The 57,318-nt window shown below is 39.1% G+C and carries 59 protein-coding genes and 8 pseudogenes (1 of these 67 running past the window's edge); 24 read left to right on the top strand and 43 right to left on the bottom strand.

The window, feature by feature from the left end; all coding sequences use genetic code 11:
* The first annotated feature begins 43 nt into the window (after positions 1 to 43).
* Together cotM and yneK are read left to right on the top strand one after the other, a co-directional pair.
* Complete coding sequence (gene cotM, locus ACFVP7_RS11190; protein WP_072174018.1) at positions 44 to 436, top strand: outer spore coat protein CotM; 393 nt, start codon at positions 44 to 46, stop codon at positions 434 to 436.
* 233 nt (positions 437 to 669) lie between these two features.
* On the top strand, positions 670 to 1,098 hold the full coding sequence (gene yneK, locus ACFVP7_RS11185) for a DynA interaction protein YneK (protein ID WP_038429039.1): 429 nt from the start codon (positions 670 to 672) through the stop codon (positions 1,096 to 1,098).
* Positions 1,099 to 1,128: 30 nt separating this feature from the next.
* Here the strand turns inward: yneK and ACFVP7_RS11180 are convergent, their stop codons facing one another.
* From ACFVP7_RS11180 to ccdA, 3 genes are all read right to left on the bottom strand, one after another.
* A complete protein-coding gene (locus ACFVP7_RS11180; RefSeq protein ID WP_010886519.1) occupies positions 1,129 to 1,620 on the bottom strand; it encodes a CcdC family protein in 492 nt (163 codons plus the stop codon).
* Between the two features lie 78 nt (positions 1,621 to 1,698).
* On the bottom strand, positions 1,699 to 2,061 hold the full coding sequence (locus tag ACFVP7_RS11175) for a response regulator (RefSeq protein ID WP_003245707.1): 363 nt from the start codon (positions 2,059 to 2,061) through the stop codon (positions 1,699 to 1,701).
* Positions 2,062 to 2,149: 88 nt separating this feature from the next.
* The gene (gene ccdA / locus ACFVP7_RS11170; protein WP_015383767.1) at positions 2,150 to 2,857 is read right to left on the bottom strand and encodes a cytochrome c-type biogenesis protein CcdA; all 708 of its coding nucleotides are present in this window, start codon (positions 2,855 to 2,857) and stop codon (positions 2,150 to 2,152) included.
* 219 nt (positions 2,858 to 3,076) lie between these two features.
* On the opposite strand from ccdA, the gene ynzD reads away from it, so the two are divergent.
* Positions 3,077 to 3,250 (top strand): aspartyl-phosphate phosphatase YnzD, encoded by a 174-nt coding sequence (gene ynzD / locus ACFVP7_RS11165; RefSeq protein WP_010886518.1) that lies wholly within the window; start codon positions 3,077 to 3,079, stop codon positions 3,248 to 3,250.
* A gap of 73 nt (positions 3,251 to 3,323) precedes the next feature.
* On the opposite strand, the gene ACFVP7_RS11160 is transcribed toward ynzD, so the two are convergent.
* From ACFVP7_RS11160 to yneA, 6 genes are all read right to left on the bottom strand, one after another.
* Complete coding sequence (locus tag ACFVP7_RS11160; RefSeq protein ID WP_003221221.1) at positions 3,324 to 3,542, bottom strand: YneF family protein; 219 nt, start codon at positions 3,540 to 3,542, stop codon at positions 3,324 to 3,326.
* A gap of 85 nt (positions 3,543 to 3,627) precedes the next feature.
* Positions 3,628 to 4,074, bottom strand: a complete 447-nt coding sequence (sirA, locus tag ACFVP7_RS11155; protein ID WP_003231591.1) for a sporulation inhibitor of replication protein SirA — start codon at positions 4,072 to 4,074, stop codon at positions 3,628 to 3,630.
* A 152-nt stretch (positions 4,075 to 4,226) separates the two neighbouring features.
* Positions 4,227 to 6,230 (bottom strand): transketolase, encoded by a 2,004-nt coding sequence (tkt, locus tag ACFVP7_RS11150; RefSeq protein ID WP_396583245.1) that lies wholly within the window; start codon positions 6,228 to 6,230, stop codon positions 4,227 to 4,229.
* Positions 6,231 to 6,398: 168 nt separating this feature from the next.
* Positions 6,399 to 6,632: a DUF896 domain-containing protein gene (locus ACFVP7_RS11145; protein ID WP_003231595.1), complete on the bottom strand. Its 234-nt coding sequence runs from the start codon at positions 6,630 to 6,632 to the stop codon at positions 6,399 to 6,401.
* Positions 6,633 to 6,695: 63 nt separating this feature from the next.
* A complete protein-coding gene (locus tag ACFVP7_RS11140) occupies positions 6,696 to 7,349 on the bottom strand; it encodes a recombinase family protein (RefSeq protein WP_015714011.1) in 654 nt (217 codons plus the stop codon).
* Positions 7,350 to 7,367: 18 nt separating this feature from the next.
* The gene (gene yneA / locus ACFVP7_RS11135) at positions 7,368 to 7,685 is read right to left on the bottom strand and encodes a cell division suppressor protein YneA (protein ID WP_121591885.1); all 318 of its coding nucleotides are present in this window, start codon (positions 7,683 to 7,685) and stop codon (positions 7,368 to 7,370) included.
* Between the two features lie 149 nt (positions 7,686 to 7,834).
* Between yneA and lexA the strand changes: the two genes are divergently transcribed.
* A complete protein-coding gene (lexA, locus tag ACFVP7_RS11130) occupies positions 7,835 to 8,452 on the top strand; it encodes a transcriptional repressor LexA (RefSeq protein WP_003238209.1) in 618 nt (205 codons plus the stop codon).
* 336 nt (positions 8,453 to 8,788) lie between these two features.
* Here the strand turns inward: lexA and ACFVP7_RS11125 are convergent.
* Both ACFVP7_RS11125 and fosM read right to left on the bottom strand, forming a co-directional pair.
* A pseudogene (locus tag ACFVP7_RS11125) lies at positions 8,789 to 9,078 on the bottom strand (hypothetical protein).
* Complete coding sequence (fosM, locus tag ACFVP7_RS11120; protein ID WP_396583244.1) at positions 8,987 to 9,421, bottom strand: FosM family fosfomycin resistance protein; 435 nt, start codon at positions 9,419 to 9,421, stop codon at positions 8,987 to 8,989. Before fosM ends, ACFVP7_RS11125 begins: the two are co-directional and overlap by 92 nt.
* A 208-nt stretch (positions 9,422 to 9,629) precedes the next feature.
* On the opposite strand from fosM, the gene ACFVP7_RS11115 reads away from it, so the two are divergent.
* Entirely contained in the window at positions 9,630 to 10,079 is a 450-nt protein-coding gene (locus ACFVP7_RS11115) for a YndM family protein (protein ID WP_015483284.1), read from the top strand.
* Between the two features lie 26 nt (positions 10,080 to 10,105).
* Here ACFVP7_RS11115 and pghL read toward each other — a convergent pair whose 3' ends face one another.
* From pghL to ACFVP7_RS11070, 9 genes are all read right to left on the bottom strand, one after another.
* Entirely contained in the window at positions 10,106 to 10,864 is a 759-nt protein-coding gene (gene pghL / locus ACFVP7_RS11110) for a gamma-polyglutamate hydrolase PghL (protein WP_338733973.1), read from the bottom strand.
* Positions 10,865 to 11,088: 224 nt separating this feature from the next.
* A complete protein-coding gene (locus ACFVP7_RS11105; RefSeq protein ID WP_026113726.1) occupies positions 11,089 to 11,403 on the bottom strand; it encodes a hypothetical protein in 315 nt (104 codons plus the stop codon).
* 90 nt (positions 11,404 to 11,493) lie between these two features.
* Positions 11,494 to 13,134 carry a YndJ family protein gene (locus tag ACFVP7_RS11100; protein ID WP_396583243.1) on the bottom strand — a complete coding sequence of 547 codons (1,641 nt, stop codon included), beginning with the start codon at positions 13,132 to 13,134 and terminating at the stop codon, positions 11,494 to 11,496.
* Positions 13,131 to 13,748, bottom strand: a complete 618-nt coding sequence (locus ACFVP7_RS11095; protein WP_396583242.1) for a DUF4166 domain-containing protein — start codon at positions 13,746 to 13,748, stop codon at positions 13,131 to 13,133. Before ACFVP7_RS11095 ends, ACFVP7_RS11100 begins: the two co-directional genes overlap by 4 nt.
* A 4-nt stretch (positions 13,749 to 13,752) precedes the next feature.
* Complete coding sequence (locus ACFVP7_RS11090) at positions 13,753 to 14,559, bottom strand: hypothetical protein (RefSeq protein WP_396583241.1); 807 nt, start codon at positions 14,557 to 14,559, stop codon at positions 13,753 to 13,755.
* A gap of 146 nt (positions 14,560 to 14,705) precedes the next feature.
* Positions 14,706 to 15,920 (bottom strand): Ger(x)C family spore germination protein, encoded by a 1,215-nt coding sequence (locus ACFVP7_RS11085; RefSeq protein ID WP_396583240.1) that lies wholly within the window; start codon positions 15,918 to 15,920, stop codon positions 14,706 to 14,708.
* Positions 15,910 to 17,001: a spore germination protein gene (locus tag ACFVP7_RS11080; protein ID WP_069703555.1), complete on the bottom strand. Its 1,092-nt coding sequence runs from the start codon at positions 16,999 to 17,001 to the stop codon at positions 15,910 to 15,912. Before ACFVP7_RS11080 ends, ACFVP7_RS11085 begins: the two co-directional genes overlap by 11 nt.
* A gap of 29 nt (positions 17,002 to 17,030) precedes the next feature.
* Positions 17,031 to 18,593, bottom strand: coding sequence for a spore germination protein (locus ACFVP7_RS11075; RefSeq protein ID WP_116316098.1), 1,563 nt, complete (start codon positions 18,591 to 18,593; stop codon positions 17,031 to 17,033).
* Positions 18,594 to 18,885: 292 nt separating this feature from the next.
* Entirely contained in the window at positions 18,886 to 19,074 is a 189-nt protein-coding gene (locus ACFVP7_RS11070) for a hypothetical protein (protein ID WP_268749319.1), read from the bottom strand.
* Between the two features lie 308 nt (positions 19,075 to 19,382).
* Between ACFVP7_RS11070 and ACFVP7_RS11065 the strand changes: the two genes are divergently transcribed.
* Positions 19,383 to 19,817: an SRPBCC domain-containing protein gene (locus ACFVP7_RS11065; protein WP_003231627.1), complete on the top strand. Its 435-nt coding sequence runs from the start codon at positions 19,383 to 19,385 to the stop codon at positions 19,815 to 19,817.
* Between the two features lie 64 nt (positions 19,818 to 19,881).
* On the opposite strand, the gene ACFVP7_RS11060 is transcribed toward ACFVP7_RS11065, so the two are convergent.
* On the bottom strand, positions 19,882 to 20,280 hold the full coding sequence (locus ACFVP7_RS11060; RefSeq protein WP_153529768.1) for a hypothetical protein: 399 nt from the start codon (positions 20,278 to 20,280) through the stop codon (positions 19,882 to 19,884).
* A gap of 16 nt (positions 20,281 to 20,296) precedes the next feature.
* Positions 20,297 to 20,456 (bottom strand): annotated as a pseudogene (locus tag ACFVP7_RS11055) (hypothetical protein).
* A 78-nt stretch (positions 20,457 to 20,534) separates the two neighbouring features.
* On the opposite strand from ACFVP7_RS11055, the gene tatAC reads away from it, so the two are divergent.
* From tatAC to ACFVP7_RS11030, 5 genes are all read left to right on the top strand, one after another.
* Positions 20,535 to 20,723: a twin-arginine translocase TatAC gene (gene tatAC / locus ACFVP7_RS11050; RefSeq protein WP_003231634.1), complete on the top strand. Its 189-nt coding sequence runs from the start codon at positions 20,535 to 20,537 to the stop codon at positions 20,721 to 20,723.
* A gap of 175 nt (positions 20,724 to 20,898) precedes the next feature.
* Positions 20,899 to 21,123 carry a hypothetical protein gene (locus ACFVP7_RS11045; RefSeq protein ID WP_003238229.1) on the top strand — a complete coding sequence of 75 codons (225 nt, stop codon included), beginning with the start codon at positions 20,899 to 20,901 and terminating at the stop codon, positions 21,121 to 21,123.
* Positions 21,124 to 21,369: 246 nt separating this feature from the next.
* Complete coding sequence (locus tag ACFVP7_RS11040; protein ID WP_338733956.1) at positions 21,370 to 21,726, top strand: YoqO family protein; 357 nt, start codon at positions 21,370 to 21,372, stop codon at positions 21,724 to 21,726.
* 158 nt (positions 21,727 to 21,884) lie between these two features.
* A complete protein-coding gene (locus ACFVP7_RS11035; RefSeq protein ID WP_338733954.1) occupies positions 21,885 to 22,607 on the top strand; it encodes a YrpD family protein in 723 nt (240 codons plus the stop codon).
* Positions 22,608 to 22,649: 42 nt separating this feature from the next.
* Positions 22,650 to 22,937 (top strand): hypothetical protein, encoded by a 288-nt coding sequence (locus ACFVP7_RS11030; protein WP_123374527.1) that lies wholly within the window; start codon positions 22,650 to 22,652, stop codon positions 22,935 to 22,937.
* A 122-nt stretch (positions 22,938 to 23,059) separates the two neighbouring features.
* On the opposite strand, the gene ACFVP7_RS11025 is transcribed toward ACFVP7_RS11030, so the two are convergent.
* On the bottom strand, positions 23,060 to 23,899 hold the full coding sequence (locus tag ACFVP7_RS11025; protein WP_338733950.1) for a thymidylate synthase: 840 nt from the start codon (positions 23,897 to 23,899) through the stop codon (positions 23,060 to 23,062).
* Between the two features lie 274 nt (positions 23,900 to 24,173).
* Positions 24,174 to 24,338, bottom strand: coding sequence for a hypothetical protein (locus tag ACFVP7_RS11020; protein WP_273797026.1), 165 nt, complete (start codon positions 24,336 to 24,338; stop codon positions 24,174 to 24,176).
* A gap of 371 nt (positions 24,339 to 24,709) precedes the next feature.
* Here ACFVP7_RS11020 and ACFVP7_RS11015 point away from each other — a divergent pair, with 371 nt between their 5' ends.
* Both ACFVP7_RS11015 and ACFVP7_RS11010 read left to right on the top strand, forming a co-directional pair.
* Entirely contained in the window at positions 24,710 to 25,033 is a 324-nt protein-coding gene (locus ACFVP7_RS11015) for a hypothetical protein (RefSeq protein ID WP_326353805.1), read from the top strand.
* Positions 25,034 to 25,251: 218 nt separating this feature from the next.
* Positions 25,252 to 25,851 (top strand): VanZ family protein, encoded by a 600-nt coding sequence (locus tag ACFVP7_RS11010; RefSeq protein WP_338733943.1) that lies wholly within the window; start codon positions 25,252 to 25,254, stop codon positions 25,849 to 25,851.
* A gap of 108 nt (positions 25,852 to 25,959) precedes the next feature.
* Here the strand turns inward: ACFVP7_RS11010 and dutA are convergent, their stop codons facing one another.
* Positions 25,960 to 26,394, bottom strand: coding sequence for a dUTP diphosphatase DutA (gene dutA, locus ACFVP7_RS11005; RefSeq protein ID WP_338733941.1), 435 nt, complete (start codon positions 26,392 to 26,394; stop codon positions 25,960 to 25,962).
* Between the two features lie 29 nt (positions 26,395 to 26,423).
* Positions 26,424 to 26,883 (bottom strand): annotated as a pseudogene (locus ACFVP7_RS11000) (DUF2691 family protein).
* A gap of 429 nt (positions 26,884 to 27,312) precedes the next feature.
* On the opposite strand from ACFVP7_RS11000, the gene ACFVP7_RS10995 reads away from it, so the two are divergent.
* Together ACFVP7_RS10995 and alr are read left to right on the top strand one after the other, a co-directional pair.
* The gene (locus ACFVP7_RS10995; RefSeq protein ID WP_338733939.1) at positions 27,313 to 27,741 is read left to right on the top strand and encodes an endonuclease; all 429 of its coding nucleotides are present in this window, start codon (positions 27,313 to 27,315) and stop codon (positions 27,739 to 27,741) included.
* Between the two features lie 417 nt (positions 27,742 to 28,158).
* On the top strand, positions 28,159 to 29,343 hold the full coding sequence (gene alr / locus ACFVP7_RS10990; protein ID WP_338733937.1) for an alanine racemase: 1,185 nt from the start codon (positions 28,159 to 28,161) through the stop codon (positions 29,341 to 29,343).
* A 101-nt stretch (positions 29,344 to 29,444) separates the two neighbouring features.
* Here alr and ACFVP7_RS10985 read toward each other — a convergent pair whose 3' ends face one another.
* The gene (locus ACFVP7_RS10985) at positions 29,445 to 30,860 is read right to left on the bottom strand and encodes a sugar porter family MFS transporter (protein WP_338733935.1); all 1,416 of its coding nucleotides are present in this window, start codon (positions 30,858 to 30,860) and stop codon (positions 29,445 to 29,447) included.
* 421 nt (positions 30,861 to 31,281) lie between these two features.
* Here ACFVP7_RS10985 and yncB point away from each other — a divergent pair, with 421 nt between their 5' ends.
* On the top strand, positions 31,282 to 31,917 hold the full coding sequence (yncB, locus tag ACFVP7_RS10980; protein WP_017697666.1) for an endonuclease YncB: 636 nt from the start codon (positions 31,282 to 31,284) through the stop codon (positions 31,915 to 31,917).
* 213 nt (positions 31,918 to 32,130) lie between these two features.
* Here yncB and ACFVP7_RS10975 read toward each other — a convergent pair.
* The 3 genes and pseudogenes from ACFVP7_RS10975 to xylA all read right to left on the bottom strand — a co-directional run.
* Positions 32,131 to 32,296, bottom strand: a pseudogene (locus tag ACFVP7_RS10975) (glycoside hydrolase family 11 protein); the annotation flags it as partial.
* Between the two features lie 104 nt (positions 32,297 to 32,400).
* Positions 32,401 to 33,900 (bottom strand): xylulokinase, encoded by a 1,500-nt coding sequence (gene xylB, locus ACFVP7_RS10970; protein ID WP_396583239.1) that lies wholly within the window; start codon positions 33,898 to 33,900, stop codon positions 32,401 to 32,403.
* Positions 33,901 to 34,050: 150 nt separating this feature from the next.
* Positions 34,051 to 35,388: a xylose isomerase gene (gene xylA / locus ACFVP7_RS10965; RefSeq protein ID WP_268554295.1), complete on the bottom strand. Its 1,338-nt coding sequence runs from the start codon at positions 35,386 to 35,388 to the stop codon at positions 34,051 to 34,053.
* 249 nt (positions 35,389 to 35,637) lie between these two features.
* Between xylA and ACFVP7_RS10960 the strand changes: the two genes are divergently transcribed.
* Complete coding sequence (locus tag ACFVP7_RS10960; protein WP_396583238.1) at positions 35,638 to 36,792, top strand: ROK family protein; 1,155 nt, start codon at positions 35,638 to 35,640, stop codon at positions 36,790 to 36,792.
* A gap of 136 nt (positions 36,793 to 36,928) precedes the next feature.
* Here the strand turns inward: ACFVP7_RS10960 and xynB are convergent, their stop codons facing one another.
* The 8 genes from xynB to ACFVP7_RS10920 form a co-directional block, all read right to left on the bottom strand.
* Positions 36,929 to 38,530 (bottom strand): xylan 1,4-beta-xylosidase, encoded by a 1,602-nt coding sequence (xynB, locus tag ACFVP7_RS10955; RefSeq protein ID WP_338733924.1) that lies wholly within the window; start codon positions 38,528 to 38,530, stop codon positions 36,929 to 36,931.
* A gap of 30 nt (positions 38,531 to 38,560) precedes the next feature.
* Complete coding sequence (locus ACFVP7_RS10950) at positions 38,561 to 39,952, bottom strand: MFS transporter (RefSeq protein WP_338733922.1); 1,392 nt, start codon at positions 39,950 to 39,952, stop codon at positions 38,561 to 38,563.
* 863 nt (positions 39,953 to 40,815) lie between these two features.
* Positions 40,816 to 41,286, bottom strand: coding sequence for a hypothetical protein (locus ACFVP7_RS10945; RefSeq protein WP_042975853.1), 471 nt, complete (start codon positions 41,284 to 41,286; stop codon positions 40,816 to 40,818).
* 139 nt (positions 41,287 to 41,425) lie between these two features.
* Complete coding sequence (locus tag ACFVP7_RS10940) at positions 41,426 to 41,590, bottom strand: hypothetical protein (RefSeq protein ID WP_042975851.1); 165 nt, start codon at positions 41,588 to 41,590, stop codon at positions 41,426 to 41,428.
* 112 nt (positions 41,591 to 41,702) lie between these two features.
* The gene (locus ACFVP7_RS10935) at positions 41,703 to 41,978 is read right to left on the bottom strand and encodes a hypothetical protein (RefSeq protein WP_338733917.1); all 276 of its coding nucleotides are present in this window, start codon (positions 41,976 to 41,978) and stop codon (positions 41,703 to 41,705) included.
* Positions 41,979 to 42,020: 42 nt separating this feature from the next.
* Positions 42,021 to 42,335: a hypothetical protein gene (locus ACFVP7_RS10930; RefSeq protein WP_128992892.1), complete on the bottom strand. Its 315-nt coding sequence runs from the start codon at positions 42,333 to 42,335 to the stop codon at positions 42,021 to 42,023.
* A 63-nt stretch (positions 42,336 to 42,398) separates the two neighbouring features.
* Positions 42,399 to 43,301, bottom strand: a complete 903-nt coding sequence (locus tag ACFVP7_RS10925) for a CPBP family intramembrane glutamic endopeptidase (protein ID WP_128992890.1) — start codon at positions 43,299 to 43,301, stop codon at positions 42,399 to 42,401.
* Positions 43,302 to 43,379: 78 nt separating this feature from the next.
* A complete protein-coding gene (locus ACFVP7_RS10920) occupies positions 43,380 to 43,916 on the bottom strand; it encodes a GNAT family N-acetyltransferase (RefSeq protein WP_128992888.1) in 537 nt (178 codons plus the stop codon).
* Between the two features lie 276 nt (positions 43,917 to 44,192).
* On the opposite strand from ACFVP7_RS10920, the gene ACFVP7_RS10915 reads away from it, so the two are divergent.
* On the top strand, positions 44,193 to 44,321 hold the full coding sequence (locus ACFVP7_RS10915; protein WP_338733913.1) for a hypothetical protein: 129 nt from the start codon (positions 44,193 to 44,195) through the stop codon (positions 44,319 to 44,321).
* 127 nt (positions 44,322 to 44,448) lie between these two features.
* On the opposite strand, the pseudogene ACFVP7_RS10910 reads toward ACFVP7_RS10915, so the two are convergent.
* Positions 44,449 to 44,565: pseudogene (locus ACFVP7_RS10910) on the bottom strand (YolD-like family protein); the annotation flags it as partial.
* A gap of 599 nt (positions 44,566 to 45,164) precedes the next feature.
* Between ACFVP7_RS10910 and ACFVP7_RS10905 the strand changes: the two are divergent.
* The 5 genes and pseudogenes from ACFVP7_RS10905 to ACFVP7_RS10885 form a co-directional block, all read left to right on the top strand.
* Entirely contained in the window at positions 45,165 to 46,565 is a 1,401-nt protein-coding gene (locus tag ACFVP7_RS10905) for a glycosyltransferase (protein WP_375060523.1), read from the top strand.
* Complete coding sequence (locus ACFVP7_RS10900) at positions 46,562 to 47,668, top strand: glycosyltransferase (RefSeq protein ID WP_029726889.1); 1,107 nt, start codon at positions 46,562 to 46,564, stop codon at positions 47,666 to 47,668. Before ACFVP7_RS10905 ends, ACFVP7_RS10900 begins: the two co-directional genes overlap by 4 nt.
* A complete protein-coding gene (locus ACFVP7_RS10895) occupies positions 47,655 to 48,362 on the top strand; it encodes a bifunctional 2-polyprenyl-6-hydroxyphenol methylase/3-demethylubiquinol 3-O-methyltransferase UbiG (protein ID WP_071578101.1) in 708 nt (235 codons plus the stop codon). Before ACFVP7_RS10900 ends, ACFVP7_RS10895 begins: the two co-directional genes overlap by 14 nt.
* Positions 48,359 to 49,030 carry a glycosyltransferase family protein gene (locus ACFVP7_RS10890; protein ID WP_128422244.1) on the top strand — a complete coding sequence of 224 codons (672 nt, stop codon included), beginning with the start codon at positions 48,359 to 48,361 and terminating at the stop codon, positions 49,028 to 49,030. Before ACFVP7_RS10895 ends, ACFVP7_RS10890 begins: the two co-directional genes overlap by 4 nt.
* A gap of 614 nt (positions 49,031 to 49,644) precedes the next feature.
* Positions 49,645 to 51,867: pseudogene (locus tag ACFVP7_RS10885) on the top strand (DUF4573 domain-containing protein); the annotation flags it as partial.
* A 1,883-nt stretch (positions 51,868 to 53,750) separates the two neighbouring features.
* Here the strand turns inward: ACFVP7_RS10885 and ACFVP7_RS10880 are convergent.
* From ACFVP7_RS10880 to ACFVP7_RS10865, 4 genes and pseudogenes are all read right to left on the bottom strand, one after another.
* A pseudogene (locus tag ACFVP7_RS10880) lies at positions 53,751 to 54,128 on the bottom strand (NTTRR-F1 domain); the annotation flags it as partial.
* Between the two features lie 716 nt (positions 54,129 to 54,844).
* Positions 54,845 to 55,159, bottom strand: a pseudogene (locus ACFVP7_RS10875) (T7SS effector LXG polymorphic toxin); the annotation flags it as partial.
* Between the two features lie 24 nt (positions 55,160 to 55,183).
* Entirely contained in the window at positions 55,184 to 55,675 is a 492-nt protein-coding gene (locus tag ACFVP7_RS10870; protein WP_014479885.1) for a hypothetical protein, read from the bottom strand.
* 215 nt (positions 55,676 to 55,890) lie between these two features.
* On the bottom strand, positions 55,891 to 56,184 hold the full coding sequence (locus ACFVP7_RS10865; RefSeq protein WP_338733902.1) for a hypothetical protein: 294 nt from the start codon (positions 56,182 to 56,184) through the stop codon (positions 55,891 to 55,893).
* 1,094 nt (positions 56,185 to 57,278) lie between these two features.
* On the opposite strand from ACFVP7_RS10865, the gene ACFVP7_RS10860 reads away from it, so the two are divergent.
* On the top strand, positions 57,279 to 57,318 hold the start of the coding sequence (locus ACFVP7_RS10860; protein ID WP_338733900.1) for a T7SS effector LXG polymorphic toxin. It continues 1,844 nt past the right edge of the window; the window shows 40 of its 1,884 coding nt (coding positions 1–40); the start codon lies at positions 57,279 to 57,281; its stop codon lies beyond the right edge, outside the window.

Here is a 57,318-nt window from a genome sequence, read left to right as displayed (position 1 = left end):
CACCCATTATAATCCACCGCATATGATGTAAAGCAAGGTTGATATGTGGAGGAATGCTTCCATGGACCATTCAAAACGCAACGATGCGAATGATTTCGATAGTATGGATGAATGGCTTCGGCAATTTTTTGAAGACCCCTTCGCCTGGTACGACGAAACATTGCCTATTGATTTATATGAAACAAGTCAGCAGTATATTATAGAAGCGGATCTGACTTTTTTACAGCCTACACAAGTAACAGTTACCCTTTCTGGATGCGAGTTCATCTTAACTGTCAAATCGTCAGGACAGACTTTTGAAAAACAAATGATGCTTCCTTTTTATTTTAATGACAAAACCATTCAAGCCGAATGCGAAAATCAAATACTCACAGTCGCCGTCAATAAAGAAACAGAAGATGGCTCTTCTTTTTCTCTTCAATTTCCTCTCAGCTAAACATAAAAAGTCACTTTCATCCCCTATTATGAAAGTGACTTTTTTTCCGTCCATTTATCGTCAAATACCCTCTAGTGACTCTCCCATGGCCAAATAGCAGATTCACTATACAATAGAATATGATCTACTATCTCTTTTGACTAGACGTCTATCACTTTTTTCTATTCTTTTTTTACTGTGTTCTTCTAATCTCTCTTCGTATACAATATGGTTAGAATAAGGGGGAATGATTGATGCTGGAAGGATGGTTTTTATGGTTTATTCTGTTTTGGGTGATCATAATGGTAGTCTTATTATCAATCGGCGGTTTTTTCATGTTTCGAAAGTTTTTAAAGCGTTTACCAAAAGAGGACGGCAGATCAGAGCTTGATTGGCAGGATTACTATATTGAAAACAGCAGACATTTATGGAACGATGAAAACAAACAGTTTCTAGATGAATTGACTGCGCCGGTGCCAGAACTGTTCAGAGATGCAGCAAAAGCTAAAATCGCAGGCAAAATCGGTGAGCTTGCATTAAAAGAAAAGGTAGCAAAGATTGATCAGCAACTTATGATCAAAGGCTATATTCTCGCAACTCCTAAAAGAGACCATACCTTCTTAAAAAGGCATCTGCGGGACAAAAAAATCGATTTGGAACCTTATCAGACCCTTCTCAAATAAAAAACCTTTCCTGACAAGAGGAAAGGTTTTTTAATTCATTTGAATATTAGATGACTGCAGCTCGTTATGAAGTTTTCGATATGATAAATACATGGCGATTCTCCAAGGCACAATCATACCGAAAGCCAGAATCCAAAACATTCCGCTCAGTGCACCATAATCAATTGATGTGCTCAAGATCGATTTCATCACGATTCTGATCACCAAAAGACCGACTAATATAAAAACAAATGCTTTAGAGCGTTTCATGTAAATTTCATTATTTTTAATTTCGAACTTAGAAGTTTTGATTAGAAAAATAGAGAAAATCACACCTAAAGTGAATGCTTCCAAAAACTCTGCACCAGTTACCCAAAATACCGGAAATAAAAACATTAACGCTCCCGTACTCATAAAAATCGGCGGAAGAATGATTTTTTTTGGTGAAACAGGCTTGTCAGAGGACTTTATTCTGACCACCATCACAGCTACAGCCATTAACACAGCAATAATCGATGAAACTATAATCATCATACTTATCATTCCTTTGTTTCTCGGAGTGTTGATACTATATACTATACTCCAAAACAATAAAAAAAACCATTTTGAAAAGAAATGACTTTAATGTCCCATAACGCGGCTTACAGCTTCCAGCACTTTCGTTTCCTCAAACGGCTTAACAATAAAATCCTTTGCCCCCAGCTCAATTGCTTCCGTTACAATTCTTTGCTGGCGCATGGCGGTGCACATGATGACCTTCGCTTTAGGATCAAAGGTTAAGATATCACGAAGCGCTTTTATCCCGTTTTTCACCGGCATTGTAATATCCATTGTCACAAGGTCCGGGCGCAGTTTTTTATACAGGTCCGCTGCTTGTTCACCGTCCGCCGCTTCGCCTGCGATTATGTAATTTGCCTCTTCCAAGATCTCTCTGATTTTCACTCTCATGAACTTGGCGTCGTCTACAACTAAAACTCTTGTCATATTCCCCTCCAACAATCGATTTCCACAGATAATAGTCTTATTGTACCAAAAACAAAAGGATTAGTAGTAGTACGAAAGTAATTTACCGTCAAAAACCAGTAAAGCCTCCAAAAAGATCTGACAGCAAAATAATGATCAGGCTCATCCAATTAAAGAATAACAGCACACCAATCACAATCATCAAAACGCCGCCAGCTTTCATAATGAAAAGCTGGTTCTTCCTTATCCACTTCAGCTTTGTGATAAAAAAAGACAATAAAAGAAACGGTACCGCAAAACCGAGTACATATAACATCATGTATGGCACCGCTGAGCCCGGATTGGTGCCTGCAAGTGTGATAACAGCACCTAATATCGGACCGGTACATGGTGTCCATCCAGCTGCAAATGCCATTCCGATTAAGACCGACCCTAAAAACCCGCTTGGTTTATGCTTAAAATGGATTCTCCGCTCTTTCATCATAGCCTCAGGCCGGAACACACCGAGTGTAATGAAACCGAACAAAATAATAAGCAACGCGCCAATTTGCCGAATCGCATCGTGATAATCCCTAAACAGGCTGCCAATAAAAGATGTTCCATAGCCTAAAGCAATAAAAATGACTGAAAAGCCAAGCAAAAAACACAAAGTATGAAACAGGCTTCTTTTCTGCAGCAGCAGCTTTTCTGTTTTTACATCGTCCATGCTGACCCCTGTAATATATGACAAAAAAGCTGGGTAAAGCGGCAGGCAGCAAGGCGAAATAAAGGATAAAAAACCCGCACCGAATGTCAAAAAATAATTCACGTCTCCCATGTCATCATCCCTTCATGATTTGACATTCCTTCAAGTTATGACAAAATCATTTCATTTTTTTAACACTTTCACTTGAAGGATTTCTATTTTCAGAAAAAACTTATATAATTTAATTTGACATTGAGACATTATACTCCTTCTCATTTGAAAATTAGTATAAATATGGATATAATATAAACATTCACTTTGAAGATCTAATGTATGAAAGGATACATCCCTGTGATTAGAGAGCATCTATTAAAAGAAATTGAAAAAAAAAGAGCAGAGCTGCTGCAAATTGTCATGGCGAACGGAATGACATCTCATATTACGATAGAGCTCAGTCAGGAGCTTGACCATCTTCTCATACAATATCAAAAGCAGCGCCTTCGAGCAGTAGCGGGTGATGAATGATTGCAAAATAAAAAACCCGTATAAGGGTTTTTTATTTTATAACCATGTTTCTCTATATCATAATCTTTACGTATTATTTCGTTTGATTATTCATGGCTTTCATCATTTGATTGATTTTCTTTTGAGAAGGTTTCATTCCCATTTGCATCATCATCATGCGTAACATTTGTTCATTAATAGGCGGATTCTTTTTCAGGTAGCTCATCATATATTTACGAGCAATAAAAAACCCGAGTGCAACACCTATGAGCAATGCAACAACGCCCACTAGGATGCCAACCCATAAAGTCATTTTATTTCCTCCTTCATGTTGTCTAGTTTAAAGTGTACTAAACCAAAAGCTATTATACAACATTTACATCTCTTTTTCTTCGGTTTTAGACAAAATTTCTTTCTTTCACCGGATTTAGCCATCCGTAACGCTTCGAATTGAAATCCATTGCTAAAAAGCAAGGGCTTACTTTTCTTAACACTTCAAAGAATATCGTTTCTGCCTCGTAATCTCCCGAAGCCACAATTTCTATCATGTGCTCCTTCATCATAAACGTCGCGTGGCCTTTTGCTTTCGGCAAAGCTATTCTATAAATATAATCCAGCTGCCTGTAATCCGTCTTGTTTAAATTCATTTTTAACCGCTGATGCATATGTAAAATCGGGATTGGTTGTGTAATATATTGAATCTGTTTCTCTGTCATTTCATACTGCTGCTTTTCAAGGCTTGTCCAATGATAGTCTTGAAACAGCTCAAACATAACCGATTCCCGGCCGAAATAGTGATTGGCAAATTCCTCTTTGATCAGGTACGTATAGTAGTGACGTTCCATCTTTTCATCCCCTTTTCCAGCAGCATTTCATTTGCTCTCTATTATACAAAAGAAGAAAAGAAAGAATTGTCTATTACTGTTAAACAGCCAATACTATTTTTGTCGGATAAACAAGAAAAAGAGGATGATTTGACTCATCCTCTTTCAAAAGCTTACTTATTGATTAATGCCTTAACTCGATTCACTACGTTCGGAACTGAGAAGCCGTATTCGTTAATGATGGTTTCACCAGGAGCAGATGCACCGAATCGGTCTATGCCGAGAACGTCACCTTCAAGCCCCGTGTATTTGCCCCATCCAAATGATGAGCCCATTTCAATTGCAAGACGTTTTTTCACATCTGCAGGAAGGACTTCGTTTTTGTATTCATCAGATTGTTTCTCAAAACGGTCCATTGAAGGCATGCTGACAACAGAAACATCGATATTTTCTTTTGCCAATTCAGCCTGCGCTTCAATCGCAAGACCTACCTCTGATCCGGAAGCGATGAGAAGAGCGTCAGGTGTTTCGTTTTTAGATTTAGAAACGACATATGCACCTTTTTCTACTCCTTCCAATGCTTCTTCAGATGTTTGATCGATGGTAGGAAGGTTTTGACGTGTAAGCACTAGCGCTGTTGGGTGGTCAGTGCTTTGCACTGCAAGCTTCCATGCTGCTGCTGTCTCATTGCCGTCTGCTGGACGGATCAAAGAAAGGTTAGGCATCGCACGGAGTGAAGCAAGCTGTTCAACAGGCTCGTGCGTCGGACCGTCTTCACCTACCGCAATACTGTCATGTGTGAAGACATATGTCACAGGAAGGCCCATTAACGCTGCAAGGCGAATCGCAGGACGCAGGTAATCAGAGAAGACAAAGAAAGTTCCGCCGAATACACGAAGACCGCCATGAAGCGCCATACCGTTTAAGGCTGCACCCATCGCAAATTCACGTACACCAAACCAGAAGTTTTTGCCTGAGTAATCAACCGCTGTAAAATCACCGGCATTTTTAATAGTCGTTTTGTTCGATCCCGCTAGGTCAGCAGAACCTCCGACAAAGAAAGGAATTTTTTTCGCAAGTCCGTTGAGAACTTCACCGGAAGATGCACGGGATGCCAGGCTGCTTCCTTTTTCATACACAGGAACCTCTTGATCCCAGTCCTTCGGAAGCTCTCCTTTGATTGCCAGTTCAAGCTGTTCAGCAAGTTCAGGATAAACTTCTTTATATTTAGCGAATTGAGCATTCCATTCTTGTTCTTTTTTCTCACCTGATTCTTTAACAGCTGCAGCGAAATGCTCATAAACTTCTGACGGAACGTAGAAGTCTTCTTCATATGTCCACGCATAAGCTTCTTTTGTTAATTTGCTTTCCTCTTTACCAAGCGGCGCACCGTGAACACCGGATGTACCGGCACGGTTAGGTGAACCGAATCCGATTGTCGTTTTCACTTCAATTAATGTAGGTTTCTTTTCATTTTGGCGTGCTTTTTCGATAGCCGCTGTTAATTCTTCAATATTGTTTCCATCCTCAACATAAAGAACTTCCCAATTCATTGCTTCAAAACGCTGTTTCACGTTTTCAGAGAATGAACGGTCGAGGTCTCCATCAAGAGAGATGTCATTAGAATCGTATAGTACGATCAGACGGCCAAGCTGAAGATGGCCTGCGAGTGAAGCGGCTTCAGAAGAAATACCTTCCATTAAATCACCATCACCGCAAATACTGTATGTATAATGATCGACTACGTTAAATGAATCGCGGTTGTATGTTTCCGCTAAATGGCGTTCAGCAATTGCCATACCGACTGCCATGGCAATTCCTTGGCCAAGCGGACCTGTTGTAGCATCAACACCGGCAGTATGTCCGAATTCCGGATGTCCTGGTGTTTTGCTGCCCCACTGGCGGAATCCCTTAAGATCTTCAATACTAAGATCAAACCCGCTTAAATGAAGCATGCTGTATAATAGTGCTGACCCGTGTCCAGCAGATAAAACAAAACGGTCACGGTTAAACCAGCCAGGGTTTGCCGGACTTACGTTCATAAATTTTGTCCACAGCGTGTATGCCATTGGAGCGGCTCCCATCGGCATCCCTGGGTGACCAGAATTTGCTTTTTCAATAGCGTCTATTGACAGTGTGCGAATGGTAGCAACTGATTTCTTTTCAATTGTATCCATAAAAATCCCCTTCCTTATGTGTTGTACCCTTACATCATAAATGTCTGACGACTTTTTCTCAACTGTTTCAGCTTAAATTTGAGAGAAACTTGTTGAATTTTGTCACATAAGAGTTTTGATTATAGTATATGCAAAAGAGGAATACGATATTGCCGTATTCCTCTTATATTAGTGAAGTTTGTTATTTCTTTGTTCTCTTTTTAGCTTTTCTGGTGTTACATCATTGCCTTCTGGGTCAATGATTTTCACACTTTTTAACGTGTTCTTCATAGAAGAACGAAAACCTTTCAAATACTCTTGACGGAGCTTTTGCTGTTCTGCTTTTTCTTCTTCTGTAATAACGCCAGCTTTAGCTTTGGCAGCAAGCTCATTAATTCTGGCAATTTTCGCGTTTGAAATCATGTTAAACTCCTTTATTGCATTTTGTCTATATAGTACTAGATCAAAAAAAGTTTTACAACTGATTCACTCTGCTGTCTCTTCATTCTCTATGTATTCCTGAAAACGCCGGTGAACGGTTGCTTTAGAGACATCATAGCCAAACCCTCTTAGGGTAGCCGCGATTTCAGCAAACGTCAGTTTATTCGCTCTCAGGCGGACGATCTCTGAGATTGGCACCTCTATTTTTTCTTTTCCACTGTTCCCATGTTGGTTTTTTAAGTTTTTTTGCGGTTTAAAACCGTTTTTTACTGCACGTTTCATTCCCCGTCTGATTTTCATGTTGTGAATCTTTCGCTGATACTCTTCCACAATGCTGACGATTTCCAAGACCATTGAGTCAGCCTCCGATAACTCCAGTTCACCTCTATGAGCCGTTGTATAGACTTTCACACCTTCTCTGTAAATACAATGAAGCAGTGCGATTTTTGCGTTTCCCCGCCCGAGCCTTGTCTCGTCTTGAACCAAAATGACATCAATACCAGCGTTCTTAATCTCATCAAGCAGCTCAAACACACCATCCCGATCCATTTCATATCCGCTGGCTTTTTCTGAAATCACTTTGACCACTTCCATGCCGTTCTCCGCTGCAATGGCCGTAAGCTCCTCCTCCTGCCGCTTTAATGACGTTTCCTGCTGTTCTTTATTTGTGCTTACACGGGCATAAATGAGTGCTTTCATTTTATCTCTCTTTCCTCTCTATCTTACAGTTGCTAATTCATATGCATCCTGATGCTTCTTTTTCAATGGGATCACTAACTCATCACCCGGCTGGATATCAGAGGTTTGAAGTTGATTTTTATCAGCTACCCATTCAATAAAATCATTTTTGTTTATCTTTTTTGTATCTGCTACCTGATCAGCAATTGACCAGAGTGTGTCGCCTTGCTGGACTTCTATTTTAACATATTGATTAAGCTCTTGGCCGCTGCTTGTATATGACAGCATAAGGATAACCGCGTTCAAAATCACTGTGAACAGACCGACAAAAATAATAGATTCTTTACTCATGATCATAACCTCCAACAGGAATGTTTGTTCGCATTTTTATAATTTCAGTATATACGAACAAACGTTTCTGTCAATTGTTTTTTCGAACCTATGTTTGTACTGTAAGGAAAATCATGCTATAATCTTCTTAAAATCGACGTTTTGAGGTGCGAAAAATGACGAAGCTATCAAAAAGGCAACTTGATATCCTCCGTTTTATTAAAGCAGAGGTTAAATCAAAAGGATATCCGCCTTCCGTGAGAGAGATCGGAGAGGCTGTCGGGCTTGCGTCCAGCTCTACTGTCCACGGCCATTTGGCCCGCTTGGAAACAAAAGGGCTGATCAGACGGGATCCGACAAAACCAAGAGCAATAGAAATTCTTGATGAAGAAGTAGACATTCCGCAAAGCCAGGTCGTTAATGTACCGGTCATCGGGAAAGTCACGGCGGGATCTCCTATTACAGCAGTAGAAAATATTGAAGAATATTTTCCGCTCCCTGACCGCATGGTTCCTCCAGACGAGCATGTATTTATGCTGGAGATTATGGGAGACAGTATGATAGATGCTGGTATTCTCGATAAGGACTATGTCATCGTTAAACAGCAAAACACAGCGAACAATGGGGAAATTGTAGTTGCGATGACAGAAGATGATGAAGCAACTGTAAAACGATTCTATAAAGAGGATACACACATTCGCTTGCAGCCTGAGAACCCAACGATGGAACCTATCATTTTGCAGAATGTCAGCATTCTAGGGAAAGTGATTGGCGTGTTCAGAACCGTCCATTAATCTATTGATCTATCAGATGCATGAAATAACCCCCTTTTCCTTTACGGAGAGGGGGTTTGTTGTTCAAAAAAAGCAGGCTCGCCCTGACTTTTGGGTGCGAGCCTGAATAGGAGGAAAAAGAACATCATGTTTACACCATAATTATCCACCAAAAGATTGTTGAAGTCAAGAAATTTTCTTTCCTTCAGGAAACTTTTATCAAAATATGAACGTTTAGAATATTAGACGCTATCTTCTTAAAAACGTTTCATTTTTTAGGTCGTGGAAGGATGCGGTTTCATATTTATTAAGGGGCGAGGCAATTGAAATATACTGAAAATTTAGTACACAGTCTAATTAGTTCATCTTTCTGTTAAAACAGCTCGCTTTCTTCTTATAAAATGTGATATATTTCAATTTCACCTTCACCCAATCACTTGTGCAGTTCAAAAAATATGGCATCGTTGAACAAGTCGGGTAGAAACCTTCCCCAAACATAAAGTCTCCACCAACACCCTTCTTTAAATTTAACCTTATATGAAATATGGTGTGATATTAAAAGGCCGTTTCATCATAAAAGTGCATATGCGTTTTTTCTTGTTTGTAATATCGAAGCCTGTCTTGAAGGGTTCCGGTATGAAATTCAAATTTGTGGCCGTCAGGGTCGGTAAAATAAATTGATTTTCGATCGCGTTCATCTCGTTCTCTGCCAGGCAGAATATTGACATGAAGTCTTTTTAATTTAGCTGATACCTCCTCAAATTCATGATCTTCAATTGTAAAAGCAATATGGGTATAAGAAAGCTTAATGTCATTTCTCGGGATGTCTGGTTCTTCATTAAGCGCTAGCCAGATGCCGTTCATGTCAAAATATGCAGTTGTTCTTCCCTTTACCAAAAGCTTTGCATCAAACACTTTTTCATAAAAATCAATCGATGTATCCAAATGCGAAACTGAAAATAGCAAGTGATTGATTCCTTTTATCTCCACAAATCATTCCCCCCTTGAAAGCTGATCATCCACATATACGTCTTTTTTCATAAGAATGTTTCATACTGCTGAAAAAAAATACCAGTGTAAACAAAAACGGACTGTTTAAAATAGTAACATGACCATTATGAATGGTTTTGAATTGCATTATTTATCATTTGTTTACGCCCAAGAATTTTCTTCAAAAAATAACAAATTAGGTGGTCAAATGAAACATATCATTGCGCTTGCTTCAAAGATTGCTTTCACTCTCGCCCTTTTATATGTGATTTTGGACAGAGTCTATCACGCATCCTTCTTAAGTGTGATGTTTATTGCACTTTTCTTAGGTTTTGTTTCCTATCTTTCTGGTGACATGCTCGTCTTACCCAGAACAAACAATATTACAGCTTCATTGGCTGACTTTGGCCTTTCATTCGTTATTCTTTGGGTATTTGTTTTAACCCAAACAAGAAACGATTTCTCACCATTTGGAGCAGCTCTCCTTTCCGCTGCCTGTCTTACTGTTTTTGAATACTTTTTTCATCGGTATTTACTGAAAAATGTACTTGATGAAAATTTCCGAAATGAACTGTCAGCGAGAGATAACACGTTGCAGTATCAAACGGAAGCCGCGGACGAGCTGTTTCCCGAAACGAATGAGAAGCATAAAGAATAGGAGGCTGTCTTATCGCCTCCTATTTTTCAGTAGCTATTTTTGAGAAAACGGAACATCACTTCTGTAAACTTATAAAACCTCTCATTTTGAGTAACAGCTCTGCTTTTTAAAGAAAAGATGCCGAACAAAGACTTTCGAAAGCCAGTGCTCATTTCTATCTGGATACTTAAACCTGTTTTTGATTTATTTGCAATGTTATTCGGACTAACGCCCGCATGTGGATGGTCCGTATTGAGCAATACAGCAGGAAAACCGGCATGCTGCAATTTCTCAACTAAATCTGCCGCTCTTACGCGATCTGTACCGCCGACTTCGATCTGCTGATCTTCTTCTGCGTACCCGTGTAATGAAATGACATATTCATGATTTCCCGTCATTTTAAGGGCCCGAGGTTCATCAAAGTGCGTGCTCGTAATGTGCAGGACTGAGTTTCCTGTCGATTTTAAGCCTTCAAATAAATACATCGAGTACTCTTTGCTGAGTTCTCTCGCTACTTCACTTGTCCCGCCTTCAATACCTCCTCCGTGAATAGCTAAAACAAGAACAGGGCTTCCGGTTTCTTTCGTAAAAATGTCGTAATTAGAAGGATCTTCATTGTTTTTTAATTCCTCAAAATTCTGATATACATCTTCAGCATAAATTGAAGAAATCGGAGTAAATACCATAAAAATAAACAATAATTTTACAATTTTAATAGTTGATGGAAAACGTTTGGCTATGTTACAATCAACATGCTTCAAGGAATGGAGCAAACGGCGGAGCAGGGATACTTTGGCCGGTTTCATCTACTCCGCCTCTAAGTCCAAATCAACAGGATGTAGGTCTCTTTGAGGCTTTAGCACGAATTCTCTTGTCCTCCTTGTTAAATTTTTGTTAAATTCACAATATTATATACCATTAGCCCGGGCGCTGTTCTTCTCATTTTTGAATTTATGAAAAGTAAGCTGGCACCACATCCCCCATTTCCATACAAAACAAAAATGCACCAGCCCTTTGGCCTGTGCATTTTTTATTTTCTCTTCATTCTTCGTTTTTTTGCTTGATTTAATTTCATGATGTTTTTTTCAATTTTTCTTATGTTTCGCCTTTGCGGGATTGTTTTCATTTCATAATAAACAGAAATAAACCCGCTTAATGTCACTGCTGCAATATAAAGGACGCGCTGTTTGATCATCCGGTCAGCGTGTCCATGATCATTCGCTTCTTTTTCCAGTCTTTCGATCACAGCTTTATCAAACAGCTGATCGACATACACTTGTTTCATTCCCACTGCAAACCCCGCAGCCAGCCAAAGAATCAGAAATAAACTGATATAAAACACCATAAACCCTTCCTTTCCTGTCTTGATGCGGCGCAGAATTTTTTAAAAACAGTTCATCTCATTACAACTGGCAGACGAAGCTTCTTCTTTGTGTTAGGTTCTTTCAATAGGCTGGTTAATATGTGTAATGCTATAATGAACAGTTAGAAATTTTATTCCAAACAGCCACATATGATGAACAGCGGTTAATTTGTTGTCATGTGCAGCTTCTATCAGAAAGGTTTCAGATAAAGGAAGCGGACAAGTTCCCGCTCTTGTTTGCAGATAAATTCCCTCATCCCCCGCTCTGCTTTTTCTCCGCCTGCTTGTTAAAACCAGCTTCTCCTGATGATGATATGGTTTTAAAACACCTGTCATGCTGCTGAATGGAAGCGGTAAAGAAATATTCATATACCCCTCTCCATTTGAACGATACACTGAATAAAGAGCGGTAAAAATGGTTTCGTTTTTTTCATTTGTTCTAATCCAGGCACGTACTCTTTCCCTTCCGTCTTTTTTAGAATGAACACCTCTTATCTTGCTGTACATCCTATACCAGTCAGGGTTCGTCGAAAGATGTATTTGGCCGATTCTTCTGCTGAACCATTCGTAAACAATTGCAAGCGGCCGAAACCACGTGCTCCATGTTACTTTTGCTTTCATATTGTATTCGATGGTTTGTTCATAAAACGAAAGAATGAGCGGCGCCAGTTTTTCTGGTGAAAAATCTTTTGAACGCAGGCTGCCCATATCATCCACAAGTCCGCTGTACCGAGCGTTATTTTCAGCTTGAATGCTAGCTAAAAATTCTTCTCCAATCTTTCTTTTTCCGTAGATACGGCTGAATGTCTTTACACTGTCTGCATCAAAAGACTTCGGATCCTCTATTCTCCACCCTATGAGAGCGGGCAAGATAACACCAAACGCGTTGACAAAACCGTGAATCCAAATCATCTGATTGATGGTCAATGTAACTTCTTGCCGAAATACACCAAATGAATAAATCATCGAGAAAGCAATCGTTATCATTAAAACAGCGGAAGAAACCCGAATAAGAAATGTCCCCGTCTTGGTGCGAAAAGCTGCCGTGAACACCAAAAATGCATGAAGATAAATCGCCGCCATATAAATGCTAACCGCAATGACATCAAGTGTTTTTGAATATGTGATGCCCAGTGCGATAAGAAGGGGCGAAAGCAAAATCACCCATGTTATCCAACTATACAACATCCGATGTTTTCTAATGGTTCTGCCGAGTAATCCGTTGAAGATCGGGATCAGAAAAGCAGAATAGTGAAAGTGGACAGCAGTCAGCAAAATGATGAGAGGGCCAAATTGCATGATCTGCAAATGGGCAGCATAAGCAAAAAACCAAAATCCTCCTCCCGCCAAATAAATAAGACCGAACAAAACTGATGTCTCTTCGATTCTATGTATCTTTGTTTCCCAAAGGCGGAGGATCGCATACAATGCAATAAAAACTGTGTACATCCACCAGATAAGTGAGAAACCACCAACCTCCGTCACTAGAGCCAGCACCGCAAAGAATGCGGCTGCCGGATAGCACTGGATTAGCCCGTTTTCCATAAACTGAGCAGCACGAACCGGCGATTGACGAAAAACAAAAGGAAAAATTCCCGGCACGAAAAAAAGAATGGATAACAAAACGAGTGCCTCTGGCACTGAAATATCCTGTGCTTCCGCTGCAAGAAATCCTATAAAACAAAGCGTACTGACTATGCCATTTCGTTTCATGATTCTCTCTCTTCCTCCTGAAACGTTCCTTTATAAAAGAAAAGAGTGCCGAGAATTGTATTTTGCACATGCACTTCAATGGTGAAACAATTCTTTTTTTCATCAAACGTTTCGCAAACTACGGATGTACCGGTCAGCCATTTCGGCAACGGGATTCTTTTTCCACATATCAATAGCCACTGCTTTCCCGATGTGATTGTAAGAGAGCCGTCAAGAGATGCCTCGAACGTCAAAACAGACAACAGCAGATGAGGTTTGCCGAAGAAATCAAGTATTCTATTTTCTTTCTCGTCATATATCATTATCGCGTCAAAGAAACGTTTTTTGCCTTTAAAGAAAAATGTACGATTCCATTCTATCCCTGTATGTTGCGATTTCAAAAGACAAGTTCTATTTTGTATTGTAAATGGAATGTCTTTGCCTCTTTCTGAAAAGAAGCATCTGAAAAAAACACCCAGCTTTAACAGCATTCTAACCAGAAAAGAGCCTCCGCTTATTTCTGACATCGTTCCCGTCCCGCTGAATGTTTGAGACCCGTCTAATTGGTACCGTTTCCGCAGCTTGGGATGCAGCAAATGATAGTTAATAATTGATTTTTCATAAATCGAACTCACAATGTCACTTCTTTCTCTTTCGTTTTGTGCGCCTGGCGCTGGGGAGCTGCAGGCTAAGAGCGCCGCTTGCCGCAGAAAACACACTCAACAGAACCCATATGAATATCTCAGAACCTAGACAAGCGAACCCAGCAAAAATACAAGCCTGGACACCATGAATGATCCATTTTCTTTTTAAAGGAAGCAGCCACAAAATAGCTAAGCCTATCTCCGCTGTTCCTGCCAAAATGCTTGTTTCAACACCTGCAAAGCCTTGATAAAACCAAAACAGGCTGAAAAATAGACACATGAACACATAGATGATAGCGGATCGAATGAAGCGCTTCGGATGTTTATTTTTCTCAACCCAAAGCCTTAATGCATCAAAGCTCCAGGCAGTCGCCCAGCCAAGCAGGGGCCGAAATAATAAACGATCGATCCATCTTCCCGGCAGTCCGTAGGCTGTTTTGTATTGATACTGTGTTAAAAACGTCATTTTCCCATTTTCTCTCTGTATATACTTCCAGTAGCCGCTTCCATGCCGAATCAGAGATAACGGATGATCAGAGCCAAAAGCCAGTGAAGAAGACCTTTCAGATGAACATTTGTTGAAAACACCGACGGTTTCTCCTGTACCTAACACCTTTAATCCAAAGCCTACCCTTGTTTCGTAAAGAAACTTCTGTTTTTCGCATGGCTGACTATTCAAATACGTAATATTTGAAAACCGGAGATCCCATTCCTTATGCAGTGATGGGTTTTGTGTATATTCCCAGAGTTTATCCAGATCAGATTTCATTTCGATTTCTACATAAATCGGTTTCTGCCTCACAGCCCCTTCTCCCTTCCATTTCAAGCAATTCCTATATTAGCATATTGGTCGATTTGAAAAGTGTATATCTCTCCAAAAAAAGTATCTTTATCCTAAAAAATGCATAAAAAAGAGAAGAGAGGTTTCCTTCTCTTCCTTGGGATTCATTACTGAGTTTTAACCGTGCCGTAATGAGTAATTGTGACGTTCACACTGTATGTGATGTCGGCTTTACTGAAGGTGTCATCCCAGTTATTTTTCACCCTTTTCCAAAAGTGAGGATATGTAAGTCTTAAAGATTCATCAAAACCCGCAACATCTGCTTTATAATCATGCTGAATTTTTTTTAATACCTGACCAACTATTTTCTTTACCTCGTTTTCAATAGTCGTTTCGAGACGATCTATAAACTGGGTGTCCAACGCCTCTTTTGTGTTCCAGTTTTCAACCAAATCGCCTTCTGATTCAATATCGACATGGAATGAAATATCTTTCCCTTTTACGATTGGCTGAATTTTGCTTTTGATTTTATTGATATCGTACGCTAACGTCTGTTGGCTCTTTTTATCATGGCTTTTGACAACTCCGCCTTTCCCTTCTCCTCTAATCCATGTAATCCCCTCAGTTTCATATTCATTTAAAGTGCCTATCATTTTTTTGGATTTTCCGTTGATTACAGCTGCTCCGGAATACTTGACCGCTCCATTCGCCGCAACCACATTTTGCAGTAAAAAACTGCTGCCAGAATGCAGTTTTCCAATTAGTTTCGCGAGTGTCATAGGGGGAAGTATTCTGGAAACTTTATGTTCATTTTCACCTAATCCAATCAGCCGAAAAGCCGGGATTTCTCCGTTCTCTTTCAGCTGGAGAGCGTCTCTTGCTTCCCCTTTAGCAGATAAAACAAGACAGCTCAGCCTGATTTCATTATCACGAAAAAATTGATCCAGCATTTCGTCGATAGGAAATGTGTGCAGCACATCTTCACTCATGACAACAACTTTTAAATGCGGGCTAAACACTTCTCGGTCCCGTCTTAATGCAACCTCACTTCCGATCTGCTGTAATGAATCCCCTGTTTCACTTATATTAATGTACGCTTTTTGCGCTCCTTGTCCGCTACCGCCTCCCCCGCTTGTGCCCGCGCCTGCCGCTTTTTCATTAACAAATTGATAGGTCAGCGTAATGTTGTCTTTTTTCGGATAGCTCCCGCCCTCTTCTTTTAACTCTTTTTCAGTGTTCGTTTCTTTTCCTTTATCAATTGCGATAGCGAATGTGAGACCGAGATCTTCTATTTCCCGACTGCTCCAGCATCCTGTTACGCAAATCAGCAGCAGACATACTATGACCATAGCAGGCAATTGACGTTTTAGTTTACTTTTCACCTCTTTTCCTCCATTTCGAAATGACTAACAGCAAAATCGGCAAAGCGCCAAATATATACAAAGCGATATGACTGACCGTATCGCCCAATATAAAGACGTCATTTTCATTTTTCGGCATGCAAGAGAGGATATATATAACAGGAAGCAGCCCAAACATACATGAAAGGGGTTTCTTTTTAAAAACTTGTGAGACTCCCAGGGAAGCTGCATAAAAAGTGATAATAAACGTGGCAAAAAGCTGCATAATCCAAATCACAAGGAGAAATGATTCAAACCGTTCAAATATTAAACCAGGTATTTCAAAACTTCTCATCAGGTCAAGCCCCGGCCATGTTCTCGTCACAACTCCCTCAACTGATAGTGCACCGATGACCATAATCATCGTAATCATATAAAAACTGGTCACAACGCCTGTCCCGATCACAACTGCTTTCACCGCATTTTTCGGCTTTTTCATAAATGCTACTAAAATGAACATAATTTCTGAACATGTAAATGAAAGGTTCGTTGTCTTTACACCTCTAAGAACCGGCATGATTCCATCACCTAATACAGGGCGCAAATTGTTGATCTCAAATATGCCTAAACTCATGAGGGCTATCGTTAAAAAGATGATGACCGTAATCGGAAAAATCATTTCAAAAAGCCGTGCAATCGGATCTAGGCCTTGTGTAATTGAATAAAGCCCAATCCAAAGAACTGTCATAATGATGGCCCAAGACGGTGTCCCTTCGAGGAGAAAAAAATCCACGATTTCGGACATGACTCTGACTTCAAATGCACCGAGTGCCAGAAAATAAGTAATAAAAACAATACTGATCAGATGCCCGAGCCATTTTCCTACAATATGTCGGGAGTATTCATAAAAGGTCTCCTTAGGATACTGCTGGCTTAATTTAACTATAATCATCCCGGCTATTACCGCTAGGACCCCGCCTAATAAAACTGAAATCCATCCATCAGGAGATTGTGTTTGTTCTGTTACTGTCCGAGGGAGCGTAAGAACTCCGGCAGCAAGCATATAATTAATGATGATAATCGTTGCCTGAGCGGTTGTGATTTTACTGGTTGGACTGAACATGAGACTTTATCACCATCCTGTCGAGTTCATCACTTCACCCGTTTTGTATTATCTGTATTCATCATTTTAGGCCGGCGCTTCATGACTAAAAGAGGCATTCTGATAACAAAGTCTTTCCAATCTTTTAAGTGATAGGGCACTGCCGGACTTGCGTATGGCACACCAAAGCTCTTTAGCTTTACGACATGGCTGCTTAGCAGCAGATAATACATAATGACTCCAAACAATCCAAACACCGCCGCACAAAACATCGCGCCAAACCGAAGCATCCGAAGTGCTATACCTGTGCTATAATGCGGGATGGCAAATGAAGAAATTGCTGTGAGCGCAACAACAATGACCATGATTGGACTGACAATCCCCGCCTGCACAGCTGCTTCCCCGATGATTAATCCGCCAACTATGCCTATTGCGGGTCCAATTGGTTTTGGCAAACGAAGCCCCGCCTCTCTTAAAATTTCGATCGCGACTTCCATAAATAAGGCTTCAATCAGAGATGGGAACGGAACACCTTGGCGCGTCCCGGAAATTGAAATCGCCAGCTTGGTCGGAATTAACCCAGGATGAAAAGAAATAAATGATATATATAAAGCGGGTGCGAATAACGTTATCATTGCTGCGATGAACCTCAGCAATCTGATGAGCGAGCTCGGGAACCACCGTTCATAATAATCTTCAGGCGATTGAAGCATCATGCTGAAAGTGACTGGAACAATCAAAGCAAACGGAGTGCCGTCTAGCAGAATAGCTACTCTTCCTTCCATTAATCCGCTTATGACGCGATCAGGACGTTCTGTACTCTGTACTTGCGGGAACGGGCTCAAATAATTATCCTCAATTAACTGTTCAACGTAGCCTGACTCCGGCAAATGATCGATCTCAATCCCTCTCACTCTTTTTCTTACTTCCTCGACTACTTTTGGGTCTGCAATGTCATTCATATAAGCGATAATTAAATCCTTTTTTAATCGTGTTCCTACTTCAAATCTCTGCAATGTTAATTGATCATTTTTTCCTTGCTGTCTCAAAAGAGCTGTATTCGTACTCAACTCTTCTGTAAAGCCTGTGCGCGGCCCTCTGACAAGCGCTTCTGAAAGCGGCTCCTCGATACTTCGATTTTGTTTTTTTACAGTTCCCAGAAGAAAGGCCTGCGGTATTCCATCGATGAGAAGCGCTGTCGAACCCATGAAAACATTCAACACGATATCACTGATTTTCTCTGATTCTATGACATCACCGATTGATATGATTTGATTTTTTATCTGTTTCGAAGTTAAAATACCTTTGCCGGATTGAGAAATTTCATCGCTTACCTGATTAGGTTGATTCATGACTAACACTGATAGTCCTTTATTAATCAAGTCCTGATCAGACAGTCCTTCAACAAAGATCAATGCCGCTTTCACATGTAATTGAGTGATTTCAAGCTCACGGAAATGAACGTCCCCGTTATGTCCTATTTTTCTTTTTACATGTTCTAAGTCGTATCCGATGTTACCGGTTAACACATCCTGATCCTGCTTTTCAGCTGTCGAATAATCTGATTTATGCTGCTTCTGTGTTTTGTACTGATTGTTCCGCCACCTCATCATTGCACCTTCTTATACATGAATCCAAGTAAACACTTTATAGATTACATATGGAACGAGAAATACTACTAACGCTTGAAACCACACATTCCAGTCAGTAAGTGTTGATATCATGTTATCCATCTGTCAGTTCCCCTCTCTCTAATAGGATTATTTTTCCCGTATACCTATTTTTTATGTTCGTCTTTTTTCTCAATAAAAAAGCATGATGAACATTTCATCATGCTTTTAAAGAAATCAACCTGACCATTTTGCATAATTAACACAAAATGAGCCTTTTAGCAGTCTGGGAAAACTAAAATTCCAGCTTGAAGCTTTCTGCCTGATCTGAAACTTCCACAGGAATCCCCATTATCGTTTTCGGTTTGGAAACGTAAACAAAGCGCATTTCTTCCTCCAATTGCTGAAACGCTTTTTCACTAACTATAATTCTGGCCGGCTTCCCTGGACTGTTATCTATGGCTGCTTTGATTTTTCCAAGCATAAAAAACCTCCTGTTTTAGAAATGGATCATTTACTATTAAAACAAAAATCACAAAATAAATTGGCTGAACAGGAATTCCAGTTCAAACATAACAGTTGCGGCTGAGCAAACAAGCAGGAACGAAATGACAGCATACACATCTCTCTCTTTCTCGTGCATGCAGAATTCTCCCATTCACAGATCAGACTGGCAACTGACACGCTGTTGAACAGCAACTCTAGCATAAATAATGCACGCTATGGACATGATCTTATTAGTTATTATATGATTGAATTGAAAAAAACATCATATGTCAAGAGGTAAAAGCAATGGCTCAAAACAATGAAAATGCATTACCGGATATTACAAAAAGCATTACCCTGGAGGCTCCCATTCAGAAAGTCTGGGAGACAGTCTCTACTTCAGAAGGCATTGCCAAGTGGTTTATGCCCAATGACTTTCAGCTCAAAGAAGGACAAGAATTTCACTTACAATCACCGTTTGGGCCGTCCCCTTGTAAAGTTTTGGCTGTTCAAGCTCCAACTGAACTTTCTTTTGAATGGGATACAGAAGGATGGGTCGTTACCTTTCAATTAGAAGACTTGGGGGAAAAGACAGGGTTTACCCTTATTCACAGCGGCTGGAAAGAGCCGAATGAAGTGATCGGCAAAGCAAACGAGAAAAGCTCCGTCGTTCGCGGCAAGATGGATGGCGGCTGGACTGGCATTGTAAATGAAAGGCTTCGTAAGGCTGTCGAAGAATAAAAAAGAGAGAGGTATCTCTCTTTTTTGTTCTTTCCCAAGGGTTATACTTCACAATTTGAGTCCATCAATCATAAAACGTAACAGTTTTAGATTTACCAGAGTAATCGGTAACAAAGAACTCGGCCTTGTTATTGCTCCCATCTACAAATTTTCCAATACTGCCAAATGTGTAGCATTCTCCGGGTGAAAAATAGTTTGCCCCTACATAATCATCAGGATTGTCACCGGGATCATCCTCATATAAGTGCAGTGAAACAGAAAAAGGAGTGCTTCCTGAAAGGCACACTCTAAAATCTCCTCCGGTCGAGTATACCGTCGGACTTGAGTAAGTATATGTGTAAGTTCCCAACTTATCCCACTCTCCAGCCCCCGCAGTTCCGGCTTTTTCTGCTTGTGCCGTTAATGGAAAAACCGCAGCCAACCCTAAAACAGACAAAAATCCAACTACCTTAGTAAATCTCATCAGCTACACCACTCCTCTATTTCAATAATAGCCGCAGATACGTTTGTATCATTTCCGGCAGAGCTACATAATTGATCCAGCCTGCCTCCCTGCTTCTTAGGCAGATGACATTGGACATTATATTCAGCAGCAGCCGTTTTATGAATCTGCCTTTGTGCTGGATTTAAAATGTTCAAAATAAATGCATTCCCATTTGTACTGCTATCTCTTATAATTTGTTTAAAAGGTTGTACTTTAATCAGGGGGAAAAGGATATGGAATTAAGCTTCACAAAAATACTCGTTATTTTGTTTGTGGGTTTTTTAGTATTTGGGCCTGATAAACTGCCGGCGCTTGGCCGTGCAGCAGGAAAAGCCTTATCAGAATTTAAACAAGCAACAAGCGGACTGACTCAGGATATCAGAAAAAATGACTCAGAAAACAAAGAAGACAAACAAATGTAGGATAAATCGTTTGGGCCGATGAAAAATCGGCTCTTTATTTTGATTTGTTTTTGTGTCATCTGTCTTTTTTTTATCATTTGGACAGCCCTTTTTTCCCTTTATGATTTAAATTGTCCAATCCGCACAATCTATTCGCCATATAATAAAACGTATTAACACTAAAGGAGGAGTATATATGGGTTATTACAAAAAATATAAAGAAGAGTATTATACGGTCAAAAAAACGTATTATAAGAAGTATTACGAATATGATAAAAAATACTATGACCACCATGATAAAAAATATTACGACTGTGATTATGACAAAAAATATTATGACCATGATAAGAAATATTATGATCACGACAAAAAAGACTATGATTATGTTGTAGAGTATAAGAAGCATAAAAAACACTACTAAACGCCATTAACATCTCCTCGTTTTTACTTTCCCCCGGCTATTGCCGGGTCTTTTTTTGTTTGTGCACTATAAGTATATTTCTGAAGCTTCCCTTTCTATGAAAACCTTGGTGACTGAATCTAAAAAAGAATAATGAAAATTTAGTACATAGTTTAGTTAGTTCATAAGTGAGCGCATTCAGTTTATTGCAGTTACAAAGAAACTTTTATAAACTCTTTGAGGATCATACATAAAAGGAGAGGTTATTTGTATAGAAACAGCGTATTTTATCTCATTTTACTTTGTCTATTTATATCAGTTGTCATGAAAAGCTTTGAGGTGATAAGCACAATAGCCAATGTTATCTGCTTTGTTTTCGTATTGCTGTATTTTAAAGATGAAATGAAAACATACTCACGTAAAGCGTTAGCAATCCTAAGTATTTGTTTTCTTTTCTTAGTCGGTATCTGTGCTTTTATCATTTTACAAGGACAGACATTGATGAAACGTCACCTCTTTTTTACAGGCTGGGAAACGATAGCGGGCATTCTTTTAATAATCGTTTCTTTAAGCATTTGTACTTTTATTTTGAGGAAAATTTCAAATCGGTTAAAACGAATGTGATCTCATTCTTTCCTCTGATAAAGGTATATAGCTTTCAGATTGGCGAAGCGTTTCGTCCCTTACCACTCAAAATGAAATATTTTGTCGATTTATATACATCAATCCAGTTCCAAAATAAGGTATAATAAATGGCAAAACCACTATCTAAAGGGGGAATTTTGATGAAAAAAGTATTGATTGCAGGTGCAGTAGGAACAGCAGTTCTTTTCGGAACCCTTTCATCAGGTATACCAGTCTTACCCGCGGCAGACGCTCAAGTCGCAAAAGCAGCATCCCAGCTGCCTAAGGGAATCGGCGGCCGCGCCTATCTGAATAGTACAGGCGCTGTTTTTACAGCTAAAATCACGCTTCCTGAAACTGTCAAAAACAACGACTCGGTCTCTACTCCCTATATTTATTCAGGATTTAGGGGAACAAGCGGAACTGAAGCCGATATCGGGCTTCAGTACAGCAAACAATACAACGTCTGGAAGCCCCTCATGAAGGTTGGGTCCAAAAATGAAGAAACGTACATCGAAGGAAAAGATAAATTCACATACAATAAAGGCTTCCGCCCTGGAAGCACAGTCCAAATGACAATCTATAAAAATTTAAGCGGCAATACGCGCATGACCCTTTGGGGAACGAACAATGACGGCTACACCGGACGGATTATCACAGAAATTCAAGGAACCAACATCGGCACGATTTCAAAATGGAAAACACTTGCTACCGCGGCTGTTTCGTATGAAAGCCAGCGTGATGCGATCAAAGCAACCTTTTCGACATCTTTTAACAACATCACAATCGACAATAAAGCCGTCACTCCTGTGGTAGATACACAGGATTTCGCAAAGGTTTCAGTTGCAGGAAATAACGTTACGATCTCTGTTAATAAATAAACGAAGCAGCAAAAAGCCGCCAGCATTGTCTGGCGGTTTTCTTTGGAGCATACTGGTCATGGTTCGTTTCTTCAGCTCTTTTGTTTAAACCTAACTTTAATAAGGGTGGAAATTGGTATGAAATATGAAAAAACAAGTCTTTTTGGAATGATTTTAGTTATTGTAGCACTTCTAATATCTATATATTTTATGTGTAATACAAATGCGTTGGTACCTGCTGGATATGATCTAGCTATTCATGGAATTGTAATATCTAGAACTGTAATGATTGCTTTTACTTTGTATTTAGTTTCAAAGTTAGGATATTTTCTTCTGAATAAAAAAGATTAACTGTAGAGTTAATCTTTTTTATGTATTATACGTGTTTGTCCTTCAATTTTTATTCATCTTCCAGATTGCTTAATGAAATTAGGATACCTGCTATCCATTCACTGCACAATAAAAAGGCAGCATTAAACCGCTACCTCAAATAAAAGCTTGTCCCCATGTTTATAGTTGATTAATTTGAAATCATCGATTGTAAAATGATAAAAATCTTTCACTTCAGGATTGATCCATAGTTCAGGTGCTTCAAACTGTTCTCTTTCCATTTGAATTTTCAAATTGTCTATATGACGTGTGTACACATGGCAGTCCCCAATGTTAAAGATATATTCTCCAAGCTCATAACCAGTCACTTGAGCAATCATGCGCTGCAACACATTGTACTGGAATACATTGAATGGATTCCCCAACGCCATATCATTGCTCCGTGCTCTTACCTCGAGGTGGAGCTTACCTTGCTTAACATACCATTGAGTTTCGTATACACATGGCGTTAAGGCCATTGCGTCTAAATCATCAGGATTCCACAGCATTGTAATGTGTCTGCGTGAAGACGGGTTGTTCTGCAATTGATGAAGAAGATAATCTACCTGATCCACTTTTTCTTCATTTAGATTTCTGTTTTTCTTCCCCAGCTGAAATCCATATGCATGTCCGATGGTGCCGTCTTCTTGTTTCCACTGATCCCAAATATGTACGCCCATCTTGTTTAAATCATTAACATCATTAGATTTCAGCTGCCAAATCCAGAGCAACTCTTTAATGGCTGTTTTCCAGGCAACCTTTTTTGTCGTTAAAATCGGAACCTCTGAGTTGTCGAATCTCATTTGCTTACTCATTACACTTAGAGTATGTGCCGGTGTTCCATCTGAGTCCCACTTGGTTCTTACCTCAAACTCTTCGTCTGAGATTCCATTATTGATAATATCCTTTATAATTGAATTGTATTGTTTATCGAATTGCGTCATGACTATTCATATCCTTCTTTCATTTTCAGTTGCTAAGCATAATTTATTACGAATGCAATATTATCGCAAATACTAAGCACTCGCAGATAAAGTGAGGATCTTATTCCACTCACTGTGTGTTTAAAGAGGAGTTAATCCCCCCTCTTTTACACCTGTATTTCTCCATAACATAGTCTGTCACATAGCTCATAGTTACCGCCAGTTTGGTACATACACCGTTGATAACATTGTTGAGGATTATAAGAAATGATTTGATATTGCGGCACATAAAAATTCAAATAGTTAGGTGTTTGTGTATACCAAATTGGGAATTGTCTAAACACATTAAATCCTCCAATAGCTTTTTCTGATTTAATGCATTGTATTTTACCTCAATATCAATTGTCATTTGTCCATGTGCAATTGGGCTTTCTTTAAAATAAATTCTCTCTAATTTCATTCACTTGATCATTGCACTTTCTTTTATTGTATTTGGTAACAGATCATTCCCTCTTTAAATCGTTTTGACTGGTTTTACTGATTGTTGAGCTTCCAAAGCAGCATCAGAAATAATATCATAGAGCTCCTGACTTTTCACCAAGCAAATATTCTTCAGCATTTTCTGAAAGTCCCTCTTCTTCTCCATACACTTTCATCTAATTTATTGTAATTGAATCCATTCTCCTGCTCTTATTTTAATAAGTAATTTATCCATTTTGTTTTCAGAAAGTTTTTAAACAGCCTCTTTTTACAATTATTATTTCATTTGACTATACCATATCATTGAAACTTCATATATTAATTTCGATTAGAATAAAAGGAGGGCTTTAATTGGGTTATTACAAAAAGTATAAAGAAGAGTATTACACTTGGAAAAAAACGTATTACAAAAAGTATTATGATCATGATAAGAAGCATTATGATTGTGACAAAAAATATTACGATCATGATAAAAAACATTATGATTGCGACAAAAAGTATTATGACCATGATAAAAAACATTATGATTGCGACAAAAAGTATTATGACCATGATAAAAAACATGATCATGATAAAAAGTATTACGATGATCACGATTATCATTACGAAAAAAAGTATTATGATGACGATGATCATTATTATGATTTTGTCGAATCATATAAAAAACATCACTAAATCTCTTAAACGTCTATTTATTCCCCGGCGACATACCGGGGGCTTTTTTATTTATGAAAACAGTCATTAACTTGGCGTTAAATTAGTTTCATTTGTAGTTTTTATTTGCCCTGTCCTACTTTTTTATTCTAGATAAAAGTATTCTTTTATTGAAATCTGAATCTTCCCTTTTCCCTATTTATGTTAAAATGAGTTAAAAAGGAAATTGTGGTGTATTTATGCTCGACTCAGCTTTTCTCTTGCCATACTTAATGGTTCTTTATTTTTGCTTTATATTTTATACACTCATAAGACGAGTCCTTTACAAAAAAGGCCGGCTACCCATACATAAACATATCGTTATCTTTTGTTTATTGGTTTACTTTTTCAACTTGATTAGTGTTACATTATTCCCTATGCCAATAGATGCTGTTTTAATTAAGGATATTAAAGACGATACTTATATTCCATTTGTATCAGGAAACAACTTTATCCCTTTTTACTTTCTTTTAGACATTTATCATGAAGGTCTGCAATACTATGTAATTAGATCAATTGGAGGAAATCTAATATTATTACTGCCAGTTGGCTTATTGTTTCCTCTTTTATTTGCGAAGTTAAATAACGTAAAAAGAATCTTGCTAACTGGATTTTTCATATCTTTGTTTATTGAGTTAATACAGCTTACGTTTTCAGTGTATATAAGAACAATTTACAGAAGTTTTGATGTAGATGATTTAATCCTTAACACACTAGGTACTTTAATAGGGTATTGGTTCTTTTACATTTTAAGGATGCTTTATGAAAAATTGAGTTATCGTATTAAAAATAACTCTTAATCAATAAACATTGAATAATTTTTACATTCCCTCATATGATAATATGTACCTTGGCTGAAACCTCCATTGTGATCACGCAGCATGATTGCAGCCAAGGTTTTTATTTACCTACTTCGTTCCCGTTGAACCGTGTCCGCCACGGTCTTCATTCTCCAAACGCTCAACTTCAACCAATTCAACCGCCGGCATTTTCTTCATGATTCTAAACTGGCAGATACGATCACCCTTCTTAATTTCAGTATCACGCAATGCATAAGCAGGAAAGAACCAGAAATCGTTGTCTCCCTTATATGACTCATCGATAACACCCATTGAATTTGTTTGAATAACGCCAAAGTTCTTATATGTACTTGAACGAGGGACGACATGTGCTTCGTAACCTTCAGGCAGCTCCATTGCAACACCTAATGGGACAAGCTTAAATTCATCTTTTTTGATTGTTACATCTTCAGCTGCCCGAAGATCAATCCAGTCTCCCTGCTCAATTTTGCTGATTCTTGTTTGTGTTTCATCTAGATACTTGATTTTAATTTGCATTGTCATGTACTAGCTCCTTTAATTTTTATTGACTATCATACAGTAAGGCTTGTTCTAGTGTCATTTTCATCAGTTATAAATTGAATGTCTTCAAAATCATTCTGTAAAGCATTGAAGTAAAGTTTTTCAATGAATTTTTTGTTTTTACAGTAAATCGAAACATAGCTATTATCTGCTATCAAAAGGACAAGTTCGCAATCATTGTCAGCAAACTCTTCATATGTATTAACTTAATTAACCATTTTCCATATGGAAATGCTTTCAGTTCAACGAAAATGGTATAGAATGATTCGTTTTTAATTGTTGCTCAAAAACTGCCCCTTCAACAATTGCGTAGTCATGAAAAAGCTCCTCATCATCGAGCTCTCCTTCTACAACAAAATAAGATTCCCCACTCGTTTGCCACCTATAATGAGCTATTTCTACCGGCAGCAGTATTCTCCATAGAAAATTTCCATATTCATTCGGTATTTGAAAACTAACTCCCCTATTCATGTATACCCCTTACTTAAACGATTTTTGTGAATACGAGTTTAATTATATACTCTAATGTTAGGTTTATGGAACAAGGAATCGACTGCCTTTCAACCGATTATCTTTTACAGAATTTTCTCAACCCATCTCATTTAAAAGGTTCTTCCAATGTTCATAACAATAGACGCCCTCTTGTTCTCTTGTCTTTGTCGAGAAAAGTCAGCCAGTCAGTGCCTTCATATGTAGTGTCCTGCTTATCTCAGACCGTACTTGATTACGCTTTAATCATCCTCATGTTATGACATGTTTACTCCGTCATAAAATATTCACCAGAAATAAACATACACTTTTTGTATTTTTTGTGAATTACAGGATTTCCCAAAGGTCTTTCCAACTCTTTATCGAATGTATAATTTTGTAATTTATTTCTTATATAGGAGATGAAGAAACGTGTTTAAGAAAATTGTGATAGGTTCGATTTTAGTTAGTTCAATTACAGGATTAAGCTCTACTTATGCTTCAGCTGCATCAATTGACCTCGCACCTAAAAAAGTCTCTGCGTTTGCAGCCGCACAATCCGATATTATACTAGAGGAGGAAGAAACGTTTAGAGGTGACGGAAAATTTTATTTTGATTATTATGGAAGTGAAGATGGCGAAATCAGAGTTTTTGTTGAGAATACAGGAAGCAATCCATTTGAATTCAAAATTGTAAAACCAGGTGGTGGAACAATCGCTTCCGGCTATACAGTTAAACCTGGCAAAAGTGTAACTCTAACTCTTGACGTATCACACTATAAAACCGGAACATATTATATTCGTTGTCAAAATGATGATGGAGCTAAGATAAAAGCTTTTGCAAAAGTGCGTGCTCTCTAATAGGAATCCAATGGAGCAAGGAAGGTTGTTGTTACTTCCTTGCTTTTTTCTGTGCTTCTATACTGCAAACATCAAACAACACTGATTCTAACCTGTATCCTTTGTATTGATGAACGGTAAGTTTTTCCTGATTAGATTTCTCGTTATCATCTACCCTTAGAAAAAAATGTCCCTAAACAAATAATCATTTTTGTAATCCTCGGTCGCCGTACCCATTAACACCCCACTTACAAGCCTCATGTATCCCGTACTTGTTATTATTCGAACATTGATAAGCACCTTCTCGTATCACATGGATTTGCTGTTGAATGATTTCAAATAAAGTTGAATAAAATAAGATCGAATCATCCAACAATTAACATTTATTCTTGCGGCAATAGGTGGTATTTATAATCCATAAGAAGGAAGGAAGCGTTGATGATAAAGCTTTGCCGAGAAGTTTGGATCGAAGTCAATCTTGATGCCGTTAAAAAGAATTTGCGAGCGATCCGCCGTCATATTCCACATAAGAGCAAAATTATGGCTGTCGTAAAAGCGAACGGTTATGGTCACGGGTCTATAGAAGTGGCACGCCATGCACTGGAACACGGGGCGAGTGAACTCGCTGTTGCCAGTGTGGAGGAAGGAATCGTTTTACGAAAAGCTGGGATTACAGCACCTATCCTTGTGCTTGGTTTTACATCCCTTAGTTGTGTAAAGAAGTCAGCAGCTTGGAATATAACATTATCAGCATTCCAGGTTGATTGGATGAAAGAAGCAAACGAGATATTGGAAAAAGAAGCGAGTGCTAACCTGCTGGCTATTCATATTAACGTGGATACCGGCATGGGACGATTAGGTGTACGCACAAAGGAAGAACTTTTAGAAGTAGTGAAAGCCTTAAAGGCAAGTAAATTCCTCAGATGGACAGGGATTTTCACACATTTTTCGACAGCTGATGAACCTGACACAACACTCACAAAGCTGCAGCACGAAAAATTCATCAGTTTTCTCAGCTTTTTAAAAAAACAGGGGATTGAGCTGCCCACCGTGCATATGTGCAACACGGCTGCAGCTATCGCATTTCCGGAATTTAGCGCTGATATGATCCGTTTAGGTATCGGCTTATATGGTTTATATCCTTCAGCCTATATTAAACAACTAAATCTCGTTAAGCTTGAACCTGCGTTAAGTTTAAAGGCGCGCATCGCTTATGTGAAAACCATGCGAACAGAACCCCGAACCGTTAGCTATGGTGCTACATACGTCGCAGAACCTAATGAAGTCATTGCTACACTCCCGATTGGCTATGCTGACGGCTATTCTCGTGCCCTTTCCAATCGCGGGTTTGTTCTTCATCGCGGAAAACGAGTGCCAGTGGCAGGAAGAGTAACAATGGATATGATCATGGTCAGTTTAGGAGAAAACGGTGAAGGTAAACAAGGAGAAGAAGTCGTGATTTACGGTAAGCAAAAAGGAGCCGAGATTTCCGTTGATGAAGTGGCTGAAATGCTCAATACGATTAACTATGAAGTCGTGTCTACATTAAGCCGCCGCATCCCTCGTTTTTATATAAGAGATGGCGAGATTTTTAAAGTATCAACTCCAGTATTATACGTGTAGAACATCTTAAAATGCTGAATCAAAATCCCTCTACCAGAGGGATTTTGTTTTTTCTGAAACTAAAAAAATCCCTCCTATAAGAAGAGAGATTTTCAACATATTTATACCTCAATAACTGATTGTTCAGGAGTATTATGATCGTGTCGAGAACGAAAATGCTCTTCTAATTCTTCAAGTGTACGCCCCTTTGTTTCCGGCATGAATTTGTACACAAAACCGATTGCCAATACACCTAAAGCCACAAATATAAAGAATGTAAAAAACAAACCTACAGAGCTAAGCAAGATCGGGAAAGCAAAACCGATCACAAAGTTTAATATCCAAAGGAAAAAAACACTTATCCCAGAACCAAGTCCTCTTAACCTTTGAGGGAAGATTTCCGCTATGACAAGCCAAGTCACAGGTCCTACACACCCTTGCATAAAGGCAAGAAATAAAACGGTCAAAGAAAGCACTACATAAGGAAGTGCCATAGATCCATCAAGCACAATTGAGAAAATCGCAATCAATAGGAGCGCTGTAGTCGTCCCCGCCAAACCAATCAATAATATTGGACGCCGTCTCACTTTTCCGACCAGCCAAATCCCAAATATAACTGCAATAACTGATATCAGCCCATTTCCAATATTAGCAATTAAAGCCGCTTTTGTACCAAATCCAGATTCTTTAAGGATTTGTGTGCCATAATACATAATCGAATTCACACCTGTAATTTGATTCACGATGGCAACACCGATTCCAATCCATAAAAGACGGCGCAGCCATGGTGTAGAAAAGTCCTTGAGTGATGCCTTTTCTATTGTTGTATCTTTTTCTACCGCTTCTTGAATTTCTCTACATTCAGCTTCCGCACGTTTATCTTCTCGAATTTGTTTAAGAACACGCAGCGCCTCACTTTTTTTGCCTTTGGTGATTAGCCATCGAGGGCTTTCTGGTACCTTAAGCATACTGGCAAATAACATGATAGCCGGAACAGCACAAATGACTAGCATGTATCTCCAAACATGTCCCGTATTTGCCATTGTTACACCGAGGATCGCATTAAAAACATATGCTAAAAATTGCCCGCCAACAATCATTAGTTCATTTTGGGTTACCATACGCCCTCTCTTCTCATGCGGTGCCATTTCTGCTAAAAAGGCCGGTACCATCGCTGAGGCTCCTCCAACAGCCAGCCCCAGTAAAAAACGAAAGGCCGCCATGATTAAAACATTAGGTGCTAACGCTGTTCCCAGTGATGCCAGTAAAAATAAAAAGGAAAGATTAAGGATCATTTTACGGCGGCCATATCGATCCGCTAATCTTCCGCATAACAACGCTCCAAACGCGGCACCTAATAAAAGAATACTCGTAACAAGCCCTTCTGTAACCGGTGTTAAATCAAGCTGATCTGGCCTTGCCATAAAAGGTAAAGCTCCATTTATAACTCCGGTGTCATATCCAAAGAGAAGCCCTCCAAAAGTTGCTGAAATCATTATTAATTTCAACCTTCGATTTCGATGTTCATTCATATCCATTTCCCCTGCCTTTATTAAGAATACTTAATAAGCTCTTTCAGTGTGGATATTGAGTCAAAACTAAAGTCATCTCTATCTTAGATTTTCGCCTCTGGATTTGTAACCGTTTACATTTTTAGCCAATAGAATAAACCTAAGCTATTAGTTGTTATGTTGTAGTAATGTTTTTGTCACATTATTGTCATTTCTCATATTATCATAATTCCAAAAGCATTTTCAGTCAATATTATTTTCAGGATTATTTATTTCCGCTATGTGATGGTGATGTTTTGATCACCTTATTAGGATGTTAACTATTGGCGATTTAAGTGTTATAAGTTCCCTTGAAGTTATGGGTATTTTCCATTCACAAAAAATGTCCATATCGTTATAATGATGATGTTTAATCGCGAAAAGAGAAAATGATAAAGAGGGAATCAATATGAAGAAGATTTTGATCAGTATGATCGCAATCGTTTTAAGTATTACTTTGGCAGCTTGCGGATCACATCACGCAGCCAAAAACCATTCAGATTCTAATGGGACGGAGCAAGTCTCTCAAGATACTCAATCTAATGAATATAATCAGACAGAACAAAAGGCCGGCACGCCTCATTCAAAAAAGCAGAAGAAATTGGTTAATGTTACATTAGATAGAGCAATAGATGGAGATACGATTAAGGTTATTTACAACGGAAAGAAAGACACAGTTCGCTACTTGCTCGTTGATACACCTGAGACGAAGAAACCAAATTCTTGTGTTCAACCATACGGTGAGGATGCGTCGAAACGAAATAAAGAATTGGTCAACAGCGGTAAGCTACAGCTGGAATTTGATAAAGGCGATCGCAGAGATAAGTATGGAAGACTGTTAGCATACGTTTATGTTGACGGCAAATCTGTTCAAGAGACATTATTGAAAGAGGGATTGGCCAGAGTAGCATATGTATATGAGCCTAACACAAAATACATAGACCAATTCAGACTAGATGAGCAAGAAGCAAAATCAGATAAACTGTCAATTTGGAGTAAGAGCGGTTATGTGACAAACAGAGGATTTAATGGCTGTGTGAAATAGAAAAACACTGTTCGTTAAAAAAAGCAGCAAACCTAGCAGAATGCAGTTTCCAAAGAATGAGAAAGAGATGATGGCGTGTCTAGTTTCCATTCTGCTTATCAAGCTAAAATCATCAACTAGCCTGTAAAATTTCCGCTGTATAGTAACAATAAAAAACACCCCTTCACGTCAATGTGAGGGGGTTATTTGTGTGTAAACATCCTTCCTATTTCATCATAAATCAAGAGATCCCTCTACCGTCGTTAGCGCGGTTTCATACATCTTACCCATTGGCATTCCTAAGCTTTCCCACTTCTTGAAGTGTTCGCTGACAGAATACGGTTCCGCTCGTTCGTTTTGTCTGCTGGACACTCCAATACTGTTTAAAGGTTGCCATACCTTATTCTCACCATCTTTTCAAAAGAAGGCAGCCATGTCATCAAAGGCCTTTAATGATGATTGATCATTAATTGTTTTTCGGTTGATCTCCAGACAATAACATCATTAGTTTTTTCGAAAGCTCTTCAAAGCTGTATTGAGATCCTTTGTGTGAGTGTAAATGTTCTTATATAAATCAAATAGTGTTTTATATTTTTGTACATTTTGTGCCTTTGGATAAAATGCAGCAGCCTCACGAATGAACTGCTCTGCACATTCTTCAAGTGATTCAAACCAACCGCTTCCAAAGGCAGCCAGCATTGCAGCCCCCATAGCTGGCCCTTGTTCATTTTCTAACTTAATTACCCTCGCATTGAAAATATCAGCTTGCATTTGCAGCCACGTATCATTTTTAGCTCCCCCACCAATAGAAACAACAGTATGAACTGATTTTCCCGCTTCGCGGAATAGCTCAATTGATTCATGTAAAGAGAATGTGATACCTTCCATTATTGCCCTCAAAAAGTGCTTTCTATTATGGGCTCCATCCATTCCGATCAAGCTTCCCCGAATAGAAGAATCAGCATGCGGCGTTCTTTCACCAACCAAATAAGGAGTGTATAGCAATCCATTGGCTCCTATCGGAATAGCTTCCACCCCCTGCAATAATTGCTCAAACGATTCGTTTGGTGCAAACGTTCTTTTAAACCAGTCCAAGCTGTATCCTGCAGCGAGCGTGACGCCCATCGTATAAAAAGAATTCTTTTTTCCATGATTAAAAAAGTGGACTTTCCCTTTAAAGTCTCTTTCTTTTTCTTCTTCGTAGGAAAGTATGACCCCTGAGGTCCCAATACTGCATAAAGTTTTTCCGGAAGAAAGGATACCTGCTCCAATAGCGCCGCAAGCATTATCTGCTCCCCCAGCGTACACTTTTGTTTTTTCTAATAGCCCGGTCTTGGCGGCAACGTGCGGAAGCAGCGACCCTACACAATCATGAGATTCAACAAGCGGAGGACAAATATCTGCAGAAATACCAATTTGATTGCAAATATCATTGCTCCACTCCTTGCGAGTAATATGTAAAAGTAAAGTTCCTGCTGCATCGGAGTATTCCGTGTGAATGGCACCGGTCATACGGAATCGCACATAGTCTTTCGGAAGCAAAAACACAGCAGTTTTTTTAAAAAGTTCAGGTTCATGTTCCTTTACCCATAACATTTTAGGTAATGTAAACCCTTCTAAAACACGGTTTTTTGTGATGTCAAGAAGATGATCGCCAAATTTCTCGGTCATCCGGACACATTGAGGCGTTGTTCTGGTATCATTCCAAAGAATTGCATTACGTAACACCTGACGATCTTTATCAAGCAGTACTAATCCATGCATTTGTCCCGAATAGCTTATCCCGTCAATATCCTTGGCTTGAACATTGGATATAGAAACCAATTCAGCCAATGCTTCAATTGTTTGCTGCACCCAGTCTTCAGGATTTTGCTCACTATATCCCGCCTTCTCTTGGATGAGCGGATACCTTTTGGACGTTTCTGCACAAACCTTGCCGTTTTGGTTAACTAAAATGGTTTTAACAGCACTCGTTCCAAGATCTATTCCAATGACATACTTCATTTTTTCACTCCTTGCCCTTTTAAAAAACCATTCACTCTAAATAAATCCTAATTATAGAAGTTACCCGTCATAACAACAAGCAATAGGAAAGGAATCATGACGGGTAATTCAGTGACTTGGTATTGATAGCAGGATCTGGAGCTTATCCTGTTATACTTCTAAAATGTATTGGTTCAATATCGCTTTTAATTTCTCCTGTCTTCCAGATTCGTTTTTAATTAATTTATGATTTAGCGCATATTGCTCAAGTGTGTGGAAATTAGCTCTTCCTTCTATAATTTCAAGACCAATCCCTTCAGTAAAGCTGCGGTAACGATGTTGAATCACATCTTCAAACACACGATCTTCGATTAATTTGTGGGCAACTTTCAATCCTCTTGCAAATGCATCCATCCCTGCAATATGGGCATATATTAGATCATCAGGCTCGAAAGAAGATCTTCTGACCTTCGCGTCAAAGTTTAATCCGCCGCTTCCAAGGCCGCCATTTTGCAGGATTTCGTACATTGCTAATGTCGTAGAATATAAATCCGTCGGAAATTCATCCGTGTCCCAGCCTAAAAGAGGATGACCCTGGTTTGCGTCAACAGAGCCAAGCAGACCATGTACTCTTGCCATGCGTAATTCATGTTCGAATGTATGCCCGGCTAATGTGGCATGATTGGCTTCAAGATTTAATTTAAAATGATTGTCTAAGCCATATTGCTTCAAAAAGGCAATGGTTGTTGCTGCATCTGTATCGTATTGATGGGTGGTCGGCTCTTTTGGTTTTGGCTCAATCAAAAACTGCCCTGTGTACCCGATTTCCTTCGCATAATCCACTGCCATATGCATAAATCTAGCCAAATTATCAAGCTCAAATTTTAAATCGGTATTTAATAATGTTTCATATCCTTCACGGCCGCCCCAAAATACATAGTTCTCAGCGCCAAGCTCTTTTGCTGTTTCTAACCCTTTTTTCACTTGTGCTGCAGCATACGCAAACACATCTGCATTGCAAGAAGTCGCGGCACCATGGACGAAACGGGGATTCGTAAACATGTTTGCGGTATTCCATAATAGCTTAACGCCGCTGTTTCTCATGTAATCTTTAATCATGCCCACGATCATATCTAAATTTTGGTTTGTCTCTTTTAGCGTACTGCCTTCTGGTGCAATATCCCGGTCATGAAAAGCAAAGAATGGTGCATCTAGTTTTTCAAACATCTCAAATGCTGCTTCTACTCTCATCTTCGCTAGATCCATGCCTTTATAGTGATCCCATGGTCTTTGCATCGTACCTGCTCCAAAAACGTCTGTTCCATCAGCGGTAAATGTATGCCAATAGGCAATAGAAAATCGCAAATGCTCTTTCATCGTTTTTCCGCCGATTACTTCTTGAGGATTATAATATTTAAATGCTAAAGGATTAGTCGAATCTTTCCCTTCGTAAACCACTTTGTTTGCGCTTCCAAAATAGTTGATTGAACTGGAATGAGATTGAGCCATGTAATTTCCCCCTTAAAAATAAATTCAAAACATGATCATTCAAATACAAATGCATTTTATTTCATCTTGTAAGTTACCTATTAGTTTGTTGTTTAAACAAACTAACTTATTTTCATCTTATATAACCTCGTCAGTATTTTCAATATTTTTTTTTAGTTTTTTATGAACACATTAGATATAATAAAGATAAGATTCGCTATGTACTATGTTCATACTTAATTTAAAGGTTATACAAATGGAGTGGATGAAGTGGATATCGCAGATCAAGCCTTTGTTAAAAAAGTAAATCAAAAGTTATTATTAAAAGAAATACTTAAAAATTCACCTATTTCAAGAGCAAAATTATCTGAAATGACTGGATTAAATAAATCAACTGTCTCATCACAGGTAAGCACGTTAATGAAAGAAAATCTGGTATTTGAAATAGGTCAAGGACAATCAAGTGGCGGAAGAAGACCTGTCATGCTTGTTTTTAATAAAAAGGCAGGATACTCCGTAGGAATAGATGTTGGTGTGGATTATATCAATGGCATTTTAACAGACCTTGAAGGAACAATCGTTCTTGATCAATACCGCCATTTGGAATCCAATTCTCCAGAAATAACGAAAGACATTTTGATTGATATGATTCATCACTTTATTACGCATATGCCCCAATCTCCGTACGGGCTTATTGGTATAGGTATTTGCGTGCCTGGACTCATTGATAAAAATCAAAAAATTGTTTTCACTCCGAACTCTAACTGGAGAGATATTGACTTAAAATCTTCTATACAAGAGAAGTACAATGTGCCTGTTTTTATTGAAAATGAGGCAAATGCTGGTGCATATGGAGAGAAAGTATTTGGAGCTGCAAAAAATCACGATAACATTATTTACGTAAGTATCAGCACAGGGATAGGGATCGGTGTTATTATCAACAATCATTTATATAGAGGAGTAAGCGGCTTCTCTGGAGAAATGGGACATATGACAATAGACTTTAATGGTCCTAAATGCAGTTGCGGAAACCGAGGCTGCTGGGAATTGTATGCTTCAGAGAAGGCTTTATTAAAATCTCTTCAGACCAGAGAGAAAAAACTGTCCTATCAAGATATCATAAACCTCGCCCATCTGAATGATATCGGAACCTTAAATGCATTACAAAATTTTGGATTCTATTTAGGAATAGGCCTTACCAATATTTTAAATACTTTCAACCCACAGGCCGTAATTTTAAGAAATAGCATAATTGAATCGCATCCTATGGTTTTAAATTCAATGAGAAGTGAAGTATCGTCAAGGGTTTATTCCCAATTAGGCAATAGCTATGAATTATTGCCATCTTCCTTAGGACAGAATGCACCGGCATTAGGAATGTCCTCCATTGTGATTGATCATTTTCTGGACATGGTTACAATGTAATTTTAATGGAATGTACAGCTCATCTTTAAAGATGAGTTTTTTTATTCTAGGAGTATTTCTGGAGCAATAGTGACATAGGCACCTTCTCATATGAAAAAGGAGTTCTAAAATAGAAATCTCCTTTTTCATGTGCAAATTATTTTTCTTTATAACGAAAATATCTAAAGTCGGCCGGAATATGATTACCACTGGTATCTTGGCATTGCATCCCTACAAAGGCCCCTGTGAAGAATCCTCCCCCACGAATGTAATCATCTGATAATTTTTTCGATTCCAGTGCTATGTCAATTTTGTGCCAATCTTCTTTGTTAAAAGAATAGAAATAATAATATTTGTCTTTTTCAATATTTACTCTTAAATATATATACTTTACTTCACGAGGAATAACAATTTTATTGTGTAATGGCTGTGAAAAAGAAAAGTTGTCACATATTGTTAATTCAAGAATGCGGCCAAGTTCTTCATCATGCGTGACTTGAAGAGCCGTCCAGTTCTCTGTATTGTAGTAATTCACCAATCCAGCGGCTTGTTGAAAATTTTCCGGATAAAACTCAACAGCAGTTTCGGCTTCAAAATGGAGACTTTGCCAGCGTCTGGCTACAAATGCCTGAGTAAATGTCGAGGTCAATGATTCATGACCGAATAATCGTAAATGATTTGGCGCTTGAGTCAATGAACCTAATTCATTCGTGAATGGAATCCTTAAAGTTTGAAAATTTATATTTAATGTTGAATCCTCAAATTCATCAACTTCCGGGTACGTTGCTTCAAATATTGTTTCGGGTATAGAAGGTGCATCTACCTCCAAGCTTCCTTCTTTTCCACCTACTACATAGGGCCATTCATCTTTCCAGTAAAGTTTTTGAATAGCTGTTTCTCTGCCCAAAGGACAGTATCCTCTCTGCTGAAAAATTGAATCATCGTCAGGATGAATAGGACGTCCCGTTAAATGAGCTAAATACCACTCATCTGTATGTGTTTGAACAATGGATGCATGACCACATTTTTGCAATGGATTTCCTGGGTCATGCCATGACGTTAAGATTGGATTATCGGGATGAACTTCATATGGCCCCTCAATATTTGCAGAACGGGCAATTGTAGCAGCATGTTCGAACCGTGTTCCTCCTTCTGCAGTTAATAAATAATAATAGTTCCCGATATGATAAAGGTGCGGAGCTTCTGTCAGTTTTCTATCCGTTCCTTCAAATATAACTTTTGGTTTACCGATTAATTTTTGCTCTTTATCAGAATATTCCTGTATAACAATTCCTCCAAATGAGTGCCGATCAATACGGTGATCCCATAACATATTTAATAAATACTTTTTTCCATCCGTATCATGGAACAAAGAAGCATCAAACCCCGAGCTATTTAATGTAATCGGCTCACTCCAATCACCATTAATCGTTTCACAAGTAACTAAATAATTGTGACAATCTTTCCATGCGCCATCTACTACCTTAACATCCGTATAGATCAGCCAAAACTTCCCATCACTATAGCTTAAACATGGTGCCCAAACCCCACCTGAATTTGGATTTCCTTTCATGTCTAATTGTGAAACTCTCTGTAATGGATGTGCAACTAAGTGCCAATTTACTAAATCTTTTGAGTGGTGTATCTGGACTCCCGGAAACCACTCAAATGTAGATACAGCGATATAATAATCCTCTCCTACCCTACAAATACTTGGATCGGGATTGAATCCTTTAAGTACTGGATTGGTAATCTTCATTTGGGACTCCTCCTCAGTTTATTTTCTTTTTTAAGCTTTGAAATCATCAATATGATCCCAATAAACTTTGTCTCTATTCTCTAATTCTCGAACCATGTTTTTATATTTTTTCTCATCTAAGTTATAGAAATTAATATCAATTAAAGCTAGAACCAGCAAGAACACGGGAATAATGGTTGTTGTAATTAAAATCCCCATTAATGCCGTTGGGGTTTGTGCCTGATTTGCTACATATCCAAACTTATCAAGAACCAGACCCGGAACAACTCCTCCTAAGGCCATACCAAACTTAAAGAAAAATCCGATGATAGCGTAAATGAGCCCACCCATTCTTTTCCCAGTCCTGTACTCTCCATATTCTATTGTTTCAGGAATAAGCGCCCACATATATCCCCCGGCAGTGAGACTTCCAGCAGCAGCGATTAATCGACAGACAAGTATGAGGTAAACATTACTTGGCGGAACAAACAGTAAAGCTAAGAGGCCGATAATATTCAGTAATAATGCATAGTTTAGTAATTTCTTTTTCCCCAAAAATTGATGAAGCCTTGGAATAAACGGTAAAATGACCAAAGCGGGCAAACTTCCTATCAAACCGTACCACTTCACCAAATCCTCTCTTTCTAAGTTATACGTTACGTAGTAAATGCCAACCGAATTACTGATGGAATTCACTCCAAAAATAATAATAAAGAAAATACTTAATACAACAAGTGGACGATTAACACGAAACTGCTCAAATATATCCGTAAATTTAATTTTTTCTTCGGATTTTTGAAGAGTGACCCGCTCTTTTGTGCTTTTAAAACAAAAGATTAAAAGGCACCCGCCTATCACTCCCAAAATACCCATTGTTAATTGCCAGCCAAGAGATTCGTTGCCAGAAGTATCACTTAAATATGCAGCCAGTAAGGGAACAAAAAATGCAACGACAAGTCCCCCAAGATTCGCAAATAACATACGAACTGATGTTATACTAACCACTTCTTGATTATTTCTAGTCATTGCAGAAGTTAACGCGCCATATGGAACGTTTATCGTAGTGTATGTAAGCGACAAGCCAACATAGGTCATATAGGCATATATTAATTTCCCCATATCCGTAAAGTCTGGTGTTGTAAAACAGAGTATTGCCAGTATGACAAATGGAAAAGCTCCGAATAAAAGATACGGTCTAAAGCGTCCAAATCTGCTGTTCGTTCTGTCAACTATTGTTCCGATAAAAGGATCAGCGAGAGCGTCGATTATTCTAACCACTAAAAACATAGTACCGGCTGCTGCTGCCGATAAACCAAATACATCTGTATAGAAGAACAAAAGATACGTAGACACTGTTGCATAAATTAAATTACAAGCAAAATCTCCAGACGCATATCCAACTTTTTCAACCATGCTAATCTTCTTTACATTTTCACTGAGCATGATTTCTCCCCTTTTCGATCCTTTAATATGGAACAGTGTGAAACGGTATAACAATTTCTCGAATTTACGGTCAGTAAACTTTTATAAAAGCGCTTTCAAAACAGTGCAAAAAAATATGGTGATCAGCAAGCAGAAAATTCATCTTTTTTCGTCATACCTTATATACCTGGAAAAGGATAAAAGCCTCATTCTTTCGTTTCTTATATTGTTTAGCTCCATTAAATCGATCCTCTTATCCCCCTTCCATCCATATTCAGTAAGACCTTATCTTGTGGATAATAAAAGTTCATCTTATTAGTTTGTTGATCGAACAAACTAACTTGACTTAATATTATAAAATCCTTTCAACTTTTTCAACATCTTTTTCAGAAAGTTTAAACAGAATGAATTAAATATTGATTTTTGACTGTTTCGTTATATTCAGTGTCTCAAATATTTGCGAATGTCATGTATCAGTTAACGACGATTAGTCCAAAACAGATTCTTGTGTAAACACATGACAAAGATGATCTATGCGAAATAAGAATTGGTTAGTGGTAAGTTGCATTTAAGAGTTTGATAAAGGTGATCACAGGCTGTATGGAGACTGTTAGCCTAGATTTATGCTGATGGCAAACCCGGTCATGAATTGAAAGAACAGGAATGGCAGAATAGTTTATGTTATAAGTCCTACCCTACATACATATATCAATACAGGAAAGATAAATAAGAAGCAAAAATTGAGACGCTTTCAACCGGAGTAGAAATGGCTATTTGACTGTCTGAGGATTAATGGCTGTGTTAAACACTATGATTTATCCTTTCAAACTTATTTTAATCTTAAAAATTTTAATTGAGACTGGAAACAAAAGAGAATACAAAAATTAATTCCGTATTAATTTATTCAATATGTTAATTTTACTTTGGTCTTTATGATTCTTCTTCCTTCTTCTATAACCATCTAATAAAGACTTTTTATAAACCTTGAGGTAATCATCAATCGTTAGCAAATGATATTTCGCTCCGCCATCTTCAAAAACCTCTAGGTTATTATAGTCTACATCTGCAAATGGTTTTAAATCCTCAATGTAAGCAATGCCTATTTTTGTATTAGTTTTCTTAAATTCATGCTCATGTAAATCAACCATTTTGTATCCATGCAGTTCCATCACTTTTTTTAGTTTTTCCCACTTTTCCTCTAAAAAAATTAAAGGAATAAGGATATCAATATCTTCTGGGGAAAAGTCTAACCCAGTTACCTTTTCAAGACCTAAAGATCCATATAATAATGGAATTATGTCTAACTCTTTATTAAACGTTTTAGCTATATTGATAAATTCATTATACAATTTCATTTTACATCCCCATTATTTGGTGATTAATTATTACGATTCAACTAGCTCTTGAATTTTCATAAGTCCTTCAATACTTTCATGTGGTATATATCTCAAAGGGTTATTTTTTCAAACATCCTGAAAGTCATCTGTACAATATCTAAAAAGCCTTGAAAACTGAATTAAAGAAAAACATCAAAATGATAATGGCTAGCACAACAACAATTTCAAAAGTATGTGAACTGCCATCTTCTTTTTCTCGTTCTTTCTTCTCCCTCATTTGTTCCCTATATTTTCTTTGTATTTCATCCTTTTTCCTATTCACCTTACTCGACCCCTTTCAACATAAAGTAAAGCCAAGCAATTCTAAAGTTTTTTTATTCCTTCTTTTGACAAGCTCGAAAATACCAATGTATAAGCGTAATGCTTAACGGATTTTAAACTCCAAATAACAAAGTCCCTCCGATAAACCAGAAAAAAGGAAAGGGAAACATAATGGCATTTAAGACAATCCCATATACAGCACACCGTTTATTTGTCTTTAGTGAAACGAACGCTAAAATGATTCCTATAGGAGAAAGTAATAATGGAAAAAACACCGGCATTCCTTGCCATGGAATTGACATAACTCCCGTAAAAAAATTAATAATTAAGATAGCTGAGATAATTGGAATCGTGATTGAAAAAATAGCTGCAGCTTTTTTAACATTCATATTGAAAGCAAGTCTCCGTTCTCTTTAAAATCGTAGTTTTATTTAGTCTTGAGAAAGTTTGTCAAAATCTCTTTCTTTCATTTCAGGCAGAGTTATATCAATCCCTAACATTTTTATTAATTCTTGTACGTAGCTTTTTATTGCAAGCATATTAAATGGAAAATCGAAATCAAATTCCTCTTTAACGCTTAGAATATCCATTGCATACGAACAATTATGCTTCATACCCAAAAGATCATCATTAAAGCTTAATACATCTTTATACGACTGATCAGATAACTCAAAGTGAGTAACTAAATAAACACTAATATGGTTTCCACCTTGAGCATCAAAATCTACTAATCTTTCATCATGAATGCTTCTTCAACATTGTCTAGATCCTCCTTAAAATCACTTTAAAACTACTGTTCTACTTAGAAATTAAACATCTTGGTCGCATTTCTCATTCTTCCGCCATTGAATAGTATTTCGGCGAGTTATCGCAACAGGTATTAAGAGTAGAGTACCGACAATAAGCAACATAAAAAAGATCACAAACAGCGAACCTGTTCCCGGAACAATTTCTTCATAGGTAATAAAGCGCTCCTCCCCCTGCAGGACGAAGAACCGAGAATTTTCGAGAAAGACCAGATGAAAAGCGATAGACGTCCATAAGCTTCCTGTTACAATACGCAGGAGTTGAAGGATGCATCCAAAAGTCAACAATAAAACGATGTAATCTAATGTGATAGCAGGTGATTCAATTCCAGCTATATATTGTAAACCACTTACAATTATTGGTGCAAGCACAAACAGGATTGATTGTAGGAGTAAGGCCATAAAACAGTTCAAACGCTTATTTAGAGCATAGTACACCGTCCCACGAAAAGTTAATTCCTCTGGAAAAGCTTCATAAAAGAAAGCGATAATCATATTTAAGAGCAATGCTGTCACTAAATGGACAGAGAAGTGAAATTGTGTAATTTTGATCCAGCCTAATAAATGGGCGATGGCGAAACCAGATCCGGATAATACAATCACATACATTGCTCCCATAATGGCTTTCGGAATAGCTTGCCTCCACCCAGACAGTCCTATAGAATAAAAGGGACTACTAGACATCCGTTTAAGAAGAATGTAGAGCAACGGGACAGTTATTAATGTGACTAAACCTGCTTGGATGCCTTGCTTCAAAAGCTTGGAAGCTCCTGCTTGGCTAGCCATTGAACCGACTAAAGTAGCAAAAAACAAAGCAAATACGAATGTTCCCCAACTGAGCAAGACAGTTCCTAACCATTTATGATGATTGTCTTGTTTTCCGCTTTTGGTGAGATGAATTTGCATTTGGATACCCCTCTCACATCATTCATATTAAGCACTATAAGCCCTACTATCACTATACGTTCTATAGCTGTTATGGTTTCAAATTCCTGCATTACCCCTCTTACAATTCCACTCTTCCTCTAAAATAGCGTAATAATATTCATCCCACCATTCATTGCCTTTCGGAATACATTTTTTAAAAAATCCTTCTCTTCTCATTCCGATCTTCTCCATAACTCGGTATGAAGGAATATTCTCAGGTTGACACGTAGCTATAATCCTATGTAAGTTCATTTCTTTAAATCCATATTCCAAGATAGCTTGGGCTGCCTCAGAAGCATACCCTTTATTTTGATAATTCGGATTAAACACCCACCCAATTTCATATGTATGTTCACCAAAATACTTATAAAAAACAATATGGCCTATAAGAAAGTCTTCATCTCTTAGTATGACAGGGAATTTTTCAGCGTTATCACCTTTGTTTTTATTTACAAATGCCTTTGCATCTTCTTCAGTAAAAACCCCTTCAGGTATATACTTCATTACATTACTATCAGATGTATACTCATGTACAGCCTGCCAATCTTTGAATTCAAATTCACGTATCAATAACCTTTTTGTTGTGATATGCATTAAAGTAACTCCCCTCATGCTTACTTGATCTTTATTTCGATATTAAGACAACAATAACCTCTTTAAAACTATCCTTATTCAACAATATTGCCTCTTACTAGAACAACTCAAGGATTACTGACTGTGAACAAGCAATGGAATATGATTCTCAAAAATAATTCCCTTACCCTTCTCTTAATTTAACAGGAGGCTTTTTTGTTTTTTAAGATAACATTAATCTTCCTTATTCATTTAAATATGATAAAATATTACATATTTAATATAGGAGGGCTTGTGTTGGAGCAAATGATCTCTTCTTCTAAAGTCGGAGTAAAAATATTGGATATTTTATTGAGAAAGGCTCATTTGAAGTTGCAAGTAGAGGTCACACTTCTTAAATATAATTTTGAGGGGGGATTTTTATGATTTGTGTCCTCCAGTAAGCTTTATCGGCTTATAAGAGACTTAAATGAAGCACTTAAATTGATTAACCATTTTAAGAATTAAACATTTCTCAAAAACAGATTTTATTTGTGGATTTACGACGCATCTCAAATAGTCTCGATAGCAATTCTTTGTTAAATTCAAGTGCCTCATAGACTAGAAGATCCATCTCTTCAATATGTTGCTCATCTAAGGACGGTTTTTCAATTTCTGATACGTCAATCAAATCTTATTTAAACTACGTTAAATGTTCTGGAAACATCATTGATGTCCATTTCATTAAATTATGTTATCTCATTGTTTATATGTACACGATGATTCTTTCTAAAGTAGTACTCAACTAGTTTCAGTTACAAAAAACATTCTATAAATCATAATTGATCCCTTTGGTCCTACCTCCACTTTGAAAGTTTGATTTAAGTTCCCTTTGCCGAAGAACAATATAATGATTGTTAGTTAAAGTCACGAAACCTATATAAAAATTTCTATCTGACCGATATTTCGTCCTTCTCCCCTGCTATAAACGTATTAAATAAAATAATGCCCTCATCGGTATTCTCCTTTAAATATATAACTCCTAATTCACCATTTAATACAGAAAGAATTAAATATAACTTTCATACAAACTGGTTAAGGCAACTTATCATCCCTATTTCCCTGAATTCCCCAACCTTGTTGATCCCCTTAAGGGAAAACTAAATGTAAAACAAATTCATCGACTTTTTCTTTAAAAAACCATTCACATTTTTACGTTTAAGCAGCATTCTCCTTTTTACAGGAAAGAATCATTCCGTCTGAACATTACGATATACATATAGTATCCGAATGATATGGCGAAGGGCGGAGGTTATAGTGAAAACGAGTATTATTGTTCTGACTTATAATCAATTAGCTTTAACAAAACAATGCTTGGAGAGCATATGGAAGCATACGAATAATGACTGTATAGAAGTAATTGTTATAGATAACGGCTCTCATGACGGTACACGTGACTACCTCAAACAGATAACTTCAATTAAGGCGATTTTTAATAAGACGAACGAAGGCTTCGCAAAAGCCTGTAATCAGGGTCTTGAAGTTGCCTCAGGGGACAATATTCTTTTTTTAAACAATGATACTGTTGTAACAAATCAATGGCTGGAGCCAATGATCAAGCTGCTTTATCAGGATGATAAAATCGGCATGGTCGGGCCTGTAAGCAATTATGTCAGCGGTCCGCAGCAAGTTCCCGTTAACTATACAAACGTTGAAGAAATTGAAGATTTTTCTCGTCTTTACTGTTTGCAGCAGCGAGGCAGGTCAAAAGCTGTATTGAGACTGGTCGGATTTTGCCTGCTTGTCAAAAAGAAGGTGTTGGATCGAGTTGGCGGTTTTGATGAACGTTTTGTAGGCGGTTCATTTGAAGATGATGATTTAAGCCTCCGCGTACTGCAAGCGGGGTATCAGCTAAAAATCGCTCTTGATTCGTTTGTCCACCATCACGGTCATGCCACGTTTACAGGCAATCCAGATTTAAGCATAAGTCAATTATATGAAGAAAACCGGCAACGCTTCATCGATAAATGGAAGGTGGATGTAACAACATTCTTTGACTCCCAGCCCCAGCTGACAGCACTTGTGCCAGCGGAAGCCGACTCTATCTTACATATCGGTTGCGGCACGGGAGCTGCGGGGACAGAGCTTTTGAACCGGCAATCCTGTTTATTGTATGGGATTGAAAAGGATGAGTTATTACAGACCATTGCAAGCCCCTATTACGAACAAGTCATTTCGGCAGATGTGGAAACATGCGACCTCCCTTACCCTGAGTCCTTTTTCGATGTAATTTTGATCGGTGACCTTTTAAACTGCTCAAAAAATCCCAGACATACAATTGAGACTCTTGCCGTTTATCTAAAGCCTTCTGGCTCGCTGATTTGCAGCATCCCAAATACTTCCTATGCAGATACATTTTTCTCTTTATTATGTGGTGCATCGACGTACACACATTTCATCACACCTCGCAACGTAAATACCCTATTTCCTGAATATCTTTATGACATAAAATCCATCACCTCCCATTCCTCCGATACTGTATCAAACATACAGCTTTTTTTACAAGAACTTCAATTCCTTGCCGGGCAATTTGGTTTGTCTTTGGATCACTTGTCAAAACATGCCCATATTGATTACATGTTTGTCCATGCCATAAAGAAAAAACAGAATAAAACGGAGGTGGCGATGTGATTTCAATCAGTTTATGCATGATTGTAAAAAATGAAGAGGCTGTTATTGGCCGATGCTTAGATTCTGTGCAGGAGATAGCTGATGAGATCAATATTGTGGATACCGGGTCAGTTGACAAGACGAAAGACATTGCTGCTCGCTATACAGACCGAATCTTTGATTTTAAATGGATTGACGATTTTGCGGCAGCCCGAAATTTTTCGTTTCAGCAGGCGACATCCGACTATATCTTATGGCTTGACGCCGACGACGTGTTTACCAAGAAAGATCAAGAGCTGTTATTGGATTTAAAAAGAACGCTTGACCCGGATATAGACGCGGTCTCAATGAAATACCATTTGGCTTTTGATGAAGAAAATAACGTCACATCCAGCTTAAGGAGATACCGGCTCGTAAAACGAGAAAAGAGCTTTAAATGGATCGGCGCGGTTCATGAATACCTAGAAGTATATGGGAAACTTCACCACAGTGATGCAGCGGTTTCTCACCTGCCACTTAGTCATGACGCGGATCGCAACCTCCGAATTTATGAAAAAATGGCCTCGTCAGGAAAGGATTTTTCTCCAAGAGATTTATTTTACTATGCGAACGAGTTGTGTGATCACGGAAAAATGGAGCAAGCGATTGAGTACTATTTACGTTTTTTACAAACGAAGCAGGGATGGGTCGAGGATAATATCAGAGCGTGCAATAAATTAGCAGACTGCTACCATTCACTGGGGCTGAAGGAAAAAGAATTAAGCTGGGTGCTCCACACGCTCGTCTATGGACCGCCTAGAGCAGAAACCTGCTGCAGGCTGGGATACTCTTTTTTAGAAAAAAACGATTTTCAAAGTGCGGTCTATTGGTATGAAAAAGCAATAGAAAACAAAGGAGCAGAAAACCTGGCTTTTCAAAACCGCGCCTGCGCGACCTGGCTTCCCCACCTGCAATTAGCCGTCTGCTACGATAAACTCGGCCAGCATCAGCTTGCCTATCAGCATAATGAATCGGCATTGCAATACCGTCCCCATGATTCAAGAATGCTAGCCAACAAAAAATATTTTGAAGATATTCTAAAGATGCAGACCGGCTCCGGGGGTGAACATCATGGAAATCAATAAAAATTCACTTGCTGATTCTATGAAAGAGTATGAGCTAAAAGATAAAGAGTATTACAAAGGCATCAACTGGCAGCTATTTGATCTGATAGAACCGCATGCGAAAACCATTCTTGAAGTCGGATGTGCTGAAGGCTTGTTTGGCGCAGCTGTGAAGGAAAAAACGAATTGCTCCTATTATGGGATCGAGTCTTATCCACCAGCTGCCGAAAAAGCAACACATTATATTGACGAAGTAATAACGGGAGACATTGAAACACTGAAGCTGCCTTTTCAAAAAAACACATTTGATCACATTATCTTCGGTGATGTTCTGGAGCACTTAATAGACCCGTGGGCAGTTTTAGGTAACATCAAGCCTTACGTAAAAGAAACAGGGAGTATCTTGGCAAGCATCCCGAATATCGGACATATCTCGATTTTTGAAAGTCTGCTGTCCGGCAAATGGACGTATATACAGGCAGGGCTGCTCGATAAAACACACTTCCGTTTTTTCACCTTGGAGGAAATGAAAAAGATGTTTCATGAAACAGGCTACAAGATCAGCCAAATCGAGCCTATTGTTTTTACGACTCATTATTATGAAAAAATGATCAGCAAACTTGCTTATGTCAGATCATGCATGGGAATTCACCATGCAGATCTTGAGGAGGAGGCCAGAGCCTATCAATATGTCATAAAGGCAGAGAAAAGATGAATCAGCATACAAACGAAAATTCAATTAGCTTCATTACATGTGTGAATGACGATACCCTTTATGATCTCTGTCTAAGACATATTCAGTCTCTTTCTGTACCGCCGCATATGAAGGTAAAATTAATCAATATCCGAGACGCAGACAGTATGGCGTCCGGCTACCAGGCGGCAATGGAGGACTCTGACTCAAAATATAAAGTGTATTTACATCAGGACACATTTATCATCAATCGTTCCTTTATTTATGATATTCTCCATGTCTTTCAGCACAATGATCAGCTTGGCATGATAGGCGTTATAGGAGCTGAAGAAGTGCCGCAAAGCGGGATTTGGTGGGAGGCTTCTAAAAAAGCCGGAAAAGTCATTGAATACCGCAGTACGTACAACTATTTATTATTTGATGAAATTGATGAAACTGTGAAAGCAGTTCAAGCATTAGACGGTTTATTACTGGCGACTCAGTACGATGTTCCATGGCGAAAAGATATTTTTAACGGATGGCATTTATATGATACTTCTCAATGTTTTGAGTTCAGAAAAAAAGGATATATAGTGGGCATCCCTCATCAGAAAGAGCCTTGGGTCTTACATGCATGCGGCAACGAGTTTGATACAGACCAGTATTCTTATTACCTTAAAAAATTTTTGGAGGAATATTCCGAGACATGATAAGGTTTCAATACCGCGACAAAGAAACCTACTGTTTAAAAGTAGGTTTCTTGTTTCATATGCTTGAATTTTTTTAAAAAAGTGATTTTTTAATTCTCTATTATTAAGGGAACCTAATAGCATTTATATCTAGATTTAGTGCGCTGCTGCCACTCACATTACTTACTGTAGTGAAGATTATCCTAATCTCATAAGAAGTCGTGCCTGTGACCGTTGTAGCATCTACATACGTTGTAGCAATTGGAAATCTTGACGTAATTGCAGCGTTGACATTTCTTTGGACGGAGCGTGTATCTACTAATACTCCGTTTCTATAAATTCTGGTTTGAAAAGTAAAGTTTGAGTTAGCTGTCGTTGTAACATCTACAGAAATGGCAAGGTCTAATTTTATTAATTGTCCTGCGACTGTTGGCACACTTAAAGTACCAATCGACGTTTCAGTACCGTTAATAGCAAGCGGAACGGGGCCTGCTATTTCACTGTAAAACAGCTGTGGATTTGCCCCGGTTGAACCGGTTGGTCCGGTTGGTCCTGTTGCACCTGTTACTCCGGTTACTCCGGTTGATCCGGTTGGACCGGTTGCTCCGGTTGCTCCGGTTGATCCAGTTGCACCAGTGGCTCCAGTTACTCCCGTTGCTCCAGTTGCACCAGTTGCTCCGGTTGATCCTGTTGCTCCGGTTGATCCTGTTTCTCCTGTCACTCCTGTAGCTCCCGTTGATCCTGTTGATCCGGTTGATCCGGTTGATCCGGTTGATCCTGTTGGACCGGTTACTCCTGTTGCGCCAGTTTCTCCTGTTACTCCCGTTGATCCTGTTGATCCGGTTGCTCCAGTTTCTCCGGTTGCTCCCGTTGATCCCGTTGATCCGGTTGCACCTGTTGATCCGGTTGGTCCGGTTGGTCCTGTTGATCCTGTTGATCCTGTTGCACCTGTTACTCCAGTTGATCCTGTTACTCCAGTGGCTCCCGTTGATCCGGTTGGACCGGTTGGTCCTGTATCTCCAGTTGATCCTGTTACTCCAGTTTCTCCAGTTGATCCTGTTACTCCAGTTTCTCCAGTTGATCCTGTTACTCCCGTTGCACCAGTTACTCCCGTCGCACCAGTTTCTCCGGTTGGTCCAGTTAATCCTGTTACTCCAGTGGCTCCGGTTACTCCTGTTGGTCCGGTTGATCCTGTTACTCCTGTTGCTCCCGTTGATCCTGTTACTCCTGTTGCTCCCGTTGATCCGGTTGCACCTGTTACTCCCGTTGCTCCTGTTTCTCCGGTTGATCCTGTTGATCCGGTTGATCCTGTTACTCCTGTGGCTCCTGTGGCTCCGGTGGCTCCGGTGGCTCCGGTTACTCCCGTTGCTCCTGTTGATCCTGTTGGACCGGTTGGTCCTGTATCTCCAGTTGCACCTGTTACTCCTGTTTCTCCTGTTGATCCTGTTGATCCTGTTGCACCAGTTGCTCCGGTTGCTCCTGTTGATCCAGTTGCTCCTGTTGATCCAGTTAATCCTGTTACTCCAGTGGCTCCGGTTACTCCCGTTGATCCGGTTGGTCCGGTTGCTCCAGTTTCACCGGTTGGTCCTGTTGGACCGGTTACTCCTGTTGCGCCAGTTTCTCCTGTTACACCAGTTTCTCCTGTTACTCCGGTTGCTCCGGTTACTCCCGTTGCACCTGTTGCTCCGGTTGATCCGGTTGATCCTGTTGATCCTGTTTCTCCAGTTGGACCGGTTACTCCTGTTGCGCCAGTTTCTCCGGTTGCACCAGTTGCTCCTGTTGATCCTGTTGATCCAGTTGCACCTGTTACTCCAGTTGATCCTGTTACTCCTGTTGATCCGGTTGATCCTGTTACTCCTGTTACTCCTGTTACTCCAGTTGATCCTGTTGCTCCCGTTGATCCGGTTGCACCTGTTACTCCAGTTGATCCTGTTTCTCCTGTTGGACCGGTTGGTCCTGTATCTCCAGTTGCACCTGTTACTCCAGTTTCTCCAGTTGATCCGGTTGATCCTGTTGCACCAGTTGATCCGGTTGATCCTGTTGCACCAGTTGATCCTGTTGATCCAGTTAATCCTGTTACTCCAGTGGCTCCGGTTACTCCTGTTGGTCCGGTTGATCCTGTTACTCCTGTTGCTCCCGTTGATCCTGTTACTCCTGTTACTCCTGTTGCTCCCGTTGATCCGGTTGCACCTGTTACTCCCGTTGCTCCTGTTTCTCCGGTTGATCCTGTTGATCCGGTTGATCCTGTTACTCCTGTGGCTCCTGTGGCTCCGGTTACTCCCGTTGCTCCTGTTGATCCTGTTGGACCGGTTGGTCCTGTATCTCCAGTTGCACCTGTTACTCCTGTTTCTCCTGTTGATCCGGTTGATCCTGTTGCACCAGTTGCTCCTGTTGATCCTGTTGATCCAGTTGCACCTGTTACTCCAGTTGATCCTGTTACTCCAGTGGCTCCCGTTAATCCGGTTGGACCGGTTGGTCCTGTATCTCCAGTTGATCCTGTTACTCCCGTTGCACCAGTTACTCCCGTCGCACCAGTTACTCCCGTCGCACCAGTTTCTCCGGTTGGTCCAGTTAATCCTGTTACTCCAGTGGCTCCGGTTACTCCTGTTACTCCAGTGGCTCCCGTTGATCCGGTTGGACCGGTTGGTCCTGTATCTCCAGTTTCTCCAGTTTCTCCAGTTGATCCTGTTACTCCCGTTGCACCAGTTACTCCCGTCGCACCAGTTTCTCCGGTTGGTCCAGTTAATCCTGTTTCTCCAGTGGCTCCGGTTACTCCTGTTGGTCCGGTTGATCCTGTTACTCCTGTTGCTCCCGTTGATCCTGTTACTCCTGTTACTCCTGTTGCTCCCGTTGATCCGGTTGCACCTGTTACTCCCGTTGCTCCTGTTTCTCCTGTTGATCCTGTTGATCCGGTTGATCCTGTTACTCCTGTGGCTCCTGTGGCTCCTGTGGCTCCGGTTACTCCCGTTGCTCCTGTTGATCCTGTTGGACCGGTTGGTCCTGTATCTCCAGTTGCACCTGTTTCTCCTGTTGATCCGGTTGATCCTGTTGCACCAGTTGCTCCTGTTTCTCCTGTTGATCCAGTTGCACCAGTTGCTCCTGTTGATCCAGTTAATCCTGTTACTCCAGTGGCTCCGGTTACTCCAGTTGATCCTGTTGCGCCTGTTGATCCTGTTGCACCTGTTACTCCAGTTGATCCTGTTGATCCTGTTACTCCTGTTACTCCTGTTACTCCAGTTGATCCTGTTGCTCCCGTTGATCCTGTTGATCCTGTTACTCCTGTTACTCCAGTTGATCCTGTTACTCCAGTTGATCCTGTTGATCCTGTTACTCCTGTTACTCCTGTTTCTCCTGTTGCGCCTGTAGCTCCTGTTGCACCTGTTACTCCTGTTGATCCTGTTACACCTGTTACACCTGTTACTCCTGTTGCTCCCGTTGATCCTGTTGCACCTGTTACTCCAGTTGATCCTGTTACACCTGTTACTCCTGTTGATCCTGTTACACCTGTTTCTCCTGTTGCTCCCGTTGATCCGGTTGCACCTGTTACTCCAGTTGATCCTGTTACTCCTGTTACTCCTGTTGCGCCTGTTGATCCTGTTGGACCGGTTACTCCAGTTGATCCTGTTACTCCTGTTGTTCCCGTTGATCCGGTTGCTCCTGTTGCTCCCGTTGATCCTGTTGCACCTGTTACTCCAGTTGATCCGGTTGCACCTGTTACTCCAGTTGATCCTGTTACTCCTGTTGCTCCCGTTGATCCGGTTGGTCCAGTTGATCCTGTTTCTCCTGTTGCTCCGGTTGACCCAGTTACTCCCGTTGCACCAGTTGATCCTGTTGCTCCAGTTGCTCCAGTAACTCCTGTTGGACCGGTTGGTCCTGTATCTCCAGTTGCACCAGTTACTCCTGTAGCTCCTGTTTCTCCTGTTGCTCCTGTTGCTCCGGTTGGACCGGTTACTCCGGTTGATCCAGTGGCTCCTGTTTCTCCTGTTGCACCAGTTACTCCTGTAGCTCCTGTTGGTCCTGTTTCTCCTGTTGGACCTGTTGCACCTGTTACTCCAGTGGCTCCGGTTACTCCTGTTGGTCCTGTTAATCCTGTTACTCCTGTTGATCCGGTTGATCCGGTTGATCCGGTTACTCCAGTGGCTCCCGTTGATCCGGTTGATCCGGTTGATCCTGATACTCCCGTTGGACCGGTTGATCCTGTTGCTCCGGTTGCGCCTGTTGCTCCCGTTGCACCAGTTTCTCCTGTTGTTCCTGTTACTCCTGTTGGACCGGTTGGTCCTGTTTCTCCAGTTGCACCTGTTTCTCCGGTTGATCCTGTTGCTCCTGTTGATCCTGTTACTCCTGTTGCTCCTGTTGCTCCCGTTGATCCTGTTGATCCTGTTACTCCTGTTGCTCCTGTTGCTCCTGTTGATCCTGTTGATCCTGTTGCTCCCGTTGATCCTGTTGCTCCCGTTGGACCGGTTGATCCTGTTGCTCCGGTTGCGCCTGTTGCTCCCGTTGCACCAGTTTCTCCTGTTGTTCCTGTTACTCCTGTTGGACCGGTTGGTCCTGTTTCTCCAGTTGCACCTGTTTCTCCGGTTGATCCTGTTGCTCCTGTTGATCCTGTTACTCCTGTTGCTCCTGTTGCTCCCGTTGATCCCGTTGCACCTGTTGGTCCAGTCGGTCCAATTCCCCCAGCAGACTCTATTAAAGAAACATCATCAATTAGAACAGACCCAAAAGTAGTTTTGCTTATTACCACTACTGCGTTTACTGCTTCAGCGGGGGTTTCAATTGTTCTATATATTTCATTCCATGTATTAAATGAGACATTTGGCAAATTTCCGGAAGCAATGATAATTTCCTGTCCGCCTTCAATCTCTTCGCCTTCACTGTTAACAAATAAAATTTGTATAGTTACTTGGGGACTTGAATTGTTTCCAATTCTCCCAAGCGAAACGATGAATATCAGAGATTGTCCAGAAACGACAGGCACGATCTGCCCTAAAAAAGCATACGGCTGGTTACTGAAAAACTGTGCGGAATATCTTCCAGAATGGGCAAAAGTATTAATAACGGACGTATTTGCAGAAGCCCAGCCCGTCAGATTGCCTGTTTCAAAACCTCCATTTACAATCACATCATTCACTCAACTTCATTCCCTGCCTTTTTGAATAGTTCCAGCTATTATATGCAGGAAAAATGCCATCGGTCTTTCACTTCGCTAGCTGAAATAAAAAAAGATGAATGCCCCGAATCACTTTTTCTTCCAAACACTGTAAAGACCGGTACATGGAACCTGAAAAGAAGAAACAGTAAATTAGCTTCTTAGACGGCCGAGAAAATGAAGTTTGGACTTGATTTAAAGACAGAAAAAGCTTTTCGGGAATTTGCAATGCGATTGAGGATTTCACATATCCTAGATTGAGAAGCGGACGCTAATGAAGAAGTTTTATCAGACTAAGAAAGAGCAACTCAAAGTCAAAAAAACGTTTTATAAAAGCTGCTGGCAAGGGTACCAACAGCTTAGCTACTATTATCACAAGATTGCTATTTTATTTAATTAAAGTTGCGCCTAACAAATCTTTGCTTGTCCCATTTCTTATATATTGGTGACTAGGAGATATCATAGTTCTTTCCCCTATTAAACGGGACATTAAGGTTTTCTCTCTGGATTATCAAATGGATATAATTTTAAGTATAGACATAGTTATCACTAAACCTGAAAACAAATACTTAAACATTCATTTGGATTTTTAAATCTTTTGCAAGCGTTTTGGAGCCTAATAGCCCTTTTAAATATTTCAATTCCTTTGACCAATTCACTTTTTTATCCTCTTAAGATATTTATTCAATGATGTTATTCAGAATGTCTTTCATCGTTTTCTTTTGTTCAGACATAATGAATTTTGATTTTGTGTAATCGTTAGCCAGCTCATGTTTTAAAAAGGACTCTTCTATGTAAGCATCTTCACATCTTTGCACTTACAAGTTTTGCAGAAATGATGCTTAAGAAAGCAATTTCCATGTCAATCCGATCGATACATTGATCTGTAATGCCGGCATGATCAAGATAAAATGCTTTAATGTTGTCTGCACCCTTCCCGGAAAACTCGCTGTCACCCAAGTCAGCTAATTCTTAAAAGCTTTTCTTAGCTTCATCAGTTGATTGAAAGCTCTTTGCGGCTTTCTTTTTTATTTCTCGAATTGTTTGTCATTGAGTAAAAATATTAGCGCCTCTTCAATTTCTTTTTCTAAGTCATTATTATTTAAATCGAATAAAGTTCCACAACCCGTCCCTTTATATCCACCGTAGTAATACCACAAATCCATTGTGAAACAGTCTAATTCTTCATCATCACAGACTATTGCAGGTTGATAGTAATTAATTGCTATTTGTGAACGGTATTCTTTTTCAAAACATCTCTCAGCTGTAAAATCATTTAGCACATCTCCATCTATGTCTCTACAAACTTTGATGCTGAGATTTGGTTTATCCTGAGCTTCAAAAACACCTGCATACTTATTCTGCAGCTTTTTCGATACTACTTCCCCCAGGCTCTCCAACTCAAATATCACTTGCTTTAATTCTTGATTTATATCCTTTTCTGGAATCTGTATATAACCCTCATCGAGCGGACTTTGATTTTTCTGTTTCTTGAGTAATTGACTTAAAGCTTTCCACACAGTATTGTCCTCCTATGATAGCTTCTTTAGACGTGCCTCTATGAAAATGGTCATTTGGTGATCAGCTTCACGAAATGTCTCAGCAAATGTTTCAATTCCGGTCTCCTAGAAACATGGCGTTCGATAATCATGCCCACGGAAGCCCTAACTGCAACATTCTGCGATTCATTACCGACCTTGTCAAAGGGATACTAAATAAAAAAAGAACCTTTATTTTACCATTGGCTTACTTTTGAAAATTTATAAATTATTATTATATTGAAAAGTGTTGGTATGATGTATACAAGACCAGTTCCAAGTAGACCTATTACTGAACTAGCAATTAATAATATGCTGAAGACTGGTTTATTATTTGTCTGGATTGAAGCAAGCATGGTTATAATTCCCGCCAAAGCACCTAAAAACCATAAGTTCCCCAAAGTGTAAGAGTCATCTAAAACCGCAAACAGTTGAGCCAGTACAGAAAAAACCGCTCCTAATCCCCCGGAGAAGATAGTCAATTTTTTCATAGAAATCACCTTTTTGAAAATTGATTTAGATTTCAACGTAATTATGGATTTTTTTGGTCATTATGTCAATGATAATCATCCACCTTGCTCATCTTATTATTGCTGGTAGAAGTATTGAACAATGGAATTATCACAGAGTTTGTCGAATTATTTATACGTATTGCTTCCTTAAGCATGGAATTATTTCCCTAATTAAAAATTTAGTACATAGACTTATTAGTGACATAGATAAAAGTGACCCTGCTTTTTAGCAGTGCTGCTCCATAATTTATTACCTATTAACATAAAAAATCCCTTAACACCAATAGTGCCAAAGGGTTGAAAGATTAATACTGAGACAACTGTTCGCGTTCTAAAGAATATACTTGCGTGCGGAACATGATTCTTTAGATAAAAGAGCTAATCTATAACAATCAAAACTCTTACTTATCAAGTGTTTCAGCAAATTCATTCGTTTAGATTTGTAATACATTAAGTATGATTAGTTAATTTTTTTGGTCAAATTTTGGTCTTAATTTTTGGTCAAAAGCATGTTTTATGAATAATATGCTTACTACCTAGGAGGGAGTTAATCACTTCTATTAAATCATTGATTTGATGGGATTTATAACAATATTTTTGTGCAAAGTTTGCGCAAAAATATATTTGGAATTCTTTTTGCTTGTTTACTTTTTCCTCCCTCTAAACTTTTGGGAATAATAATATATCAGATAAACAATCAGAAAGACTAATGTAGCCATGGCAACATAGTATAATGGCAGCGCCAAAAAAGGAGCAAAATTCGCTATGACCATCAGTATAATGATGGCTATTCCATATAAACTTATAAAGCGTAGTAATGCCATATTATCTCCCCTTGCTGTTTTCATCATTTTAACAAAAAAAGTAAGGTGCTAAAGGGCTATTTTTGTTATGCGATATCCATGCATGGACTGAAACCGCCTGACTGCGTAAACGGTCTTCAATTAATTCAGATAGGTAAAATGACACAGATCAAATTAATCATTTCTCACTTTTGAATCACATCCGTGTCTATTTCATCATTTTCCCATGGTAAAATCTTGTTGGAGCTATTCAAACGAAAGGATATGATCATGAAAGTATTTGAAGCCAAATCACTGCTTTCAGAAGCAG

The organism is Bacillus sp. SG20033 (assembly GCF_044570195.1).
GTDB lineage: Bacteria > Bacillota > Bacilli > Bacillales > Bacillaceae > Bacillus > Bacillus subtilis.
This window is presented reverse-complemented; position numbering and strand designations above follow the sequence as displayed.

Excerpts from the sequence above, each read along its gene's own strand:
- cotM (WP_072174018.1), top strand. The coding sequence starts at position 44 with ATGTGGAGGAATGCTTCCATGGACCATTCAAAACGCAACGATGCGAAT.
- yneK (WP_038429039.1), top strand. The coding sequence starts at position 670 with ATGCTGGAAGGATGGTTTTTATGGTTTATTCTGTTTTGGGTGATCATA.
- ACFVP7_RS11180 (WP_010886519.1), bottom strand. The coding sequence starts at position 1,620 with ATGATAAGTATGATGATTATAGTTTCATCGATTATTGCTGTGTTAATG.
- ACFVP7_RS11175 (WP_003245707.1), bottom strand. The coding sequence starts at position 2,061 with ATGACAAGAGTTTTAGTTGTAGACGACGCCAAGTTCATGAGAGTGAAA.
- ccdA (WP_015383767.1), bottom strand. The coding sequence starts at position 2,857 with ATGGGAGACGTGAATTATTTTTTGACATTCGGTGCGGGTTTTTTATCC.
- ACFVP7_RS11160 (WP_003221221.1), bottom strand. The coding sequence starts at position 3,542 with ATGACTTTATGGGTTGGCATCCTAGTGGGCGTTGTTGCATTGCTCATA.
- sirA (WP_003231591.1), bottom strand. The coding sequence starts at position 4,074 with ATGGAACGTCACTACTATACGTACCTGATCAAAGAGGAATTTGCCAAT.
- tkt (WP_396583245.1), bottom strand. The coding sequence starts at position 6,230 with ATGGATACAATTGAAAAGAAATCAGTTGCTACCATTCGCACACTGTCA.
- ACFVP7_RS11145 (WP_003231595.1), bottom strand. The coding sequence starts at position 6,632 with ATGATTTCAAACGCGAAAATTGCCAGAATTAATGAGCTTGCTGCCAAA.
- ACFVP7_RS11140 (WP_015714011.1), bottom strand. The coding sequence starts at position 7,349 with ATGAAAGCACTCATTTATGCCCGTGTAAGCACAAATAAAGAACAGCAG.
- yneA (WP_121591885.1), bottom strand. The coding sequence starts at position 7,685 with ATGATCATGAGTAAAGAATCTATTATTTTTGTCGGTCTGTTCACAGTG.
- lexA (WP_003238209.1), top strand. The coding sequence starts at position 7,835 with ATGACGAAGCTATCAAAAAGGCAACTTGATATCCTCCGTTTTATTAAA.
- ACFVP7_RS11115 (WP_015483284.1), top strand. The coding sequence starts at position 9,630 with ATGAAACATATCATTGCGCTTGCTTCAAAGATTGCTTTCACTCTCGCC.
- pghL (WP_338733973.1), bottom strand. The coding sequence starts at position 10,864 with ATGAAACCGGCCAAAGTATCCCTGCTCCGCCGTTTGCTCCATTCCTTG.
- ACFVP7_RS11105 (WP_026113726.1), bottom strand. The coding sequence starts at position 11,403 with ATGGTGTTTTATATCAGTTTATTTCTGATTCTTTGGCTGGCTGCGGGG.
- ACFVP7_RS11100 (WP_396583243.1), bottom strand. The coding sequence starts at position 13,134 with ATGAAACGAAATGGCATAGTCAGTACGCTTTGTTTTATAGGATTTCTT.
- ACFVP7_RS11080 (WP_069703555.1), bottom strand. The coding sequence starts at position 17,001 with ATGTTCAGTCCAACCAGTAAAATCACAACCGCTCAGGCAACGATTATC.
- ACFVP7_RS11075 (WP_116316098.1), bottom strand. The coding sequence starts at position 18,593 with ATGATGAGGTGGCGGAACAATCAGTACAAAACACAGAAGCAGCATAAA.
- ACFVP7_RS11070 (WP_268749319.1), bottom strand. The coding sequence starts at position 19,074 with ATGCTTGGAAAAATCAAAGCAGCCATAGATAACAGTCCAGGGAAGCCG.
- ACFVP7_RS11065 (WP_003231627.1), top strand. The coding sequence starts at position 19,383 with ATGGCTCAAAACAATGAAAATGCATTACCGGATATTACAAAAAGCATT.
- ACFVP7_RS11060 (WP_153529768.1), bottom strand. The coding sequence starts at position 20,280 with ATGAGATTTACTAAGGTAGTTGGATTTTTGTCTGTTTTAGGGTTGGCT.
- tatAC (WP_003231634.1), top strand. The coding sequence starts at position 20,535 with ATGGAATTAAGCTTCACAAAAATACTCGTTATTTTGTTTGTGGGTTTT.
- ACFVP7_RS11045 (WP_003238229.1), top strand. The coding sequence starts at position 20,899 with ATGGGTTATTACAAAAAATATAAAGAAGAGTATTATACGGTCAAAAAA.
- ACFVP7_RS11025 (WP_338733950.1), bottom strand. The coding sequence starts at position 23,899 with ATGACGCAATTCGATAAACAATACAATTCAATTATAAAGGATATTATC.
- ACFVP7_RS11020 (WP_273797026.1), bottom strand. The coding sequence starts at position 24,338 with ATGAAATTAGAGAGAATTTATTTTAAAGAAAGCCCAATTGCACATGGA.
- ACFVP7_RS11010 (WP_338733943.1), top strand. The coding sequence starts at position 25,252 with ATGCTCGACTCAGCTTTTCTCTTGCCATACTTAATGGTTCTTTATTTT.
- dutA (WP_338733941.1), bottom strand. The coding sequence starts at position 26,394 with ATGACAATGCAAATTAAAATCAAGTATCTAGATGAAACACAAACAAGA.
- alr (WP_338733937.1), top strand. The coding sequence starts at position 28,159 with ATGATAAAGCTTTGCCGAGAAGTTTGGATCGAAGTCAATCTTGATGCC.
- ACFVP7_RS10985 (WP_338733935.1), bottom strand. The coding sequence starts at position 30,860 with ATGGATATGAATGAACATCGAAATCGAAGGTTGAAATTAATAATGATT.
- yncB (WP_017697666.1), top strand. The coding sequence starts at position 31,282 with ATGAAGAAGATTTTGATCAGTATGATCGCAATCGTTTTAAGTATTACT.
- xylB (WP_396583239.1), bottom strand. The coding sequence starts at position 33,900 with ATGAAGTATGTCATTGGAATAGATCTTGGAACGAGTGCTGTTAAAACC.
- xylA (WP_268554295.1), bottom strand. The coding sequence starts at position 35,388 with ATGGCTCAATCTCATTCCAGTTCAATCAACTATTTTGGAAGCGCAAAC.
- xynB (WP_338733924.1), bottom strand. The coding sequence starts at position 38,530 with ATGAAGATTACCAATCCAGTACTTAAAGGATTCAATCCCGATCCAAGT.
- ACFVP7_RS10950 (WP_338733922.1), bottom strand. The coding sequence starts at position 39,952 with ATGCTCAGTGAAAATGTAAAGAAGATTAGCATGGTTGAAAAAGTTGGA.
- ACFVP7_RS10945 (WP_042975853.1), bottom strand. The coding sequence starts at position 41,286 with ATGAAATTGTATAATGAATTTATCAATATAGCTAAAACGTTTAATAAA.
- ACFVP7_RS10935 (WP_338733917.1), bottom strand. The coding sequence starts at position 41,978 with ATGAATGTTAAAAAAGCTGCAGCTATTTTTTCAATCACGATTCCAATT.
- ACFVP7_RS10925 (WP_128992890.1), bottom strand. The coding sequence starts at position 43,301 with ATGCAAATTCATCTCACCAAAAGCGGAAAACAAGACAATCATCATAAA.
- ACFVP7_RS10920 (WP_128992888.1), bottom strand. The coding sequence starts at position 43,916 with ATGCATATCACAACAAAAAGGTTATTGATACGTGAATTTGAATTCAAA.
- ACFVP7_RS10905 (WP_375060523.1), top strand. The coding sequence starts at position 45,165 with ATGATATGGCGAAGGGCGGAGGTTATAGTGAAAACGAGTATTATTGTT.
- ACFVP7_RS10895 (WP_071578101.1), top strand. The coding sequence starts at position 47,655 with ATGGAAATCAATAAAAATTCACTTGCTGATTCTATGAAAGAGTATGAG.
- ACFVP7_RS10890 (WP_128422244.1), top strand. The coding sequence starts at position 48,359 with ATGAATCAGCATACAAACGAAAATTCAATTAGCTTCATTACATGTGTG.
- ACFVP7_RS10865 (WP_338733902.1), bottom strand. The coding sequence starts at position 56,184 with ATGAAAAAATTGACTATCTTCTCCGGGGGATTAGGAGCGGTTTTTTCT.